General features: G+C 40.5%; 52 protein-coding genes and 1 tRNA gene (2 of these 53 cut by a window edge). 31 read left to right on the plus strand and 22 right to left on the minus strand.

Annotation, left to right across the window (positions count from 1 at the left end; genetic code table 11):
• On the plus strand, positions 1-639 hold the 3' portion of the coding sequence (locus E2P86_RS07545) for a hydrogen peroxide-inducible genes activator (protein ID WP_134432057.1). It extends 303 nt beyond the left edge of the window; 639 of the gene's 942 nt are visible here — the last part of the coding sequence; the start codon falls outside the window, past its left edge; it ends in the stop codon at positions 637-639.
• Between the two features lie 7 nt (positions 640-646).
• Entirely contained in the window at positions 647-2,443 is a 1,797-nt protein-coding gene (locus E2P86_RS07550) for a chloride channel protein (protein WP_166785164.1), read from the plus strand.
• Between the two features lie 45 nt (positions 2,444-2,488).
• Here the strand turns inward: E2P86_RS07550 and E2P86_RS07555 are convergent, their stop codons facing one another.
• From E2P86_RS07555 to E2P86_RS07570, 4 genes are all read right to left on the minus strand, one after another.
• On the minus strand, positions 2,489-3,079 hold the full coding sequence (locus tag E2P86_RS07555) for a riboflavin synthase (RefSeq protein ID WP_085472817.1): 591 nt from the start codon (positions 3,077-3,079) through the stop codon (positions 2,489-2,491).
• 626 nt (positions 3,080-3,705) lie between these two features.
• Complete coding sequence (locus E2P86_RS07560; protein WP_085472818.1) at positions 3,706-4,905, minus strand: pyridoxal phosphate-dependent aminotransferase; 1,200 nt, start codon at positions 4,903-4,905, stop codon at positions 3,706-3,708.
• Positions 4,906-5,102: 197 nt separating this feature from the next.
• Entirely contained in the window at positions 5,103-5,477 is a 375-nt protein-coding gene (locus E2P86_RS07565) for a DUF1573 domain-containing protein (protein ID WP_085472819.1), read from the minus strand.
• 113 nt (positions 5,478-5,590) lie between these two features.
• A complete protein-coding gene (locus tag E2P86_RS07570) occupies positions 5,591-6,553 on the minus strand; it encodes a KpsF/GutQ family sugar-phosphate isomerase (protein ID WP_394346510.1) in 963 nt (320 codons plus the stop codon).
• A 101-nt stretch (positions 6,554-6,654) separates the two neighbouring features.
• On the opposite strand from E2P86_RS07570, the gene recQ reads away from it, so the two are divergent.
• The 11 genes from recQ to E2P86_RS07625 all read left to right on the plus strand — a co-directional run bounded on the left by recQ (position 6,655) and on the right by E2P86_RS07625 (position 19,154).
• Positions 6,655-8,844 (plus strand): DNA helicase RecQ, encoded by a 2,190-nt coding sequence (gene recQ / locus E2P86_RS07575; RefSeq protein ID WP_085472821.1) that lies wholly within the window; start codon positions 6,655-6,657, stop codon positions 8,842-8,844.
• 12 nt (positions 8,845-8,856) lie between these two features.
• Positions 8,857-9,672, plus strand: coding sequence for a 3-deoxy-8-phosphooctulonate synthase (kdsA, locus tag E2P86_RS07580; RefSeq protein ID WP_085472822.1), 816 nt, complete (start codon positions 8,857-8,859; stop codon positions 9,670-9,672).
• Positions 9,673-9,841: 169 nt separating this feature from the next.
• Positions 9,842-10,552, plus strand: a complete 711-nt coding sequence (locus tag E2P86_RS07585; RefSeq protein WP_134432063.1) for a DUF4198 domain-containing protein — start codon at positions 9,842-9,844, stop codon at positions 10,550-10,552.
• Between the two features lie 170 nt (positions 10,553-10,722).
• Positions 10,723-13,023, plus strand: a complete 2,301-nt coding sequence (locus E2P86_RS07590) for a TonB-dependent receptor domain-containing protein (RefSeq protein ID WP_206368003.1) — start codon at positions 10,723-10,725, stop codon at positions 13,021-13,023.
• A gap of 26 nt (positions 13,024-13,049) precedes the next feature.
• On the plus strand, positions 13,050-14,270 hold the full coding sequence (locus E2P86_RS07595; RefSeq protein ID WP_085472824.1) for a DUF4374 domain-containing protein: 1,221 nt from the start codon (positions 13,050-13,052) through the stop codon (positions 14,268-14,270).
• Positions 14,271-14,380: 110 nt separating this feature from the next.
• Positions 14,381-14,710, plus strand: coding sequence for a DUF3325 family protein (locus E2P86_RS07600; protein WP_134432069.1), 330 nt, complete (start codon positions 14,381-14,383; stop codon positions 14,708-14,710).
• Positions 14,711-14,715: 5 nt separating this feature from the next.
• A complete protein-coding gene (locus tag E2P86_RS07605; RefSeq protein ID WP_085472826.1) occupies positions 14,716-15,000 on the plus strand; it encodes a hypothetical protein in 285 nt (94 codons plus the stop codon).
• 4 nt (positions 15,001-15,004) lie between these two features.
• Positions 15,005-16,645, plus strand: a complete 1,641-nt coding sequence (locus tag E2P86_RS07610; protein WP_085472827.1) for a PepSY-associated TM helix domain-containing protein — start codon at positions 15,005-15,007, stop codon at positions 16,643-16,645.
• A 274-nt stretch (positions 16,646-16,919) separates the two neighbouring features.
• Positions 16,920-17,957, plus strand: a complete 1,038-nt coding sequence (locus tag E2P86_RS07615; RefSeq protein ID WP_166785165.1) for a sensor histidine kinase — start codon at positions 16,920-16,922, stop codon at positions 17,955-17,957.
• Between the two features lies 1 nt (position 17,958).
• Positions 17,959-18,744: a LytR/AlgR family response regulator transcription factor gene (locus tag E2P86_RS07620; RefSeq protein WP_134432075.1), complete on the plus strand. Its 786-nt coding sequence runs from the start codon at positions 17,959-17,961 to the stop codon at positions 18,742-18,744.
• Positions 18,745-18,911: 167 nt separating this feature from the next.
• Complete coding sequence (locus E2P86_RS07625; RefSeq protein WP_085472830.1) at positions 18,912-19,154, plus strand: hypothetical protein; 243 nt, start codon at positions 18,912-18,914, stop codon at positions 19,152-19,154.
• Positions 19,155-19,184: 30 nt separating this feature from the next.
• Here the strand turns inward: E2P86_RS07625 and E2P86_RS07630 are convergent, their stop codons facing one another.
• From E2P86_RS07630 to E2P86_RS07650, 5 genes are read right to left on the minus strand one after another with little or no spacing between them, the layout of a single operon-like run.
• Positions 19,185-20,162 (minus strand): bifunctional riboflavin kinase/FAD synthetase, encoded by a 978-nt coding sequence (locus tag E2P86_RS07630; protein WP_085472831.1) that lies wholly within the window; start codon positions 20,160-20,162, stop codon positions 19,185-19,187.
• 22 nt (positions 20,163-20,184) lie between these two features.
• Complete coding sequence (truB, locus tag E2P86_RS07635) at positions 20,185-20,907, minus strand: tRNA pseudouridine(55) synthase TruB (RefSeq protein WP_085472832.1); 723 nt, start codon at positions 20,905-20,907, stop codon at positions 20,185-20,187.
• The gene (locus E2P86_RS07640) at positions 20,908-21,702 is read right to left on the minus strand and encodes an undecaprenyl-diphosphate phosphatase (protein WP_085472833.1); all 795 of its coding nucleotides are present in this window, start codon (positions 21,700-21,702) and stop codon (positions 20,908-20,910) included.
• On the minus strand, positions 21,702-21,959 hold the full coding sequence (locus E2P86_RS07645) for a DUF3098 domain-containing protein (protein WP_085472834.1): 258 nt from the start codon (positions 21,957-21,959) through the stop codon (positions 21,702-21,704). Before E2P86_RS07645 ends, E2P86_RS07640 begins: the two co-directional genes overlap by 1 nt.
• A 14-nt stretch (positions 21,960-21,973) precedes the next feature.
• Positions 21,974-22,852 carry a cell division protein FtsX gene (locus E2P86_RS07650; protein ID WP_085472835.1) on the minus strand — a complete coding sequence of 293 codons (879 nt, stop codon included), beginning with the start codon at positions 22,850-22,852 and terminating at the stop codon, positions 21,974-21,976.
• Between the two features lie 213 nt (positions 22,853-23,065).
• Between E2P86_RS07650 and leuS the strand changes: the two genes are divergently transcribed.
• The 3 genes from leuS to E2P86_RS07665 all read left to right on the plus strand — a co-directional run bounded on the left by leuS (position 23,066) and on the right by E2P86_RS07665 (position 27,389).
• Positions 23,066-25,849: a leucine--tRNA ligase gene (gene leuS / locus E2P86_RS07655; RefSeq protein WP_134432078.1), complete on the plus strand. Its 2,784-nt coding sequence runs from the start codon at positions 23,066-23,068 to the stop codon at positions 25,847-25,849.
• A gap of 221 nt (positions 25,850-26,070) precedes the next feature.
• Entirely contained in the window at positions 26,071-26,661 is a 591-nt protein-coding gene (locus tag E2P86_RS07660) for a hypothetical protein (protein WP_134432080.1), read from the plus strand.
• Positions 26,658-27,389 (plus strand): DUF3307 domain-containing protein, encoded by a 732-nt coding sequence (locus tag E2P86_RS07665; protein WP_085472838.1) that lies wholly within the window; start codon positions 26,658-26,660, stop codon positions 27,387-27,389. The genes E2P86_RS07660 and E2P86_RS07665 overlap by 4 nt, the downstream gene beginning before the upstream one ends.
• Before the next feature lie 9 nt (positions 27,390-27,398).
• Here E2P86_RS07665 and E2P86_RS07670 read toward each other — a convergent pair whose 3' ends face one another.
• Entirely contained in the window at positions 27,399-30,761 is a 3,363-nt protein-coding gene (locus E2P86_RS07670; RefSeq protein ID WP_134432083.1) for a DEAD/DEAH box helicase, read from the minus strand.
• A 465-nt stretch (positions 30,762-31,226) separates the two neighbouring features.
• On the opposite strand from E2P86_RS07670, the gene tyrS reads away from it, so the two are divergent.
• Entirely contained in the window at positions 31,227-32,423 is a 1,197-nt protein-coding gene (gene tyrS, locus E2P86_RS07675) for a tyrosine--tRNA ligase (protein ID WP_134432086.1), read from the plus strand.
• A gap of 20 nt (positions 32,424-32,443) precedes the next feature.
• Here tyrS and E2P86_RS07680 read toward each other — a convergent pair whose 3' ends face one another.
• The 3 genes from E2P86_RS07680 to E2P86_RS07690 are packed head-to-tail and all read right to left on the minus strand — an operon-like array spanning position 32,444 to position 35,182.
• Entirely contained in the window at positions 32,444-33,550 is a 1,107-nt protein-coding gene (locus E2P86_RS07680; protein WP_166785166.1) for a serine hydrolase domain-containing protein, read from the minus strand.
• A gap of 28 nt (positions 33,551-33,578) precedes the next feature.
• Complete coding sequence (locus E2P86_RS07685; RefSeq protein WP_134432092.1) at positions 33,579-34,226, minus strand: peptidylprolyl isomerase; 648 nt, start codon at positions 34,224-34,226, stop codon at positions 33,579-33,581.
• 53 nt (positions 34,227-34,279) lie between these two features.
• Positions 34,280-35,182, minus strand: a complete 903-nt coding sequence (locus tag E2P86_RS07690) for a helix-turn-helix domain-containing protein (RefSeq protein WP_134432095.1) — start codon at positions 35,180-35,182, stop codon at positions 34,280-34,282.
• Between the two features lie 185 nt (positions 35,183-35,367).
• On the opposite strand from E2P86_RS07690, the gene E2P86_RS07695 reads away from it, so the two are divergent.
• The 3 genes from E2P86_RS07695 (at position 35,368) to E2P86_RS07705 (ending at position 38,021) form a co-directional block, all read left to right on the plus strand.
• Positions 35,368-36,855: an alpha/beta fold hydrolase gene (locus E2P86_RS07695; RefSeq protein WP_134432098.1), complete on the plus strand. Its 1,488-nt coding sequence runs from the start codon at positions 35,368-35,370 to the stop codon at positions 36,853-36,855.
• Positions 36,856-36,879: 24 nt separating this feature from the next.
• Entirely contained in the window at positions 36,880-37,344 is a 465-nt protein-coding gene (locus E2P86_RS07700) for a cupin domain-containing protein (protein WP_134432101.1), read from the plus strand.
• Between the two features lie 161 nt (positions 37,345-37,505).
• Positions 37,506-38,021 (plus strand): cupin domain-containing protein, encoded by a 516-nt coding sequence (locus E2P86_RS07705; RefSeq protein WP_134432104.1) that lies wholly within the window; start codon positions 37,506-37,508, stop codon positions 38,019-38,021.
• A 68-nt stretch (positions 38,022-38,089) separates the two neighbouring features.
• Here E2P86_RS07705 and E2P86_RS07710 read toward each other — a convergent pair whose 3' ends face one another.
• From E2P86_RS07710 to pdxR, 8 genes are all read right to left on the minus strand, one after another.
• Positions 38,090-38,818, minus strand: a complete 729-nt coding sequence (locus tag E2P86_RS07710) for a nitroreductase family protein (RefSeq protein ID WP_134432107.1) — start codon at positions 38,816-38,818, stop codon at positions 38,090-38,092.
• A gap of 33 nt (positions 38,819-38,851) precedes the next feature.
• On the minus strand, positions 38,852-39,373 hold the full coding sequence (locus E2P86_RS07715; protein ID WP_134432110.1) for a GNAT family N-acetyltransferase: 522 nt from the start codon (positions 39,371-39,373) through the stop codon (positions 38,852-38,854).
• 97 nt (positions 39,374-39,470) lie between these two features.
• Positions 39,471-39,989, minus strand: coding sequence for a Crp/Fnr family transcriptional regulator (locus tag E2P86_RS07720; protein WP_159451831.1), 519 nt, complete (start codon positions 39,987-39,989; stop codon positions 39,471-39,473).
• A gap of 214 nt (positions 39,990-40,203) precedes the next feature.
• On the minus strand, positions 40,204-40,842 hold the full coding sequence (locus E2P86_RS07725) for a peroxiredoxin-like family protein (RefSeq protein ID WP_134432113.1): 639 nt from the start codon (positions 40,840-40,842) through the stop codon (positions 40,204-40,206).
• Between the two features lie 297 nt (positions 40,843-41,139).
• Positions 41,140-41,224: transfer RNA gene (locus E2P86_RS07730), tRNA-Ser, on the minus strand.
• 131 nt (positions 41,225-41,355) lie between these two features.
• The gene (locus tag E2P86_RS07735) at positions 41,356-43,263 is read right to left on the minus strand and encodes a DUF294 nucleotidyltransferase-like domain-containing protein (protein WP_134432116.1); all 1,908 of its coding nucleotides are present in this window, start codon (positions 43,261-43,263) and stop codon (positions 41,356-41,358) included.
• A 10-nt stretch (positions 43,264-43,273) separates the two neighbouring features.
• Positions 43,274-43,924, minus strand: a complete 651-nt coding sequence (locus E2P86_RS07740; RefSeq protein WP_134432119.1) for a 3'-5' exonuclease — start codon at positions 43,922-43,924, stop codon at positions 43,274-43,276.
• Positions 43,925-43,999: 75 nt separating this feature from the next.
• A complete protein-coding gene (gene pdxR, locus E2P86_RS07745; RefSeq protein ID WP_134432122.1) occupies positions 44,000-45,424 on the minus strand; it encodes a MocR-like pyridoxine biosynthesis transcription factor PdxR in 1,425 nt (474 codons plus the stop codon).
• Between the two features lie 234 nt (positions 45,425-45,658).
• Between pdxR and E2P86_RS07750 the strand changes: the two genes are divergently transcribed.
• From E2P86_RS07750 to E2P86_RS07760, 3 genes are all read left to right on the plus strand, one after another.
• On the plus strand, positions 45,659-46,198 hold the full coding sequence (locus E2P86_RS07750; protein WP_134432125.1) for a GNAT family N-acetyltransferase: 540 nt from the start codon (positions 45,659-45,661) through the stop codon (positions 46,196-46,198).
• Between the two features lie 12 nt (positions 46,199-46,210).
• Positions 46,211-46,930 (plus strand): AAA family ATPase, encoded by a 720-nt coding sequence (locus tag E2P86_RS07755; protein WP_134432127.1) that lies wholly within the window; start codon positions 46,211-46,213, stop codon positions 46,928-46,930.
• Between the two features lie 138 nt (positions 46,931-47,068).
• Positions 47,069-47,626: an NADPH-dependent FMN reductase gene (locus E2P86_RS07760; RefSeq protein ID WP_085472853.1), complete on the plus strand. Its 558-nt coding sequence runs from the start codon at positions 47,069-47,071 to the stop codon at positions 47,624-47,626.
• A gap of 38 nt (positions 47,627-47,664) precedes the next feature.
• Here E2P86_RS07760 and E2P86_RS07765 read toward each other — a convergent pair whose 3' ends face one another.
• The gene (locus E2P86_RS07765) at positions 47,665-48,819 is read right to left on the minus strand and encodes an acyloxyacyl hydrolase (RefSeq protein ID WP_134432130.1); all 1,155 of its coding nucleotides are present in this window, start codon (positions 48,817-48,819) and stop codon (positions 47,665-47,667) included.
• A gap of 101 nt (positions 48,820-48,920) precedes the next feature.
• Here E2P86_RS07765 and E2P86_RS07770 point away from each other — a divergent pair, with 101 nt between their 5' ends.
• From E2P86_RS07770 to E2P86_RS07805, 8 genes are all read left to right on the plus strand, one after another.
• Complete coding sequence (locus E2P86_RS07770) at positions 48,921-49,832, plus strand: AEC family transporter (RefSeq protein WP_134432132.1); 912 nt, start codon at positions 48,921-48,923, stop codon at positions 49,830-49,832.
• Positions 49,833-49,913: 81 nt separating this feature from the next.
• Entirely contained in the window at positions 49,914-50,897 is a 984-nt protein-coding gene (locus E2P86_RS07775) for a formylglycine-generating enzyme family protein (RefSeq protein WP_134432135.1), read from the plus strand.
• A gap of 28 nt (positions 50,898-50,925) precedes the next feature.
• Positions 50,926-52,239 (plus strand): Gfo/Idh/MocA family protein, encoded by a 1,314-nt coding sequence (locus tag E2P86_RS07780; protein ID WP_085472857.1) that lies wholly within the window; start codon positions 50,926-50,928, stop codon positions 52,237-52,239.
• A gap of 33 nt (positions 52,240-52,272) precedes the next feature.
• Entirely contained in the window at positions 52,273-53,229 is a 957-nt protein-coding gene (locus E2P86_RS07785; RefSeq protein WP_240775598.1) for an FAD:protein FMN transferase, read from the plus strand.
• A gap of 18 nt (positions 53,230-53,247) precedes the next feature.
• Positions 53,248-54,165, plus strand: coding sequence for a hydroxypyruvate isomerase family protein (locus tag E2P86_RS07790; protein WP_085472859.1), 918 nt, complete (start codon positions 53,248-53,250; stop codon positions 54,163-54,165).
• Positions 54,166-54,245: 80 nt separating this feature from the next.
• A complete protein-coding gene (locus tag E2P86_RS07795) occupies positions 54,246-55,493 on the plus strand; it encodes an MFS transporter (RefSeq protein ID WP_085472860.1) in 1,248 nt (415 codons plus the stop codon).
• 27 nt (positions 55,494-55,520) lie between these two features.
• A complete protein-coding gene (locus E2P86_RS07800) occupies positions 55,521-57,203 on the plus strand; it encodes a GMC oxidoreductase (RefSeq protein ID WP_085472861.1) in 1,683 nt (560 codons plus the stop codon).
• Between the two features lie 15 nt (positions 57,204-57,218).
• Positions 57,219-57,671, plus strand: the start of a protein-coding gene (locus E2P86_RS07805; RefSeq protein ID WP_134432141.1) for a Gfo/Idh/MocA family protein. 975 nt of this gene lie beyond the right edge of the window; 453 of the gene's 1,428 nt are visible here — the first part of the coding sequence; its start codon is at positions 57,219-57,221; its stop codon lies beyond the right edge, outside the window.

Raw genomic sequence — 57,671 nt, forward strand, 5'->3', positions numbered from 1 at the left:
GCCCCTTATTTGTTGCCGGATGTATTGACGACGTTCTTGAAAAAATACCCAAAACTAGAATTACAGATTTGGGAGTATACAACGGAACGAATCTTGCAGGAAATGAAGGTAGGACGTTTGGACTGTGGGATTTTATCGACCCCTTTACATGATGGCGGAGTAGAAGAAATACCGTTGTATTATGAGACTTTCGTGGCCTATGTTTCTGAAAAGAGTAGTTTGTTCAAGAAGAAGATGGTTACCACAGATGAAGTGGCCGACGAGCGGCTGTGGCTTCTCAATGAAGGGCATTGTATGCGGGGACAGGTGTTGAACCTTTGTCACTATAAGCATAACCAAGCGGGCAGCGGTACTTTTGCTTACAATACTGGAAGTGTGGAAACATTGAAACGAATGGTGGATATTAATGGAGGTTTAACAATTTTACCGGAGATGAGTATTTTGGGGTATGATGAAGATCAGCTCAATCAGGTGCGTTATTTTAGATCCCCAGAACCGGTACGGGAAATCAGCCTTGTAACGCCGCAGAACTTTGTGAAGAAGCAAGCGATCAATGCGCTTAAAATGGAAATATTAGCCGTAGTGCCTGAGCGTTTTAAAACTAAGAAAAAGAAAGAAGTGATGGGTTTTGAACTGTGATTAATGTATGAGAATTAAAGAATCGTTTCGTAGAAAATTAGAACAGGTAAATCGATGGCGGATGCAGAAAATTTCTAATCGAAATTTTATGATCATTCTGGCATTTGCCGTTGGTATTATTGGAGGATTAGCGGCAGCCCTTTTAAAGGGGCTGACCCATTTTATAGCGTCTACACTTCAAGACGATATTGAATGGCACTATAAGTATTCATTCTACTTAGTTTTTCCATTAATCGGTATTCTTTTAAGTGTTCTGTATGTCCGCAAGTTCTTGAAAGGTAAAAAATTTGAACACGGGATAACGCCAATCATTTATTCGATCTCTCGAAAATCTAGTCGTATCGAATTGCATAATGTATATTCTCAGATTATTACCAGTGCGATGACCGTCGGTTTCGGTGGGTCGTCCGGTTTGGAAGCTCCAATTGCCTACAGTGGCGCTGCTATTGGTTCTAATACAGGACGATTCTTTGGTTTACAGTATAAAGAGATTACCATGCTCTTAGCATGTGGAGCGGCAGCTGGTATATCGGGTGCTTTTAATAGTCCAATTGCTGGAATGATTTTCGCTATTGAGATTTTATTGCCTGAATTTTCTATTCCTGCCTTTATTCCTTTATTGATTTCAGCGGCTTTGGCATCTGTAGTCTCCCGATTATTGTATAGTGAACCACTCTTCCATACCGCTAGTACCGAATGGGAAGTAGAAGCCTTGTTTTTCTATTTGCTTCTAGCTGTAGTCGTTGGTCTCTATAGTGTTTACTTTGCGAAGATTAGTACGATTGTCAAGGGTTGGTTTACTAAGATTACCAATCCTTATAATAAAGTTTGGGTCAGCGGCATATCCTTAGGGGTACTTATTCTACTATTTCCTACGCTTTATGGAGAAGGTTATTTAACGATACAGCAAATTTTAGATGGACAATTTGATGCTATTGTCAAGAATAGTCTTTTTTCTGATTATAAAGATATGGCCTGGGTAGTCGTTTGTTATACGGTTCTCACCTTGTTTGCAAAATCTTTTGCCGCACTCTTTACCTTAAATGGAGGCGGAAACGGCGGCGTGTTTGGACCAAGTTTGGTGATGGGCGGATTGATTGGTTTTGCGTTCGCTTATGGCATGAATCAGACGGAGCTTATACAGCTTAATGTGCCAAACTTTGTCATGGCTGGAATGGCCGGGGCGCTGGCGGGGGTGATGCATGCCCCTTTGACGGGGCTTTTCCTGATTGCCGAAATAACAGGCGGTTATACGTTAATGGTGCCACTGATGTTGGTAACATCAATTTCCTATCTAATCAACAGATCCGTTTTGAAGCACTCCATCTATACTAAGGTCTTGGCCGAGTCAGGGGATTTACTGTCTTATGAAGATAAGGATAGAACAGTTTTAAGTATGATGAAATTGCGGTATGTCGTAGAGCGTAATTTTGTGAAGTTATATCCGTGGGAGACACCTATTGATCGGAAGTCCGATATTATACACTCTAAGCGTAATATATTTCCAATTATTGATCAGGAAGGCGTGCTGTTGGGAATTATTTATAGTGAGCGACTTTTCGAACTCTTATTAGGGGAAGAGGAGGGAGCTGATAAGACATTTGATAAGCTGGTTCAGAAACCTAATGATATTATTCGGGAGTCTGAAAATATGGAAGTTGTCATGGCGAAAATGAATCGAGATGATGTTTGGATTCTGCCGGTTGTCGATGCAGACAATAGGTACCTAGGTTTTGTTTCTAAGGCGAGTGTCTTTAATAAATACAGGGCACTGCTGGTTCGGCAAGGACACTATTTAGAATAATATGTTAAGCGAAAGGAGTCATACTCCTTTCGCTTAACTGGATAACTATCCGCGCATTGCCATGATCTTGGCAACGTATTTGCCAATAATATCGAATTCAATATTTACGGTGTCACCAATCTCGACGGTGCCTAAGTTGGTATGTTCTAATGTAAATGGAATAATAGCGACAGAGAACCGATTTTCTTGCGAATTGACAACGGTTAGACTTATTCCGTTGACAGCAACAGAGCCTTTTTCTACGGTTATGTTATCAAGACGTGGCGTATATTCAAACGTAAACAACCAACTACCATCCTGATCTTCCTTGGAGATGCAGGTGGCGACTTGATCCACGTGTCCCTGAACAATATGTCCGTCGAATCGACCATTAGCAACAGTGCATCGCTCGATATTTACGACATCTCCCACGCTTAGTTGCTTTAAGTTCGACTTTTGAAGGGTTTCCTCAATAGCTGTTACTTTATGTGTATCGTGGTCAATCGCGACAACAGTTAAGCATACCCCATTGTGAGATACACTTTGGTCGATACGAAGCTCTGGAGATATATGAGATTGGATAAAATAATGAATATTACTCTGTTCTTTTTCAATTTTTACGACCTTTCCTAAGGTCTCGATAATGCCTGTAAACATAGTTTTTGTTCCTTTAAACAAAGGTACAGATATGGGGTCGAAAAAAAAATCGAAAAAAGATTTTGAATAGTGTGAATTATACACTATCTTTGTGGTATCATAATTTAGGTTTATAATTGGTTATAAAGGTTTTCATTCTCCCCGTTTGAAAACCTTTTTTTTATGCCTGATTATCAGTTATTTAGCCTTAAAATCAAGTATTTAGCGTTTTTTTTGTCTTCAAATGTTTTCAAATTGTAGAATATATATTATACCTTTGTGATAGGTTTAGGTTGATTACCTCTTAACAAAGAGGTTATATTAAAAGCCTGAGAGGTCGCCCGATCATCTCAGGCTTTGTTTTTTTGCCTACTTTTCCACCTTTTTTTTCGAAAAAATCTCTGCTTGTTACAATAGGTTTATTCGTTCTAACGTAAAGTTGAAGTCCGTCGTGTTGGTGCTAGCCTTCAGCTCGTGGTCTTTCATTTTAAGAAGCCGAGCTAAAAGCTTGTCTGCGATATGCAGGCTCGAGCTAGCGATGGCAGGGGCGGATTAACACTTCGACAAGCTCCGGGGGCCAAAGCTCTGGATGATCCATAAAAAAAGACACAATTGCTTGTGTCTTTTTTATTCATTTAGTCTTGTATTTATACCTGACGACCAGGATATACCTCAAGGGCTTTTTCTAAACAAATTAATGCATTTTTCAGGTCACTCTGATTTAATACATATGCCATACGTACTTCGTTTAATCCAGCGCCTTCTGTACTGTAAAAGCCTGTGGCAGGAGCCATCATAACGGTTTGATTATCATGACTGAAATCCTCAAGCATCCACTGGCAGAACTTGTCTGCATTGTCGATCGGTAATTTTGCGACCACATAAAAAGCACCTCCTGGATTTGGACAGTACACACCTTCGATGGCGTTTAGTCCGCTAACAAGTGTATCGCGACGGGCGGTATATTCTTCAGATACAGCGGTAAAATAAGCATCTGGGGTGTCAACGGCTGCCTCTGCGGCTATTTGTCCTTCCAATGACGGACTCAAGCGTGCTTGTGCAAATTTAAGGACGGTTTGGTACAGTGCTTTATTCTTAGTGATCAAACATCCGATACGGGCGCCACATGCCGAATAACGTTTCGATACCGTATCGAACACGACAACATGATCCTCCAAACCTTCTAAGTGCATCGGCGAAATAAACTCTCTGCCATCGTAGCAGAACTCACGGTAAGCTTCGTCCGAGAACAGGTATAGGTCGTGTTTAAGACACAGTTCCTTCAGGGCTTCAAGCTCTTGGCGTGAATACAAATAACCTGTTGGATTATTTGGGTTGCAGATGGCGATGGCTTTTGTTTTCTCTGTTATTACCTTTTCGAATTCCGAGATCGAGGGTAAAGCAAAACCATTGTCGATATACGACATGATAGGTTTTACAACAACATCTGATGAGCACGCAAAACCATTATAGTTTGCATAAAAAGGCTCTGGAATAATAACTTCTTCACCCGGATTAAGGCAAGATTGCATGGCAAATATAATGGCTTCCGATCCACCATTGGTGACAAGGATATCGGTAGGCTCAATATTGTAGTTTAGTTTGTTGTAGTATTGCGCTAGTTTGTTTCTGTAAGAAGCTGTTCCTTCTGAAGGCGTATACGCCCAAACTTTAAAAGGTACACTTTTTAACGCATTTAGCATGATCTCCGGCGTTTCAATATCCGGTTGACCAATGTTTAAATGATATATTTTTTTTCCATCCTGTTTTGCTTTATCAGCAAAGGGAGTCAGCTTTCGGATTGGAGAAGCAGGCATGTCTATGCCCTTTTGTGAAATCTGTGGCATTATGGTTCTGAATTTTTTGTTTTGAATACGCAAAAGTACTAAAAAGAATGTATTGTTCGCTTTTCTTTGCACAGAAGCAGGGTAATGTTGGTCTTAGTGGATTTCTATTGACTTTTATTCCTAAAAACAAGAATAAAGAAAAAGAGCCATCTCATGAATGAGACGGCTCTTTTTCTTTATTAATTTCTTGTGAAATATTATTCTACAGTACCTTTAACCGTTAAGGTCTTGATTGGAGTCTTTGTGTTAGACTTTACCGTAAACTGTTTGGTGAAAGGTCCTTTAGCCGCTGCATTATATGTTACTGTAATGGTGCCAGCATCACCAGGTTTAATCGGTGTACGCGTAAATTCGGCCACTGAACATCCACAAGAAGGTTTTACTTCTGTGATGATGATCGGAGCATCTCCGTTGTTCGAGAATTTAAAATCGTAAGACGCAGGTTTATTTTGTGCAATAGAACCAAAGTCATGTGTTTCTTTTTCAAATCTAAATTCACCGATAGCTACGGCCATTGAAGTGAAACCGATAATAGCTACTAAAACAGTTAATATTCCTAAAGCTTTTTTCATTTTATCTCTACGTTTAGTTATTAAACAACTATCAAATTATAAGCCAAAATTAAGTATAACCTTTTTGTTTCGTTCATAAGCGAACAAATTACACAAAAATATTACATAAAGGTTTATATAATACCCTCTTTTAATAAGTCTTGTATGTGTACTATTCCGCTGTATATCTGATTGTTAGTGACAAGTAGCTGTGATATGTTGTTTTGACGCATTTTGTGCAATGCTTCCACAGCTAATTCAGATTGATCTATTGTTTTTGGCGATTTTGCCATAATGTCTTGCGCTGACAGGGCTGTGAAATTATCATATTTCTCGAGCATCCGACGGATGTCACCATCTGTAATGATACCCAGGATTTTAGTGCCTTCTATGACAGCAGTCGCACCCAGCCTAAATTTGGTAATCGTTATGATGGTATCCCGAATTGGGGTATCCGGTGTTACCTGAGGTGCGCCATTGCCTTCCGACAAATCACCGACACGCAAGTACAATTGTTTTCCAAGTGCTCCTCCCGGGTGGTATTTTGCAAAATCGCGATCCGAAAACTGTCTACAGGTCTGTAAAGAAACAGCAAGGGCGTCCCCCATAGCCAACTGCGCTGTGGTGCTCGTGGTTGGAGCTAAGTTATTTGGGCATGCTTCACGCTCTACCGTGGTGTCTAAGACAAAGTCTGCTTGTTGGGCCAGATATGATTCCAGATTACCCACAATCGCAACCAGTGTATTGTTCGTTTGTTTTAGGAAAGGAATAAGGACTTTGATTTCTGGTGTATTTCCACTTTTAGAGATCGCAATAATAAGATCATTCGCTTGGATAATACCTAAATCACCGTGTATAGCATCTGCGGCATGCATAAAAATAGCAGGCGTTCCAGTCGAGTTGAACGTCGCTACGATTTTTTGTGCAATGATTGCACTTTTGCCCATTCCTGTAACAATAACGCGACCATTAAGCGTAAGAATCTTATTGACAACGGTTACGAAATCGGCGTTAATGTGGTTCGTTAAATTTTGGACAGCGCGGGCTTCAAGTTCAATCGCTTCGATGGCTGTCTTTTTTATATCGATGTTGTGTATCACGGAAAAAATATCTATTTTTATATTAAATATAACTGCAAAAGTAAGTTATTTAAAACTCAAAAGAGTCACAGGTCTATCTAATTTTTGTTCTACAGTCGATGGAAATTGAAAAGTCACTATTTGACAATCTGCAAGAATTTTTTGGCTTCGATACCTTCAAAGGGGATCAGGAAGCTATTATAACAAACCTTCTCAATAAAAAGGACACGTTCGTTATAATGCCTACAGGAGGCGGAAAATCTATTTGTTACCAGTTGCCAGCACTGATGAGTGAGGGGACTGCCATTGTTATCTCTCCATTGATTGCCTTAATGAAGAATCAGGTGGATCAACTTCGTGCCTTTGGAGGAACGGATAGTATTGCACATTTTTTAAATTCGTCTCTGAATAAGGGCGATATTACGCGGGTGAAGCAAGATGTTAGTTCCGGCAAAACGAAGTTGCTTTATGTCGCACCGGAGTCCTTAGCCAAGGAGGAAAACGTACAATTTTTAAGACAGATTAAAGTTTCCTTTGTTGCCGTAGATGAGGCACACTGTATTTCAGAATGGGGGCACGACTTTAGACCGGAATACCGTAAAATCAGACAGGTGATTAACGGTATTGGGGAAGGTATTCCTATTATTGCGCTTACGGCGACTGCAACCCCTAAAGTACAGTCGGATATTCGTAAGAACTTGCAGATGAATGACGCCGTCTTATTTAAGTCGTCATTTAATCGATCGAATCTCTATTATGAGGTGCGAACCAAAAAGAACGTTATAAAAGAAATTGTCAAGTTCATTAAAAGTAATTCGGGTAAAACCGGTATTATATATTGCCTGAGCCGAAAAAAGGTAGAGGAGATCGCAGAGGTTCTAAATATTAATGGAATCAGAGCTTTACCGTACCATGCCGGTCTTGATGCAAAGACTAGAGCCGATACACAGGACAAATTCTTAATGGAAGATGTGGATGTGATCGTGGCTACGATTGCTTTCGGAATGGGGATTGATAAACCGGATGTACGGTACGTTATCCACCATGATATTCCGAAGTCTATGGAAGGTTACTACCAAGAGACAGGACGCGCGGGGCGTGATGGAGGAGAGGGATACTGTTTGGCGTTTTACTCGGAGAAGGATGTGGAGAAGCTGACCAAGTTTATGAAAGATAAACCCGTTTCTGAGCGAGAAATTGGTACGCAGATACTTAAAGAAGTAATTGATTACTCGGAATCATCGGTTTGTCGACGTAAACAAATATTGCACTATTTTGGGGAGCGTTTCGATGAAATGGGCTGCAACAATATGTGTGATAATTGTCGAGCACAGAAAACATATTTTGACGGCGAACAATCGTTGTTAGAGGTGTTAAATTTCATTAAGAATGAAGGGGGTAAGTTTGATGATCACCACATTATTAATGTTTTGATCGGTCAGAATAACCAACCGATATCGGCTTATAAACATGATCAGCATCCTTTATTTGGAAAAGGAAAAGAGAATGGTGTAAACTATTGGAATTCATTAATCCGCCAAGCGGAGTTAAATGATTTCGTGAAGAAGGATATTGATCACTATGGTCTTTTGCAACTCACCGAGGGTGGAAAAAAATATATCAATAATCCATACCCTTTAAAATTCATTCTGAATCGGCCTATGGAAAAGGCGGAAGATGACGGTGGTGATGAGGTTGTTCAAGGGAGTAGCGCTTTAGATGCTGAACTTCTGAAGATGTTAAAGGAGCTTCGTAAGAAAATCGCAAAACAAAAATCATTACCTCCTTTTGTTATTTTTCAGGATCCATCGCTGGATGAGATGTGCATGCTTTATCCTATTACTTTGGAGGAGTTAAAACAAGTTCAAGGAGTTGGTGCTGGAAAAGCGGTGAAGTTTGGGGCACCCTTTGTAGAACTGATCAAAGCTTACGTCGAAGAAAAAGACATCGATCGTCCACAGGATCTGATTGTAAAGAGCACGGCAAACAAGTCCGCATTAAAAGTCTCTATTATTCAGAATATAGATCGTAAAATCGGATTAGAAGATATTGCATCGTCTAAAGGAATCAGTTACGAGGATATGTTGAAAGAGGTGGAGTCTATTGTAAACTCAGGAACTAAGCTTAACTTATCGTACTTTGTTGATGAAATGATTGATCAGGATCGTCAGGATGAGGTTTATGATTATTTTAAAACTGCGGAAGTAGATTCAATAGAAGAGGCATTAAATGTGCTTGGCGAGGCCGACTATTCTTTCGAGGATATTCAGCTGATGCGAATCAAGTTTATGTCAGAGTTAGGAAATTAATTAATAATATATATGATTCAGAATTATTTACCGGGAATTAAGAATGGCGATTCAAAGCAATTCTTTTTAATGGCTGGTCCGTGTGCAATCGAAGGCGAGGAAATAGCGTTACGTATTGCAGAGCGTATTGTCACCATTACGGATAAATACAATATACCGTATATCTTTAAAGGATCTTACCGCAAAGCAAATCGTTCACGCGTAGATTCGTTTACAGGTATTGGAGATGAGAAAGCACTTAAAGTCTTGGAAAAAGTCGGGAAAACTTTTGGTGTCCCAACCGTGACGGATATTCATGAAAGTCATGAGGCTGCTATGGCCGCTGCTTACGTAGACGTACTACAGATTCCTGCATTTCTGTGCCGTCAGACGGAACTGCTTGTCGCTGCTGCAGAGACAGGGAAAGTTGTCAATATTAAGAAAGGACAGTTTTTATCTGCTGGTTCGATGCAATTTGCGGTGGACAAAGTAAAGGATTCGGGGAATGATAAAGTGTTTTTGACGGATCGTGGAAACACTTTTGGTTATCAAGATTTGATTGTAGATTTTCGTGGAATTCCTGAAATGCGTGGTTTTGAGGTTCCTACTATAATGGATTGCACACATTCCTTACAACAACCGAATCAAACTTCCGGTGTAACAGGAGGGAAGCCAGCGTTGATTGAAACGATTGCAAAAGCGGCAATTGCCGTAGGCGCAGATGGTTTATTCATAGAGACACATCCAGACCCTGCTAATGCAAAATCTGATGGCGCTAATATGCTTCATCTGGATCTATTAGATGGTTTATTAGAAAAGCTAGTACGTGTACGCGAAGCTATTTTATAATAGCGCGCTATCAGGTGCGTAGCGCAAAGGATCCCTTACACTAAAAAATGTAAGGGATTTTTTTATTTTTTTCCGATTCTGAAATTCTTTTTCTGATTATGAACTTGCGTTTTTTTGAAATAGCCCTATATTTGCCTATCTATTTAAAATAAGTCTAAATAAAAAGAAGATGAATTTTGTTAAGCGCATTTTACTACTATCCTTAATCGTACTTGGCGGCAACCAAGTCGTTAACGCCCATGCGGTGTGGCTGGAGAGCAACACTACGGGAATTAAAAATCAATCGCAGTCCGTACGTGTTTATTATGGCGAATACGAAACCGGTGAAAATGAAGCGACCAAAGATTGGTATTCCGATTTAAGGGAGCTGACTGTTTCTATTGTGCATCCCGATGGTTCGGTTTCCACACTTCCTTTAACCGATAAAGGAGACTTTTTGGAAGGTACCTTTGTACCAACCAGTGATGGACACTACGCTATATTCACGAGCCATGCAACGAAAGATCTTGGAGGAGATACACGCTACGAGTTTGTAAGCCAGGCAACGGTCCAAGTTGGAAACGCGGTCGAGGCGGGAAAATGTCCCTTAGTTTATCAGCTACAAGTAGCGCCGAAAACTTATAAGCAGAACGATACCGTTCGCATTCAGTTGACAGAGCACGGCGCTCCACTGTCTAAGAAGGATGTTTCTGTGATGTCTCCAAGTGGATGGAGTAAAACGTACAAAAGCGATGCAGAGGGTTTTATTTCGATTCCTACGTTATGGTCTGGTCGCTATGTCGTAGAGTTTGGAAACATGATGCAGCAAGAAGGGGACTGGCATGGAAAGACGTATAAAAAGAATTGGCAAGGATTAACGACGAGTTTCATAGTTCAATAATAGGGTTTTACCCAAAAAAGGCGTCGCTCTGAACGGCAATTCTTTGCGACGCCCAGGTTAGCCTAACGGCAATTAGGCTAACCCATTTACTACGTTAAGCGCGTAGTGTTATCCATAATGTGTTACAATTAAAGATGAGCCAAAATAACAAAATTTTACTAACATTTTGCATGCTCCTATGTGTTTTAGGAGGTCATGCTCAACAACCATCAAATTTTTACAAAGGACTCGTTCGCTCGAACGGTCAACCGGTTCCCGATGCTAGTGTGAAAATTGATAAAAAAACTATTCGGGCAGATGAAAATGGTGCTTTTACCTTTTCTGGCGTAAGTGGTTCTTCTGTTGATGTTTCTGTTTCAGCCCTCGGTTTTCAACATTTGCGACAAGCCCTGACGCTGGGAAAGGCTGGCGTGGTGTATACGTTTTCGATGCAAGGTCGGGAGACGGCGATTGATGAAGTTTCGGTGCTGGGCTTTACGCCTGTGAAAGAAGTAAATCGTCAAGCATACAATGTAACCGCTATCGATGCGACCAAACTTTATAATACGACGATGAACATCGCTAATGCGTTGGATCGCGTAGCTGGTGTTCGGGTTCGGGAATCGGGCGGTGTAGGTTCGAACTTCAACTTGTCGTTAAACGGTTTTTCAGGTAATCATGTCCGTTATTTTATTGATGGGATACCGATGGATAATATGGGGTCTTCTTTTCAGATCAATAATATTCCCATCAATCTGGCCGAACGTGTAGAAGTCTACAAAGGCGTTGTTCCTATTTGGTTGGGCTCTGATGCCTTAGGTGGAGCTATTAATATTGTAACCTCTATGAAGCCCCGTAATTTTGTAGACGCCTCTTATTCATACGGTTCCTTTAATACACATCGTACTGTCGTGAATCTTGGTACCACAAGCAAAAGTGGATTTACTTTTTTACTGAATGCTTATCAAAATTTTTCAGACAATGATTACAAGGTTACACTCTCTGTAGCAGATATAAACACAGGGGCTTATTCGGAAAATATTAAGCTACGTCGTTTTCATGATCAATACCATAACGAAGCTGTTGTTGCGCAGGTAGGCGTGGTTAACAAACCTTATGCGGACCGTCTTCTTGTCGGTTTTACAGCCGGTAAGAACTATAAGGAAATCCAAGCTGACGCTCGTATGAAAGTAGCCTACGGCGGGATACATCGTCGCGGAACGACTTTAATGCCGACATTGAAATACCAGAAAATGAATCTGATCGATGGCCTAGACGTAACGGTAAATGCGAATTATAATTTCGGGACAGAGAAGAACATTGATACATTGGATCGTCGTTTTGGCTGGTTTGGTGAAAGTAAACCTAATCCAGGTGGAGAGCGAAGTAAGCAGCTCTATGTTTATAAGAATAATGAAGGGATAGCAACGTTGGCCGCTAATTATAAGGTAACGGAAAAGCAGTCCATTGCCCTGAGTAGTACAGCAACCACCTTCAAGCGTGAAGGCGAAAATGAATTGAATCCGCAAGCCAACAACTACGAAGTAACCAAGCGGACATTCAAAAACATGATGGGGCTGGGGTATAGCTATGATGTTAAAGATGTGTGGAGTGCGACATTGTTTGGAAAGTATATTTTCCAGAGTAATAAGGATGGCGATCGGCCTACCATGAATATGAACCGCTTTGGTTACGGTTTGGCAACGACTTATTTCCTCGATCCGGAATTCCAGTTGAAAGCATCCTATGAATTGACCAATCGCATGGCTACAGCTTATGAACTGTTTGGTGATGTGGAGAATCAAGATGCGAATCCTGATTTAAAACCGGAAAGAAGCCATAATATAAACCTGGGTGCCTATTATGGTTGGAAGATCAATGAGGATCATCGTTTCCGTATCGGTGGAAATCTTATCTACCGTTATGCGTTTGACTTTATTTTCACGCGTCTTAACAATAATCAATCGAAGTTGATTGCAGACAACCGGGAGGGCGTCAGCACCCGAGGGGCAGATATGGAATTCAATTATTCGTATAAAAACTTCCTGACCCTAGGTGGTTCTTTAACCTACCAGTATTTACAGAATAAGCAAGAGATAGAACCTGGGTACACAGGAGTTAGCCCATTGTTTAATGCGCAGATGCCTAATATTCCGTATTTGTTCGGTAATACAGATCTGGGTTTGGTTTTTCGTGATTTCGGAAAAAAAGGCAATGTGCTTAATGTGAACTATAACTTGTTATATGTGCATCGCTTTTGGCTGTATTGGCCAACGATGGGCGGCACAAGTGCAGATGACAAAAAAAGGGAAGTGCCGGGGCAGCTAGCCCACGATCTCCGGATTGGATATAGCTTGAACAACGGTCGTTACAATATTGGTGCAGAAATACGCAACATAGCAGATGCACAACTCTACGATAATTTTGGCTTACAGAAGCCGGGACGCTCTTTTGCCGTGAATCTACGGTATTATTTTCAACAGGTTAAATAATAAAACATACATCTAAATACAAATACATGAAAAATACAAAATGGGCGAGTTTAGCACTTGCCGCGTCAGTCTCTGTGAGTGCATACTCTTGCAAAAGTGATAGTCCTGATCTACCTACAAACAAAGGGAATTATGTGCTCGCAGTTACTCCAATTGCTTCAACTGGTGTTGCTGATTATTTGGTAACAGTTGATAATCTGGAATCCGGATCAACTACAATTTTAGGAAATGGTGTCGAGCAAGATGGTACTTATCGGTATTACGTGACACATAACAATAAGTTCTTCAGCATGCTTTATGGACAAGGAAACCCGGGGGCTGTTACAACATATAGTGTACAAGAAGGAAAACTAAAAAAGCTGTCTGATTTTCAGTCGGAAACGGTGCAGGCATTTGCTCCGGTAAACGAAGATATTTTGATGCTGAAGATCCCACGCAGTAATACCAATCCACTGGCTAACTACTATAAAGTGAATACCAATAGCTTGTTGATTTCTGGAGAAGGTACTTTAGATGTTCAGAAAGTAGCCGGCAATGGTGAATCTGCATTTTTCACTTGGATCAAGCAGGTTGGAAGTAAGGTGTATGCTCCGTATATGTCTATCCAAGCTTGTTGTAATGCCGCATTTGAAACGGCATACCCAGATAGTGCCTGGGTTGCTGTTTACTCGTATCCGGATATGAAATTGGAAAAAGTTATAAAAGATAACCGAATGAGTTTTGTGGGACGTTACTTTACGGATGGATTAGGTGTAGATGAAAAAGGAGATGTATATGCATTTTCGTCAAGTATCGGAACAAAGAATAAGGTGATTACATCTACAAAACCATCTGCAATTCTAAAGATCGCCTCAGGAAGCACAGAGTTTGATAAGAACTATTATTTCAATGTGGAAGCTGTTAGTGCGGGGAAAAATATTACAGATTGGATTTACGTTGGACAAGGCAAGTTTGTTGTTTTAATGACAACAAAAGAAGAAAAAGGCGCCTATGAGTCAGGGAAGCATATTGGTATTGTAGATGTATACAATAAGACTTTTAAAGATGTTACCGGGATGCCTGATTTAGATTTGATCAAGGACATTACAACGAATAATTATTCTGCAAAAGACGGTTCGGCCTATATCGGTGTTGCCATGAAAGATGCAACAAGCTTTGTGTATAGAATTAATGCGAGTACAGCAACTGCGACACAAGGACTCCGCGTCGAAGGAGGTTCGATTACAGCTGTTACACGGGTCGATTAACCGCCTGTTTTAACGCCTACGTCTAAATTACAAAAGGTCCTTCGTTTGATACTGTGTGTGTTGTACGGTATCTAACGAAGGGCACTTTTTCATTACAACAATTAACAATTATGACAACATTAATATGTTTACTCTTTTTTACAGCCTTTCTGGTTTGGATGTGTACATCTAAAAAAGTGAACTGGAAAAACAAAGGGAAGTTATTCGACCAACTGGCACAGAAACCCCAACGAACAAAGTATATCGCTACGCTGATCTTATGTGTTGCTTTTTCGCTTTGCGTCGTAACGTTAGGTTTTGGGGCTGGGATCTTTGCGGGTATTGTTATCTTAATGGCAATGGGAAGTCTGGTGGTTTTATTCTTTCCATTCCAGTATTTGAATGTAAAGTGGTTAGGCGTGTTATTTCTCCTTTGTTTTCTTATTGAACTATCTTTTTAAGTGATATGCCAGCTAATAAAAAATACTTAACCAAATCTCCATGGGTACGTCTTTCTCGTATCCTTGCCGGAACTGCGGGAGGTTATGCCGTAATGGTGAGCTTTCACTATTGCCTAACGTATGTTTTTCCGCAAGAAGATGTTATAGCAACAGCTTTCTTTACCGGGTATATATTATGGGCTTTCTTGCTTCTATGGGCTTTTCTGGAAACCAAGGTTTGGCGATTGTATGCCACTTACCTCGGATTGACGCTTCTATTTGCATTACCCTATCTTTTTAAACTAACCTAATAAAATGAATCAAAGACGGTATAATATATATTTTCATACCCATACAATTAGCGGAATTATTATTGCCGCTTTACTGTATGTTATTTTTTTTGCAGGGTCTTTTTCCTTTTTTAGGGATGATATCTCAGCCTGGCAAAAAGGGAAGTCCGTAGCAAACCAAAAACTTGACGCCGATTATAACTACTTGTTGGATTCTCTTGGGGAAAAATACAATACGAAAGGACGAAATTTTGACTTCTATGTGTTGCGACAGGGGCATGGCACGTATGTAAATATGAGTACATCGCAAGACACAACGATTAGTAAACCAAAACCTAAAGAGGAACGAAAGGGACGTCGTAGAGGACGGGATAAAGACGGTGATTCGGCTTACTTCTTACACTATTTTACAGATAAAAGCCAAAGTTCTTATGATGAAGGCTATGATATGGGCGAATTTTTGTATCGCTTACATTTTCTTGCTCAAGTCAACTATATTCCGATTCGGATCGGTACGCCGTTTGGTTATTTGCTCGCAGGTATCGTGTCATTTTTGTTTTTATTTGCATTGATCACCGGATTATTTTTGCATTGGGATAAGATAAAGAGTAATTTCTTCATCTTCCGGCCCTGGAGCAAATGGAAAACAGTATGGACCGATATGCATACGGCGCTTGGCGTTATCGGTTTTCCATTTCAGTTTGTTTTTGCCGTTACCGGCGTTATACTGATTGTCAACTTTGTGCTCATTTCACCTTTTAGTAAGCTATTGTATGAAGGGGATCAAGATAAATTGTATCGAGACTTGCAATACACGAGAGGAGCAGAGGTTGCCTATACGTATAACCCGATGCAAAAGGATTTCGACCTCAATGCTTTTGTAGCGTCATGGCAGCAAAAATGGGGGAAAAGTCAGGTTACACGTGTATATATACGGAACTATATGGATGAAAGTATGGAAGTCATTTTGGAATCTACACCTTTCAGCCAAACGAGTTTTGCAGGGTCTGGGTATACACGTGTGCAGATTGCTACGGGGAAGATTGTGGAAGAAAAGTCCCCTTATACCGATGGAAATCATATCGACCGTGTTAAAAGTTTAATCTATCACCTTCATTTCGGCGATTTTGGCGGAAAGCCTTTGCGCATTGTATTCTTTGTATTAGGTTTAATGGGATGTGTCGTTATTATCTCTGGAATCATGATTTGGTTGGTAGCCCGAGATAAAGTCAATGTGCCAGCGTACAAACGAAAGTTTAACTTTTGGGCGGCTAATTTCTTTCTGTCGATGTGTTTGGCTATGTTACCCGTTACCGCCTTTACTTTTATCGTGGTAAAAGTACTTCCAACGGTGAATATGACGGTCATTTTTTCGGCTTACTTTTACAGTTGGTTGGTGCTGACCATCTATCTGATGCTTTGGCGAAACCTCACTGTTGTGAACAAGCATGTTCTTTTACTATCTGCGATATTGTGCTTCGCCGTACCTGTAGCGAACGGGATCGTAACGAATTTATGGTTCTGGAACGCCATAACAGTGCGCGCTTTTGATATTCTATTTATCGATATGCTATTCTTGGTGCTCAGCGTTTGTAGTGTTCTGGGCTTTATTAAAGTGAGAAAAGATGGTAAGGAGTTTAAGATTTTGAAAACGCAAAAAAGTTAAAAAAATAGAAACCTTTGCTACCGGGCGATAGCAAAGGTTTCAAACCAATTATTAACCTAAATTATGAATTAAACTATTCGCAATATCTATGCCATAAAACATCTGATCTTTGATTTTTGTTAATTTATTGTAAAATATTTTAATCTTGTGTTTTGTTTTTATAAAACGCTTACTTTTTTACGGATCATTTCCTTCTTTACATTTTCATGTAAGAATGACCTTAAAATATTGCTTATCTTGCTTCCCTATTTTAGGAAATAATTATTTCGTATTCATGAGATGTGAACGGTATGACTACCCTGTAAAAATATGGATTCAACGATCTTTGGTGTTTGCGCTAACCACTACCGCATTGATAGCTTTGGCTACATATACGGCGGGATTGATGAGTATGAACGCTGTTTATCAGATTTCATTTACCTTCTTGATTATTCTGATTGTTGCTTTATGTAACTTGTTTATCCACGTGGAGAATAGGGTAGAGGATCCTATTAAGTCGCCTTTTCACGTTAAGCTGGCTAGTTTTACGACTTCTGTATTTGTGATCTTTTGTTTCGATCTACTCGAAGATGCTTTAAATGTAAAAGATCCCAAAATACGTGACCTGATTTTAGAAAGCCCTTGGCGGAATTATTTTATAATTAGTATTCAAGCCTGTTTGCTGAATTTTATTGTATTACTGTGGCTTTACTTTTTGATGTCAGATCACTTTAAAGCGCAGCATCAACTGGAGCGCAGTCGGTTGGAAAAATCAACAGAAGAAGCGATAAACAAAATGTTACGCCAACAAATACAGCCGCACTTTTTGTTTAATGCATTGGCGACGTTGAAGTCATTGATTCGGAAAGACTCGGACTTGGCCGAAGATTACCTGGTGCGTTTGTCCGATTTTTTACGGATTACTATAGCGGCAACGAAAACAGAAGAGTTGACCTCCGTACAACAAGAGATTAAGTTGTGTGAAGATTACCTAGATATGCAGAAGATGCGGTTCGGCGAAGCTTTGAATTACGAGATCGAAATTCCTGAATCTGTGCTTGAAAAACGGCTTCCTTTCTTTTCTATTCAACCGCTGGTCGACAATGCTTTAAAGCACAATGCCTTTACCATTGATGAACCTCTTTGCATTGAAATTAGGGAGACCGATGATTGGTTGATTGTCAGTAACCGTAAGAACGTGAAAAAGATTGCCGTAGAATCCAATGGAAGTGGCCTTCGGAATTTAATGGATCGTTATGGTAATTACTTGCTTCAAGGGGTTGTTATCGAAGACACCTCGAATCGATTTAATGTGAAAATAAAATTGCTATAGTATGAATGTCGTTATTATTGAAGACGAAATGCTTGCTGCGGAAGATCTTTCACAAACCTTGCAGCGTGTTGCGCCAGAGGTGTCTATCTTGGCACATCTTAACTCCGTGAAGGAAGCTATAGACTACTTTAAGGAAGCCCAAGACGTAGACTTGATCTTTTCAGATATACAATTAGGGGATGGGATTAGCTTTGAAGTATTTGATCAGGTAGAGGTTCTGGTGCCCATTGTTTTTTGTACTGCCTATGATGATTACCTTTTAGATGCTTTTAAGACCAATGGTATTGATTATATTTTAAAACCAATCTCGGATACGGCTATTCGGGGAACGATGAATAAGTATTTCAGTTTACAGAAAGTCTTGGTAAAGGAAATGGGAAACCAAGGGGGCGGTATATCTCCCGTGTACCAGCATCTTATTGATCAGGTTAAACCCAAACCTTCTTCCATCCTTGTCCATCAGCAAGATCGTATTATCCCATTGAATCTGGATGATATAGCGCTGTGCTACATTGAACATGAGAATGTGTTTATCAAAACATTTAAAGGAAAGGATTTTCTGGTTATGAAGACGCTCGATGAGCTTGAAAAACAATTAGGTGCTGATTTTTACCGTGCAAATCGGCAACATCTTCTTTCGCGTCATGTTTTGCGACATGCAAGCTATACGTTAGCACGTAAATTGGCCTTAGACTTGATTGTTGAGCACCGTGAACGTATTTATGTAAGCCGTGAAAAGTCATCTTCTTTTCTGCGTTGGTTAGAGCGTGGCGTGGGGCACGATTAATGCTCCAAATCGATTCGGATGTAGTGCAGTTTTTCGGGATCGCTGCGCGGATGATGAATTGTTCGGTTCACCCTTCATTTTGTCCGTTTCACACCTAAAAGCTTTTGCATTTATAACGCTATTCTTCAACTTTATAGGACATTAAAAAGTTTGTAAATATAGTCGTTATGTTTGTTTCCATTTTTAAAACTACTGCGAGTAACAAAAAGGATAAACTCTCTATTTTTGAAGTACTCCGGAATTTAGGTGTCCGTTTATCGGTGACCCTTGACTTAAGCGATGAAGACCGTGTATTACGGGTGGAGTCGAAGAAAAATATCACAGGAACTATTATAGAGGCGCTGAACAGTAATAAGTTTTACTGTGAGGAGCTTGGAACCTTTTTATATGGGTATCCTGTAAAAGCATAAAAGAGGGCAAAATCGCCCTCTTTTATGCTTTTACTTGTTAAAGTAAGCTCGTATTTCTAATTCGTCATTTTTCATCTGCTCCTTCATCGCATCCAATGACTCAAACCAACGATCATGTCGGATAAATTTTAGAAATTTCACCCGTATTGTCTTGGTATAGATATCGTCTTCAAAGTCCAATAAGTTGATTTCGATTTTCCTATTCATGCCATCCACTGTTGGTCTTGTACCAATATAAGCCATACCTCGCGCCACACGCTCAGGCTCCGGATGTATATAATCGCCACTACCGATAGTGGGTACATGTGGGTATATTTCGGCTTCTACAGCATAAATACCGTATGCAGGAATCAATTTATGAGATTCATGGATATTGAGGTTGGCGGTCGGAAAGCCGATCTCGCGCCCAATCTGGTCACCCCGAACAACAGTTCCTGTCAGTTCAAAAGGATACCCTAGATACTTATTGGCCGTTTCAATATCCCCTTTAATGAGAGACTCTCTGATTCGTGTCGATGAAACAGCGACATCTTCAATGTCTTGCTCCGGGATCTGATCTACACGGTAATCGTAAATACTGGAATAATGTTTCAAATCTTTCATCGAACCTTTTCGGTCTTTTCCGAAATGATGATCGTAACCAATTACGATTTGTTTCGTGCCCAATTTACCGACTAATACATTACTGATATACTCTTCGGGAGTTTGATTGGAAAAATCCCGTGTAAATGGGGTAACAATCAAATGATCTATCTTAGCTAAGGCTAGGTGATGTGCTTTTTCTTCAATATCATTAATCAGCCGTAAACTGTCGTCATCCGGATTGATAATGAGGCGTGGGTGCGGAAAAAAGGTAAGCAATACTGTTTCACCATTGTTTTCCTCTGCACATTCTCTTAATTTAGATAAGATCTTCTGGTGGCCTATATGTACTCCATCAAATGTGCCTATCGTTACGACTGCATTCGATAGGGGAGTAAATTCATCTAAGCTTCTATATATCTTCATTCCTTTTTAATAGGATAAGTAATTATTGTTGATTGTCCACCTTTTGCTTCCTAATCTCTTCAATAAGAGTTTCCAGCTTCCAGGCCTTATCGACATGAAAGTCTCCACTCTTTGTCCGGCGCAAAGCACTGAGGTGTGCACCGATGCCTAATACTTTGCCAAAATCGCTGGCAATAGATCGGATATAGGTGCCTTTTGAACAACTGATGCGAAAGTAAACATTTGGTCCTTCAATTTTCTCGATTTCGAAGGAATTGACAATAACTTTACGTGTCTTTAATTCAACTTCCTCTCCACGCCTTGCTTTTTCATAAAGGCGTTCACCCTGCACTTTGATAGCAGAGTGGGCTGGGGGATACTGCTCAATTTCACCTTCAAAAGACTTCGCCGCCTTTAACAAATCGGCTTCGGTGATATGATCGTATGCGAAAGTTTGATCTATTTCAGTCTCTAAATCAAAGGAAGGGGTTGTTGCACCGATAGTAATACAGCCTGTGTATTCCTTATCTTCCGCCTGAAAAGAGTCTATTTTCTTGGTTAACTTACCGGTACATATAATTAATAGCCCGGTTGCTAAAGGGTCTAAGGTTCCTGCATGGCCAACCTTAAGCTTGAGCGGCTTCATGGTATTGCGAAGTTTACCTACCACATCAAAACTTGTCCATTCCAAAGGTTTATCTACCAGTAGTAATTCACCTTCCGCAAACTGAAATGGAGAAGAATTTGTCTCTTCTAAATTTGTCATTTATATAATCTGCAGACTATGTCCGCTCAATAATAATCCAATAATCACTAATCCAACCACAATTCGATACCAACCAAAGGCTTTGAATCCATATTTGGTCAACACGTCAATAAATGTCTTAATTGCAACGATTGCCACAATAAAACCAACAATATTTCCAACGATCAAAAGGTTGATCTCCTCGCCAGTAAACGTGTGTCCTTCTTTAAAAAATTTGTAAAGCTTCACGACTGAAGCACCTAACATCATAGGGATGGCTAAGAAAAAAGAAAATTCTGCAGCGGCCTTACGCGTCAGGTTTTGCGTCATTCCCCCGACAATCGTACTCGCCGAGCGCGATGTACCTGGGATAAGCGCTAAACATTGGTATAAACCAATGATGAATGACTGTTTATACGAAATGTGGTCTGAGTTTTCGATCGTAGGTTTGTTGAACCATTTATCAACGAAAAGAAGGATAATCCCGCCAACGACCAGCATAACCGCAACCATTAATGGGCTTTCTAATAAAGAGTCAATGAAGTCGTTCAAGATTAAACCCAATATCGATGCTGGAATTGCTGCTACAACAAGCTTGTAGTAGAAATCCATGGATTTAAAAAAGCGCTTAAAGTATAGTACTAAGACGGACAGGATCGTGCCTAGCTGTATCACGATCGTAAATAATTTTACAAAAGGAGAGGGTTCCATCCCCATAAGTGCTGTACCAATAATCATGTGTCCCGTAGAGGAGACAGGTAGAAACTCAGTAAGCCCTTCAATGATTGCTAAAACAATCGCTTGAAAATAGGTCATTATTCTTGAATGTTTTTCTTTTTAGGTTTATACAAAATAGCCACAAATCCCAACGCAAAACCAAGAACAACAACAAGCGGAGCTAATGTTATTTTAGTGAAGCTGTAAATATCCTCTGTTCCCATCATTAATATGAAACCTAGGGCAACAACAGCAATACTTGCAATAAAAAGTTGATAATTTACTTTTTCAAAAGCGAAATTCACTTTTGAGGAATCGGATTTTACCGATGAATTTTTTTGTTTTTTTTCAGACATATCTAAAATGGATATTAACGATATAAGCTGTGTGATTTAGCACGCAGGTATTTGGTTACAGCAAAATAAGTACTGAAACCAGAAATTAAAACGCCCAAGATAACAACGACCAAGAAGATCGCTCCAAATTCGTACCAGTTACGTAGGAACACCAAATCTGGAATTTGTTTTTGTGCAAATTGCAGGGTGAAAATCAATAATAGGATCGCAATCAACGCCCCTAGCAAGCCGTGAAATATACCGTAGAAGATATAAGGCTTACGGATGAAGTTTTTAGTTGCACCAATCAATTGCATGCTCTTGATCAAGAAACGCTGCGAATAGATGGCTAGACGAATGGTGTTGTTGATCAAAGCAACTGCAATAACAAGTAATACAATTGTAAATGCCAATACAACCATACTGATAATGCGTATGTTCTTGTTTACCATGTCAATCAGAGATTCTTGGTATATAATCTCTTTAACACGGCTGTTTTTTGATGCTTTTTGAATAAACGTTTGGATACTGTCGGTATTGGCATATTGTTCCTTCATGTATACATCAATCGACGGCAATAGGGGGTTGTGTCCTAGGTATTCGACAAAGTCTTCCCCTAAGTCTTCTTTTAAGTTTTTTGCAGCTAATTCTTTACTGATATATTCTGTGCGTAAAACATAGGGGTCTTTTTCGAGGTCCTTCTGCATCGCAAGGACATCACCTTCATTCACATTTTCGTTAACAATAATATTCAGGACAATATTCTCCTTCACATATTTTGAGAGATTCTTTGCGTGAACAAGAATTAATCCTAAAAGTCCCGTCATTAACAATACCAATGCGATACTGATAACTGTTGAGACGTAAACAGACTTCGTTTTTTTTCTTGGTGAACTTTCTTCGTGAGCCGACATACGCTAATGTAAAATGTTATTTGTTGCGAAAGTAAATAATAATGTGCATTTAAGAAACATATTTCGTGGAATAAGTACCGCGAAATATTAAACCTTCCTAAGGCATTTAACATCTAATATCTGTAAATATTGTTTAAAATGAAACTTTTATGTCTATTTTGACGTAAAATAGCTATTTTCGCATCTCTTTGAGATTAGCAGAACAGGTCAATTATGGAATACAATCATCAATCTTTAGAAAAGAAATGGCAACATTTCTGGGCAGATAATGGAACGTTTAAACCGTCGGAGTCGACTGATAAGCCGAAGTATTACGTGTTGGATATGTTTCCGTATCCGTCAGGAGCGGGGCTACACGTAGGACATCCGCTGGGTTATATCGCATCAGATATTTTCGCACGGTATAAACGACTGAAGGGGTTTAATGTGTTACATCCGATGGGGTATGATTCTTTTGGACTGCCTGCTGAACAGTATGCGATACAAACAGGACAACATCCTGCGATTACCACGGATGCGAATATCAATCGCTATCGTGAGCAGATGGATAATATCGGGTTTTCGTATGATTGGTCGCGTGAGATCAGAACTTCCAATGCCGATTACTACAAGTGGACGCAGTGGATTTTTATGCAGCTTTTTGATGCTTGGTATAACAAAGATAGTGATAAAGCGGAATCCATAAATACATTAATTGAGAAGTTCGAAACTTCTGGTTCTTTGGGTATTAAAGCTGTTTCCGATGAGGACGTAAATGAATTTACGGCAGCAGAATGGGGGGCTTACTCGGAGGAGGAGCAACAACGTGAGCTTTTAAAATATCGGTTGGCTTACTTACGCGAAAGTACAGTGAACTGGTGCGCGGCGCTAGGCACTGTATTGGCGAATGATGAGGTAATCAACGGTCTTTCAGAACGAGGTGGTTATCCGGTAGAACAGAAAAAGATGATGCAATGGTCTATGCGCATTACTGCGTATGCAGACCGTTTGTTGCGTGGTCTTGATACGATTGATTGGCCGGAGCCTTTGGTCGAGATGCAACGCAACTGGATTGGAAAATCAGTGGGGGCATCCGTAAAGTTTCCAGTCCCTCAAATTAATACAGATATTGAAGTTTTTACGACGCGTGTAGATACCATTTTCGGCGTGTCTTTCGTGGTGTTGGCGCCAGAGCATGATCTTGTTTCGACTTTAACTACGGAAGCACAGAGGGCTGAAATAGAAGCTTATATTGATAAAACATCAAAGAAATCAGAACTTGATCGGATGGCGGATACCAAAACGGTCTCGGGCGCTTTCACGGGTTCATTTGCGAAACACCCAATTACAGGGGAAGATGTACAGATCTGGATTGCCGATTATGTGCTAGCTGGATACGGTACAGGAGCTGTCATGGCGGTACCTTCTGGTGATCAGCGTGATTATGTTTTTGCGAAGCATTTTAATTTACCGATCGTACCCATTTCTGATACCCAGCAATTGGATGAGGCGGCGGATGCAAACAAAGATGGTAAATATATCAATTCAGGCTTTATTAATGGAATGACATATGAGGAAGCAGTGCCTGCTCTAGTCGCAAAACTGGAAGAGTTAAAGTTGGGTAAAGCGAAGGTTAACTTCCGTATGCGAGACGCTATTTTTGGTCGTCAGCGTTACTGGGGAGAACCTGTGCCTGTCTATTTTAAAAACGGTTTACCGTACTTGATTAATGAATCAGAGTTGCCATTACTTTTGCCTGAAGTAGATAAGTACTTGCCTACCGAAAGTGGTGAACCACCGTTAGGGCGTGCAACAGATTGGAAATATCAAGACCAATACGAGTATGAGTTAAGCACCATGCCAGGCTGGGCAGGTTCTTCGTGGTATTGGTTCCGTTACATGGATCCTCAAAATGCGGATGCTTTTGCGTCAAAGGAGTCTGTGGAGTATTGGAAATCTGTAGATTTATATATTGGTGGTTCTGAGCATGCTACAGGTCACTTGTTATATTCACGCTTTTGGAACAAAGCGTTAAAAGATTTAGGCTTCCACAACGAAGAAGAACCGTTCAAGAAATTGATTAATCAAGGAATGATTCAGGGACGTTCTAGTTTTGTATACCGTGTGTTGGATGAGGAAGGAAGAGGAACGAACCAGTTTGTATCCCTTGGATTAAAAGATTCGTACAAAACGATTGCATTGCATGTGGATGTGAATATTGTACATAACGATGTGTTGGATACGGAGAAATTTAAAGCTTCACGACCAGACTATGCACTTGCTGAATTTGTCTTAGAAAACGGTAAATACATCTGTGGAACTGAGGTCGAGAAGATGTCGAAGTCGAAGTTCAATGTTGTGAACCCAGATGATATCATTAGTGCTTATGGCGCGGATACACTACGTCTTTATGAAATGTTCTTAGGTCCATTAGAACAAGCTAAGCCATGGAATACAAATGGTATTGAAGGCGTTTATAAATTTTTACGTAAGGTTTGGCGTTTGTTCCATGATGCTGAAGGAAACTTCCAAGTGTCGGATGAAGAGCCGACTAAAGCAGAGTTTAAGGCCGTGCATAAAATTATTAAAAAGGTAGAGGATGATGTGGAACGTTTCTCGTTCAATACCTCTGTTTCTGCTTTTATGATCTGTGTGAACGAACTGACAGACCTCAAGAGTAATAAGCGTAAAGTGCTGGAAGATCTTTTGATTGTTCTACAACCTTATGCGCCACATATTACCGAGGAGCTATGGTCGTTATTGGGACATAAAGCGGGTAGTATCTCTTATGCTGCTTATCCTGTCTTTAACCCTGCATACCTTGTTGAATCAGAGTTTGCGTATCCGGTATCAGTGAATGGAAAAATGAAAATGAACCTTTCACTAGCTCTTGATTTGGATCAGAAAACTGTAGAAGAGACAGTATTAGCAAACGCAGATGTACAACGCTATTTGGACGGAAAGGCCGTTAAGAAACTGATCTTTGTAAAAGGTAAGATTATTAATATTGTGGTGTAATTACCCCTTATTATATGTTAAAGAGGATTTGGGTTATGCCTAAGTCCTCTTTTTTTTATCATGATATATAGTGATAATTTAAAATATCACTATATTTGATAATAATTTTAGTTATTATCTTATTTCATGATAATATATAATAACGGCTTTATGGATATTAATCGCCAGGCGATAGTAGTATTTTGGGGTAAAATAATTAAGTTTGAGTAAGGTATTTGATTATGATAGCAATATTAACAGGAGATGTTATTGGGTCAAGAACTGTTGATTCAAAAATTTGGTTGTCTTTATTAGAGGAGTCTTTACGTATATATTCCTTTAAGTTTGATATTTTTCGAGGAGATAGTTTTCAGGCTGAAGTATCTTTGAAAGATACTTTTGTGGCGGCTTTTTATATCAAGGCGGCTTTGATGACCGTTCAATTAGATGCTCGTATCGGGATTGGTATTGGGAATAAAGACGTTAATGCTTCACATGTCAAGCATAGTTTTGGTTCGGGTTTATTATTTTCAGGAGAGGCTTTTGACGCCCTTAAAAAAGATACCTTACGCATAAAATCATCCAATCCATCGTATGATGACATGTGCAATGTGATGATGGGGCTATCAACAAGTTTGGCTTCTCGCTGGACAATTAATATGGCAGAAACGGTGATGGTATCGTTGCAGTACCCCGAGATAAACCAACAAGAATTGTCAAAAAAACTAAACCGAAAATACCAGAGTCAAGTGAGTGCAGAGTTACAGAGAGCTGCATTTCACGATGTGAAAAAGGCAATTGATTATTGTACAAATGAGTTACTGAAGATATGATCGTTTTTTTTCTAAAGCTTTTTTTAGCGCATATAATGGGAGATTTTCTATTTCAACCCCGTGGTTGGGTAGAAAAGAGAAAGTATAACGTAGGTTATCTGTTACTCCATATAGCAGTGCATACTGTACTGCTAGCCATACTTTTTATAAAGGAACTTTCGGTGCATTGGCAAGCTTTGTTATTTGTAATATGTTCCCATTTGGTGATTGATAGCTTTAAAATATGGATGGAACGGACATTGAATCTTAAACCATTGAGCGCCTTCCTGATTGACCAATTCTTACATATGTTGGTACTCGCGGGACTTACCATCTTTGTTTTTGGCTTTCCGTCCGACTGGATCCCACAATTACTTTCGGTCAAGACAATGCTCTATGTCATTGCTTTTTTACTGACAACTTGTGTAAGTCCTATTTTGCTGAATGTCTTTTTTAGTCGGTGGAAGCAAGAAAAGGAGATGCAAACAAAAGAAGTAAACTCGCTTGTTGATGCTGGAATGCTTATCGGTATTATGGAGCGGTTACTTATTGTATTTTTTATTCAGATCAGTTTCTTATCGGGGGTTGGTTTTTTGCTTGCCGCAAAATCAATTTTTAGGTTTGGTGATCTTGCTAATGCAAAAGATACCAAATTTACGGAGTATGTCTTGCTTGGTACGCTAGCCAGCTTTATGTTGGCAATCGTTATTGGCTATGGCTTATTGTTGAGTTTAAAACACTTGACTTAGCGGTGTTGTTTATTTCCCTAATAACGTTAAGAGATCTTCTTTACTTAAATCATTCTGCGCTGTCTTATCGCTTTTAATCAGGTCTTGTGCTAACATTCGTTTGCGCTGTTGCAAACGCATCATTTTTTCTTCGATGCTGTCCTGACAGATTAGGCGTATCGCCATGACGGGTTTGTTTTGTCCAATACGGTGTACGCGGTCAATTGCCTGATTCTCAACAGCAGGATTCCACCACGGATCGACCAGGTAAACATAGTCTGCCTCAGTTAGGTTTAATCCGACACCTCCCGCTTTCAAGCTGATTAGGAATACACGTACCGCATCGTTAGATTTGAAATTATTTACTTTTGTTCCGCGATCGTTACTTTGTCCCGTAAGATACTCAAAGCCTATATTGCGAGTCTGTAATGCTTCTTTAATAATGTCAAGCATTTCTACAAACTGGGAGAAGATCAGGATTTTATGCTCTGTTACTTTGTTTTCAATTTCTGATAGGAGAACTTCTACCTTAGCGGCATGCTCTCCTGTGTGACCTTCCTTTAGTAAGCGTGGAGAATTGCAGATTTGCCGCAATTTTGTCAGACCCGCTAGTACATGGATCCGTTGCTCCCGTACCTCTTGTTCGTCTCTTTCAGCCACAAAGGAACGGAGTTCCTCTTCTAATTCATTGTAAAGAGCGCGTTGTTGTTCTTCCATCTCGCAATAAAGTACGATTTCGGTCTTTTCCGGTAATTCTTTAGCTACTTGCTTTTTGGTGCGACGTAATACAAATGGAGCTATTTTTTCGAAAAGTTCTTTTGCTCTTTTATTATCGCCAAAACGATCGATAGGAATAGCGTACGTATTTTTAAAATAGAGCTTGCTCCCTAGTAATCCAGGACAGCAAAAAGACATTTGCCCGTAAATATCAAAGGTATTGTTCTCGATCGGTGTTCCTGTCATAACAATACGATTACGCGCATCAAGAAGCCGCAATGCTTTGTAGCGTTCTGCATTGGGATTTTTAATAGCCTGCGACTCATCAACGAATATATAATCGAAAGATGCTTTTTTCCAATGGTCAATATCCGAAAGGATAGTTCCATAGCTGGTTAATATAACGTCGTGTTCTTTGCCTGATAATAGGTTTTTGTTGCGTTTTTCTCCGTGGTAAGTCAGACTTTTTAGATCAGGTGCAAATTTGCGTATTTCTTCCTGCCAGTTGAATAGTAAAGACGTTGGAACAACAATGAGGTGCGTTCGTGCACCGTTTCTTTCTCGTAGGTATAAAATAAAAGCAATAATTTGAAGGGTTTTTCCAAGCCCCATATCGTCGGCTAAGCAGCCACCAAAATTGCGATTATCTAGAAAAGCCAACCAATTAAGTCCTTCTTGTTGGTAAGTCCGTAAGGTGGCTTTAAGGCCTAGGGGAGTTGGTACATTGGGTCTTTTCTTGGCTTTTGAAAAATCCTTTTGTAAAAGCGTGAGTTCATTGCGTGCTTCGTTTAGAAACACATCCTTTTCAAAAAGCGTAGCTAAATCAGAAAAACCGATTTTCGGGATCTTAAATAGTTCCTTGTCCACTTCAAAGATTCGAAAGTACTGTTCAATTTTTTGTAGCCATTCATCCGGTAACATCCCGTGCGAACCATCGCCAAGCTCTACAAACTTACGTTTGTGTCGGATAGCCTTCATCAATTGTCGCATGGAAGCTTTTTGTTTTCCAAATTTTACGCGAAGATCGGCATTGAACCAATCCTCTCCACTAAGTATTTGAATATCAATTTTGGCTCGATTCGGATTTAGATTATTATTTTCTATGCTATCGAATCCCAAAATAGTAATACCTTCATGTTGCCAATCCTCAAACGCATTCAAGAACCAATCGTCTTCGAAAAATTTATCTTTATGGAGGTAGAAATATGTAATCTCTTTTCGTTGCTCTTCAAAATCGGGATGTTGTTTGAGCACTGTCTTTAAGAGTTTTGCTTCGGCATCCAAATGACGTGCCACATGGACTGTATTACCATTAGCATCTGTCTGGTACAGCTCTTTTCTCGAATATACAGGAACCTCTAAGCGACTATACTTCATAACAGGGGTGATGCCGATAAAGTTTCCTTCTTGCTCTAAATAAATAATCGGCTGTGGAGCTGTTTGTTCCCTAGTTTTTTCTGCAGCAGTTGTCGCGGCTATAATGTAGCTGTAATGTACCTGTACATAGTGCTCTAATGGTGCCAATATATTGGTCGAAAACTCCTCATACTTGGATGGATGGATAAGTAGTTTTTCGTGATTACTTTTAAAGAACTTGATTACACGTAATACTGCGGCATTAGGCAGTAAGTGAAAGGTGTCATTATAGAAAATAAAGCAACCATATCGAATAGCTACCTCTGTAAACGAGAAATGCTCGTCAGCAAGCACTAATTCTCCTGTAACTTCATAAAAGGGCTCTTTTTGAAAAACGGATAGCTTTATGTATGCATTCGCATCAATAAGTTTTATTGGAACTAATGTGCGTGCTGTTATTTTTTCTGAAATGTTCCGATTGTGGTGATATACCTCCAGTTGCAACGGGTTGGCAACTAGAGATCGTAGAAGATTGTAATCCATTTCTTCGTCTGTTTCACCATATTGGTTTTGAAGTGTCGCTATCGCCGTGAAAAATTTAACTTCCTGATGGTTGTTGCTTTTCCATATATGGGTAGATACGTCTAATGGATTAATCGGATTCTTCAATGTGCCATTTTGAGTTCGCTCGGCAGACATTACCTGGCAATACAGTTGGTTATAGTAGCGGTGTCGCCCAATTACAAGGATCGATTGCGGGGTAGAGGAGGCTTGACGTTCCTCCTTCGGTGCAAGCAATGTTTGCTTGAATAGAGGGTAATCTATTGGAAGCAATTCTTTGATGCTTGGACTGATTATGATTTGTCCTGTTTCCCATGTTAAGGAGAAAAATGCATCCAAGTTTGACTCTTGATCGAGACCATATTTTTTAGCACTTGGCAGCATCAATCGATGCCGGGTGACATGATCGAAGAACGGACGATAAAGCGTACTTTCCATAACACAGAAAAGCGCTTGTGCTGCATGCTCGCAAAGCTTATTGCCATCGTGCGCGCAAGTGCAAGAAACCACAATACCGTCGGTATTCTGAACAATTGTTACCGAAGGGATAGAGTCTGATGTAGCATTAGATAGAGGTTGTTTAACCGTGTTGCCGCGACTGAAAATACCTCGATCGATTGTTAAATCTGTCGCTGTAAAATACTGGTACTCTTTTGTGTCGAGAAACAGGGCCGATTGAACATGGACCAGCAAAGCATAACGGTTTATGTTTGCAAAGTTCATGTTTTTCAGCTCGTAGCTGCCTAAATTGTTTCTCATTTATATTCTTTCGCTGTCTTTTGCAAACATAGATAAATCTCGTGTATATGCTATTATCTCTGTTAAAAAAGAGGAGTCTTGTGGGTGTTGTGCTCTTATGATATTTTGCTTCTTTCTGAAGAAAGCCTATCTTTGTATGCGAAATGAAATTCTTGAACAGCATATTACGCCTTCCATTTTTCAGTACTTATTATCGTTCGGTATGTGCTCGGACTGGCTATGCCTATGTTTTTGAACAAGAATATCGAAATTGACATTTTGAATTAAAAATATACAGCATATCCAAAGCCCGGGCAGTCATGTCCGGGCTTTTTTTGTGCCCTAAAACGGGGGCAGCAAAACTCTGAATTAATTTTAGAACTATTTGGTCTCTTGGCTAGCTCCGTTGTACAGGCATTGAATGCGCCAGAAGCGAGGAGTCGTTGTGGTGGTAAATGAAATAGAAACAAATAATATAACAAGAAAATGAATGCATTAGAAAGGTTACAGGAAAATGTAGAGATTATGCTCCCACAACAAGGTTTGGAGCTAAAACTAAAAGAGAATCGTCCGCTCACGATTAAACTGGGGTTTGATCCGACTGCGCCTGATTTACATTTGGGACATGCCGTGGTGCTCAAAAAGCTGAAGCAATTTCAAGATTTGGGTCATCAGGTTGTGATTTTAGTAGGGAGCTTTACCGCACGTATTGGCGATCCCACGGGGAAAAACAAAAGTCGCAAACCCCTTACTACCCAAGAGGTGACCTACAATGCTGAGACTTATATCAACCAATTATCGAAAGTGATTGATGTCGCTCAAGCGAAAATCGTCTTTAACTCCGATTGGTTAGATACATTATCCTTTTCGGATGTTATTCAACTACTATCAAAGGTTACGGTGGCCCAGTTGATGCATCGGCACGACTTCAATAAGCGTTTTACCGAGAACACACCTATTGCGATGCATGAGTTGGTGTACCCGGTTTTACAAGGTTATGATTCGGTGCAGATAAACGCTGATATTGAAATGGGCGGAACGGATCAGTTATTTAACTGCACGATGGGACGACAGCTTCAGGAGGTAATGGGAGTGGACGGACAGGTCGTGATGTGTATGCCGTTATTAAAAGGGCTTGATGGAAAGGAGAAGATGAGCAAGTCCTTAAACAATATTATCGGGTTAACAGACGAACCGAATGATATGTATGGTAAGATGATGTCTGTACCTGATACCCTGTTGGAAGAATATTTGGATCTAACTACGGATTTCTCCGAGGCAGAGAAGCAGGGTATTAAACAGCAGTTGACTGATGGTGTAAATCCGATGCTCGTCAAGCAGATGATCGCAGAAAACATCATTAAGCAGTACCATAGTTTGGATGCAGCTACAACCGCAGCTGATTTTTTTAGGACACAGTTTCAGAATAAACAATTCGAGTCGAAAAGCTTTTTGTCAACGGCATGGCGTGATTTAACAGTCAATGCTACTGCGATTGCGCTGGTTGATCTCTGCGTGCAGCTAAAGCCCTCATTGAGCAAATCTGCCATCCGTCGACTGATCCAAGAAGGAGCTGTTCAGCTGGATGGGGTTAAAATGGCTGATGCAGATTTCCTCATTCCTGTCGGTAAAGAGGTACGGGTGAAAATGGGGAAACGCGATTTTTTCGAATTAGTAGGATAGGGCTTATGTTTTTAAACGAGTTAATGGCTGACGACCATTGGCTCGTTTGTATAAACCTTGCTTAACCAGTCGAATAATGGTTCCTGTATATAGCTTTTCTTTAGTTGGTTTTTGTCAACGCGAAGCATAATGTCCTCGAACGGTCTGGAAACAACGGCGTCGTCGCGATTTGAAAATATGCTGACAATGAGTTCGCGCGTAACGTCGATATACATGATATTATTGAAACCGGTGGATTCACCGGAATGAAAGCAATAGAGGTTGCCAAGTTTGTCTTGGTAGTAGAAGAGCCCCATGCTATATCGAATTTGTCCTATCACTCGTATGCTGTTTTTCAGAAACCATGGTTTGAAAGAAGCATCGGATAGGTAGGTCTTACCAATATGTCGTGCCCATTGGTGGAAATCGTTGCTGGAAAAATAAACGCCCCCATCACCTTTGGTGGCACTTGTTATACTCTGATCGGCAAAATGAAAGACGCTTCCTTCGGGGTGATAACCGTACGCACGATCAGGAATGGATGCGTTAGCTTGATATATTAATGCATCCGTTAAGCCGATAGGTGTAAATATATGGTTTTTAACAAATTGAGGGTAAGGCAATCCAGAGACCTGTTCTATGATAAGGGCAAGGAGACAGTATCCCGTGTTACTGTATCGAAACTTCGTTCCAGGCGTAAAGTACAGGGAGTCGGTTGTTTCGAGATAAGGTAAAATATCGGCATCTAGTATTTGTTCACGCTGTGTCGCTGGTAACAGGTTCTCATAATCCAAGATACCGGAGCTATGCTGGAGCAATTGCGCGATGGTAATTTGCTGCACACGAGAAGGTAGCTTTGGGAAGTATTTACCAATGGTTTGATTTAATGTTATTTTTCTTGTCTCGATGAGCTTATAGAGGCTAAAGGCCGTTACGTGCTTACTGATTGATGCCATCCGAAAGTGACTTTTGGCTTCGATTGCTGTCTGATTATCTAAAGCCGTAACCCCACGTTGTTCGCTATAGATCGTTGTTCCTTTTTCTGTTGCAAGAGCGGAAAGTCCGGGTCCCTCTTTTTGAACAAGTGACTCGATTACAAGATCAACTTCCAATGGTTTAAACGGGCGTTGTGCGCTTAGCTTTTGCATCCAGAAACAGCAGATAAGGAGTAAAAAACTATTTTGCTTCATCTTTGATGATCTGTAATTTAAATGGAATTTTTTCTACGGGGTAATCTAACTTGTCGGTAGTGACACCACTGATCTTAAGCAGTACGTCAAAACCTTCATACACCTCTCCGAATACGGTGTAGTCTCCGTCTAAACGTGGAAGACCTCCATTTTTGAGGTATTCTGCTCGCTGCTCTGCTGTAAATTCGTGGTTTTTCTTCCGACTAAGTTCATTGAGCTCTTGTTCGGTAACGGGTTTACCGACCACAAAGTAGATTTGGTTTAAGAAAGAGGATTTTGACGGGTTGTTGTCACGGCCGGCACCTAGTACACCCATCTTATGAAAAGCCCGTGCATCAAATTCGGGCGCTAAGCGAGGCTTTCCTTGCGCCGGATCAGCTGCTTCACGCTTCTCAATATCAATATCATGCTCACCACCTTGAACCACAAAATTCTTGATGACACGATTGAATAGTGCGTCTTTATATACATCCGTTTTTATCGCGTTGAGTATGAGGTCTCGGTGCTGGGGTGTGTAATCATACAGTTGAACTTTAAAAACGCCATAAGGCGTCTCAAAGGATAAGCGGTATGTTTGCGCTTGGAGACCAATTGTACAGATAAATAGCGTTAGTAAGAGCAATATTTTCTTCATGTCGGGTTTTGTTAAAACACTGTTTGAAGAGCTAAATTACTTTTTTTTTGCCACTAATTGTTACCTACATTGCGATATTCATTGGGCGTCATACCTACTCGATTTTTAAACAATCGGCTAAAATGTTGCGGGTACTTAAAACCTAATTCATACGCAATTTCGTTTATGGTCTTGTCGCCGGATTGAATTTTGGTCTTTGCGATATCGGTGGTTTTGTTTTGGATATAATCCTGAGCCGATTTACCTGTTTCCTTTTTTATTAGGTCGCCAAAATAATTAGCGGACAAATGCAGCTCATCAGCGAAGTAGGCTACCGTTGGCAAGCCAATGGTGTACGGGTTTTCAGAATTAAAGTATGTATTTAAGAGCTGTTCGAATTTTTCTAAAATTCCTTTGTTTGCGTTTTCCCGTGTGATGAATTGACGATCATAGAAGCGTTCACAATAGTTTAAGAAAAGCTCGATGTTGGATGCGATAAGTTTCTTGCTGTGTTTATCGATGGAATGACTCAGCTCATATTCGATTTTAGCAAAGCAATCGAAGACGATTTTTCGTTCTTCGGCAGACAGATGAAGCGCTTCGTTTGTGTTATAGCTAAAAAAATGGTAATCATCCATGAGGTTGGCTAGCGCAGTACCTTTAATCAGGTCCGGATGGAAAACTAGGCCGTATCCCTTTGGTTGGTACAGGTCAACTTTGTTTTCAACATCAATCACTTGCCCAGGAGAAATAAAGACTAAGGTGCCTTCTTCATAGTCATAGTAGTTACATCCGTACTTAAGGTCACCACACTTAATATCTTTAACAAAAATACAATATAGACCAAAGGTCATACGAGATCCCGTGCGTTCATGCGCTTTTGAAAAGTCGATAACGCTCACTAATGGGTTCAATGTCTCGTGATTATTGAAAACATTGTATTGATGAATCGTATCGAATGTATATGCTTTTTCCATTTCCGCTTTCCTTTGTTTAATACAAACTTAAACATTCTTTGATTATCAAACTATTACTGTAGAACGTATCCGTAAAGATGGTAGTAAAATCAGTAATTTGTATACCAATATGCAGGGAACGAATTAAGAACTTTGTTTATGTAGTAGTTGTTTAACGAAACGAATCTTTAACGAACATAAAAGGAATGAAAGTATTGAAATATTTTAGTGCATGTGCATGGAGTTTGACTAGTTGTGTTATGCTGCATGCGCAGGAACAACAAAACACGATCGTGTTGGCTCAGCAAGGAAGTTTTGCGGTTGGAGGTCGTGTGCTTCAGGCGGAGGGAACATTCGATTTAAGTGATGCCATGAATCCCCAAGGACAAACTTTTCATGGTGACCATGCTTATGTTTTTTATCAAATGCCGAAGCAGGCACATCGTTTACCCTTAGTTTTCCTACATGGCGCCGGTCAATCGAAGAAAACCTGGGAGTCGACTCCCGACGGACGTGAGGGGTTTCAGAATATTTTTCTGAAGCGTGGTTTTGGGGTTTACCTTTTGGATCAACCCCGACGTGGAGCTGCTGGCAAGAGTATGGTTGGTACGACGATCACGCCAATTGCGGATGAACAGTTTTGGTTTACACAATTTAGAATTGGTAATTATCCGGACTTTTTCCCTAATGTTCAGTTCCCTAAAGATAAAGATGCGTTGATACAGTTCTTTCGTCAGATGACGCCAAACACAGGTAGTTTTGATGGCGTTGTTGTTACCGATGCACTATCGGAACTTTTTACGAAAGTTGGTGACGGCATTTTGGTTACACACTCTCAAGGCGGAGGACCTGGTTGGTCTACGGCGATGAGGAATGAGCATGTCAAAGCGATTGTGGCATACGAACCCTACAGTGGCTTTGTTTTTCCTGAAGGTGAAGCGCCCGCACCAATAGCCTCTACAGGGTTGTTTGGAGCATTAAAAGGGGGAGAGGTTCCTAAGGCTGATTTTTTGAAGCTTACAAAGATTCCAATTGTTATATATTATGGCGATAATATCGCATCTACATCGAGCACCGTTTGGAATATGGACCATTGGCGATCCGGATTAGAGATGGCAAAGTTATGGGCGGCAACTATCAATAAATATGGTGGCGATGCAACGGTGGTTCATTTACCTGAAGTAGGGATAAAGGGGAATACGCATTTTCCATTTTCGGACTTAAATAATAAGGAGGTAGCGGATCATTTGTGGGGATGGTTGAATCGGAAAGGTTTGGTGCAAGATGTGGCTGTTGGAGATATGGCTGATCTCGAAAAGCAACAGGTGATAAAACTTTCTAAACAAAAGTGGCAATGGATGGCCGATAAGAATACGGCGCTGTTGGACCATCTGTTTGATGCGGCGTCAGTTTTTGTCCATATGGGAGGATCATGGGGTAAGGAGCAGGAGTTGCAGGTTATTAAAAGTGGTGGTATTTGGTATAAAAAAGCGGATGTGCATGAGGTATCGGTGCATATTATGGATCAAACAGCTGTCGTGTTAAATCGTATTGATCTGTTGGCTGTTGTTGGGGGGAATGAGGTAACAAATCCATTTATAGTAACTGAGGTATACGTGAAAAAAGGCGCAGAATGGAAGCTCGGCTCTTTGTATTTCACGAAGGTGTCTGTCCCTGTGCGTAGTAACCCGTAGTTTGTAAATTGTAATTCTTGTGATATGAGTAAAATATATGGAATATTGATGGCGCCTTTGTTTGTAATGGGGTGCAGTGAAAAATCAACAACAATGCAGAATGAGGTCGAGTTAATCTTTCCTAAAGGGGATAAGATCACCAATGATAATTTTACAGGCGCTGTTTACCTGCATAATATGGTAGTCGCGGATAGCAGCAACCAGAATGCGGTTGGTTCGGTTACCTTTGAACCGGGCGCACGGACGAAGTGGCATTCGCATCCTGCGGGACAGATTATTATTGCGATTGATGGAGTTGGTTACTACCAAGAGGAAGGACAGCCTAAAGTCATTGTACGTAAAGGGGAGGTCGTTAAATGTCCGGCCGATATTCCGCATTGGCATGGGGCTAGTGCGGAAGAGAAGTTTGTGCAAGTTGCGATTACAGGACGTGAGAAAGGTGAAACTGTTTGGTTGCATGCAGTGACAGATGAGGAGTACCATAAATAGGAAAGCGTATCCTCTTTAGAGCCTGGAGAGTCTGTTAATTTTTGTTAATCCGTGATTTGGGTTATTCTTTCCGTAATCCGGGTAGTTTTATTGCAATGCTACTGACGATCTTTGTATCAATAAGTTAAACCGATAGGAATAGCACCTATCATAAAAATTTAATGATGATGAGAAAGTATGTTTATATGTTAGTGATTTCTTTGGGTTTAGTGGCTGTTGTGGGGTTTACAACAAAACAGTTGGCTTGCAAGAAGTGTACAAAATCGAGTATTGAAGCAGGACTTCAGCAGGAGCAGATTGGTTCGGATAAAATTATAGGGTTGGGCTTGCTTCAAGTTCTCACGGCTGATACCTTAACAAGTGATCTTCATGTTGCAAATATTCAGCTTGAGGAAGGAAGTTATTTGCATTGGCAAACGATGCCTGGTGGTCGGGTAATTATCGTGACGGAAGGTGAAGGGTTTTATCAGTCGAAAGGAAAGGATGTTGTTCGAATTAAGAAGGGCGATACGATTGAAACATTCCCGGGATTATATCACTGGGTGGGTGCAACGCCGGAATCGGGATTGGAATTCATTAGCGTAACTTCTAAGAAATCTGATGCATTGATCAAGTGGCATGAAACAGTCACAGAGAAGGAGTACCGTGCAGCTATAGATCTCGCTGAAGCATCCTAATGTTGGCGTGGTTTTTAGCGTGAAAGTCGTATCCATTTTTTGGATACGACTTTTTGTTTAGTCCTTAGCTACCGCTTGTGGTATACTTCTGCAAAAGGTACGCGATAGCGCTCTCCCCATATTCCTTCATTTCCTTTACGTATGCCGCATGAGATAATCATATTTATTTCTGCCCCTCGTGGTAATTGCAGTAGTTTTTTAACGCGACCGCTATCAAAACCTTCTAAAGGGCAAGTGTCTAGCCCTTCGTTAGCCATGGCGATCATAAAGGTTTGTGCGGCGAGTGCGCATGTCTTATGTACAACGACACGCACGTCTGCTTCAGTCACTTGACGAACAATAGGGCGGAAGAGGCTTATTGTCGTTAACAGGATGTTGCGAAAGAAACCGAGTATGCCAAAAAAGCGACTGTAGAGCGTTGGCATTAACTTACCATAATAGATTTCACGGTCTTTGATGCGGCGCTGTTGTCGTTCGGGTGGACTGTTTCGCGCTATATTGCCGCGCTCAAATTCGAGTACGGCATGGGCTCGTCTGCGGTGTAGATCCTGACGGGTAACGAAGACGACGAGTTCGGGCGCAGTTGAAATTGCTTTTTGATCAAGACAGGGTTTAATGAACTTTTCGAGCAGATCGGGATCTGTAATGTGGTAAAACTCCCACAATTGCATGTTGGAGCTGTTGGGCGCGAGTGTTGCGAGCTCAAGGCAATGCTTAACTTTTTGGGTATCGATACCTTTTTCTTTGTCGTAAACGCGTACGGATCGCCGATGATGGAGTGCTTCTTCTAAAGTCATATAGGTTTAACCTTTTTATGGAGTTTTTGTTATTTACTTATTCTTCTTCGTGTTTTTTATATGCTGTTCGTAAAAGGTAGAACTAGCGAGTACGACTGACGTTTCTATTTGCCGAAACGGGATATTCCAGTACTTGCGCAACAACTGTTCCTTTTCGGTGTATGATACTTGCTGGAAGCCATTTTTGAGGTAAAAGTTTATGGCCCAAGAAGCATCGGCCCAGGTTCCAATTAAAATTGGATTTTGGGTAAGGGTAGACAGGTGTTTTAATAAAGTACCTCCAATTCCTTGGTTACGCACTACAGTTCGGATATAAGCGTGACGAATTAAAGTTACATCACCTCTGTGCTGAATGCCCATCACGCCGAGAATGCGACCGTCCTGATGGTAGCACCAAAATTCGACTCCTTCCAAGATTTGTTCATGGAGCTCCTTTTCTGTCATGTAGGGATCTTTCCATCTGTCCGCGGGGATAATGCCTTTATATGCTACGGAAGCATCGTTTATGATCTCGTAAATATCCTTAAAATCGGATGGCTGACTTTTTAGTATCATTGTTATAAACCTTTAATCGTCTACTTTTTGCTTGACTTTGAGGAACAAAAGTACAGCGCTGAAATAGTATTGCTTTTTACATATGTTGAGAATAATTTTATTTTCGGAGCCGCCGTATCCTGCTAAGCTGTGTCGGGGTGATGCCGAGATGGCAAGCAATGTCTTGTAGAGCAACATGTTTCTCAATGGCAGGGTGACTTTTTAGTAGCTTCTCATAGCGTACCTGTGCTTCTTCCATAACGATGGATATTTCCCTTTCTTCTTTTGCAATGATCCAGTTTTTCTCAAGATAATGAATATAAAATAGTTTGAGGTCATCCACCTGAAAAAGGAGCTCTCTAAACGGTCTATAGGGTAAGCTGAGTAGTGTACAATCGGTTACTGCCTTTATGGTGAACTTGGAAGGTTCATGTAAGATACAGGAAACAGTTGATGCAATAAAATCATTGTTCGTTGCGATATTTTTTGTGTATTTCTTTCCGCGATCATCCGTGATATATGCGATAACATATCCGGTGTGTAGAAAACAAAACTGACGTGCCACAAAGCCTTGCTGTACCAAGACTTCATTTTTCTTTACGTGGATTACTGTAGCTAGGGCTAAAAGCTTCTCCAAGGAACACTCTGAAATTGGAGAATATGAGGCTATCTTTTCCCTAAATTTTTGTTGCAAAGTTTCGTACATAACAATAAATAAGGCAATCTACGTATTTATATCAATTCTCTTATTCGATAAAGCGAATAGCGATTGTTTTTCTATACGAGATGCCTAATTTAGTCTACTGCTTTTTTGGTTGATGCTCTTGCTCGCGTCTCTTTTCTTGCTTCGGTTACAACTGTTCTATAAGTTGTTGCATATCTATTCTGTTCATATAGTTGGTGTCAACAAACCGGTATGTAATAGTGCCATTTGGGTCTAACACGAAAATAGCAGGGGTGGGTAGTTCATTCGTGTTGTTCTTGTTGTATTCTGATAGGTCAATTCCTAAATTACGATATGCTGGAATTACGAAGTCTTGAAGCTCAAATGAGATGCCCAGCTGCTTAGCTAAAGCATTGTTTTTGTCTGTCACTAGCTCAAAGTCTAGATGGTGGTTATTCTTTAATTCTTCATTATAATAAGAGGTTTGTGGGGAGATGGCCACCAGTGTTGCATTTCTATCGGTGATTTGTTTTAGATTGTCTTGTAACGTTTTCAATTCGATATTGCAATAGGGACACCAGCTGCCTCGGAAAAAAGCAATAATTACTTTCCCTCTTTTTAGCAGCTCTTTTAACGATACGTTTTTGTCATTTGTATTTGGCAAGCTGAAGTCAGGAAACTTGTCTCCTGTTTTGATCGCATGGTCTTCAATGCTTAGTGTTTTCAAGTCTGCAATGGATTTTGCGAATACTTCTAAGATTTCTCTCGGAAGTTGCTGTGCCAAGTTTTCATTTAATTCCTCAATCTGTTGGGCTATTTTTTTCATATTTTGAATACTTTTTTGCAAAGTTTTAAAAGTAAACTCAGAATCACAATACCGCATATAATTGTCCCTATGGGATAAAAAAGTCAATTTTACGAAAAGGTAGGAGGGAGCGATAAAAGAAGTTATTTGTCTCTCGATATTTCTTGCTGGTACGGTTCGTGGGAAAGGATTGTTCCGATTGCGAGGTATATAAGTGGGGGAAATAGTAGTGAATTATTAGATTGTGGATCGAACCCGAGGGTACTCATCCCTCTCAAACGCAAAAAATCCCTCATCTTTCGATGAAGGATTTTTCTGCGGAGAGTGAGGGATTCGAACCCCCGGACCTGTGACAGTCAACAGTTTTCAAGACTGCCGCATTCGACCACTCTGCCAACTCTCCGCCACAAAAGTAGAAATTCTGAGCTGATCTGCAAAACATATTTGTGCATCGAGGCATTAGGCTTTGAAAATGAGGAAGATTAATTTTTAAAAGGCTTAAATATTTCTTTTAAAACCGCCATTAAACAGCATTTAACCTAGTAAATTGTTCGTGAAACGCATTTTTATTCCGGTTTGAAAGTTGTTAATTGTCTTAAAAATTTCCTTTAAAGTGGCTTTTTCTATTTTTGTCAGACTACTTATTCGGATATAGTTGTCTGCTTCGCTTTTTTCCACCATAATCTGATTTGCCTGATTTCGTAGACGCAGCGCCATCAGGTAGTAATAGGATTGATGTAATTCATCATATTGTGCTTGCTTAAACACTTCAAGCTTCACTAACGCCTGAAGTCGCTCGCCTGTATTTTCTTGATAGATACGATTTTTAAGTGCATAGACACGGACCAGGTCGACAATTGGGGTCATCGCTTTCTTGATATTGAATACTGCTTCCTTACCAATAGTTTGTGTTTTGATCGTATTAAAGAATGTTAAAGGGGGCTCATACTGCAAAGCATTCTTGGCAATGTAAGCGAAAAAGCGATCGTTTGGCTTCTGTAGCTCCTCATTGAGGAAAATTTTAAGATCATCGATTATGCCTTGGTCTCCATAGAGAAGGCGACAATCAAAGAAGGTCGAAAACTTAATGGCGTTTTCAGGAACTGTTTCTTCGATCCATTGCTTATAGTTCCTTTTCCAGTGGGAGAGAGAATGTGTCCAATCGGGGTTGCTGGCCATATAACCACCTGTGCAATAAACGAAACCAATATCGTTTAGGTAATCAGAAACCTTGGTCGCAAAATCAAGAAAATACGCCCGGACGGTTTCCCGCTGTTCATTGGCTTTGTCTTCATAGATAATGGCATTATCTTGGTCTGTCTTTAAAGTCTGCTCTTTGCGACCCTCACTACCTGTCACCATATAGACAAATTTGGCCGGTGGGGGGCCGACTTCTTGGATCACCTTTTCGATCACCTTAACGGCAATAGTATCAGCGATGGTCGTAATGACCTGATTGGTTATTTCGGCATGTACGCCGCGCCCCAGGAGCTGGTTGATGATTTCGGGGACATACTGCCATTTTTGACGTAATTCGTCAATTGTCTCCGCTAATTTTACGGATTGAATAAAGACCAACGGAGATTGACCTTGTTCACTCAAAAGTCGATTACGACTTAAAAAACCAACGTAATCACCATTTTTTTCAACCAAGAGATAGCGTGTTTTTGTACGAAACATCATAAGGACAGCTTCATAAAGATAGGCCTGATGGGATATGCTAACGATTGGATTGTCCATTACCTCTGCGATACGAGTTTGTGGATTCATTTGAGCCGCGATTACTTTATCACGCAGGGTGATATCGGTTGCGTAACCAATAATATGTCCTTCTGTATCCTTTATAAAGAGGCAGCTGACCCTCTTTTGTGCCATAAGCTGCGCAGCTTCAAAAATTGGAGTATTCAGCGGGCAGGCTACAATATCTTTATAAATGATGCCGTCTATTCGACGAGAGTATAGTTGTTCGGCTGCGATGTAGCTGGCCTCAAAGGATGCCGGTGCTTTTACGAAGTGGGAAAATTCATCATTTAACATGCGCGCACCGTAATCGGAGGTGTAGAATTGAAAAAAATCCTCATTCGAATTACACAATTCAAGAAACTCTTTGCTTGGCAATTTATAAACGACAGTTCCTTTTTTTGCCATAACTGATTTCAAGGCCTTTGTTCGATTGAGCAATACCGAGATTCCTCCGAAACAATACGCCTCGCTATGACGTTCTATCATCCGTCGATTTTCGGAACCGTCAAAAAAGAAAGTTTCATATTCTCCTTTACTGATGATGTCGACTCCTGCCATCTCTGTTACACCTTGCCGATAGGCAAGTGTATCTTTACTGTAGGTAACTTTTGTAAGTGCTTCTGCTAAACTATATAGTAAACTGTCGGGTAAACGGTCATAAGGTTTGGTTTTTCGGAGAAGATCAACTAATGAATGCATAAATTGAAGATTAAGGAATAACTTTGTCAACCGACTTAAAGGTGAATTTTTTGTTGAATTTTTCGTTTTGCTCTACGATATCTCGTTCTGTTATGGTGTGGTTGTTGTACAGGTGAAGGTAGCATCTTGCAGCAGCTTCAGCATCATAAATAGCATTGTGTAACCCCGTAGCAGCGCTCGAAAAGAGATGTGTATAAAGTTGGTCTAAACGAAGATAATCGGATTGTCGACGGATCGCGTATATCGCGCTTTTGAGCATAGTACAAAAAAATAGAGACTCAAGAAAGGGATTTTTTAACTTGCATTGTGTATATGCCGCTACAAGAACTTGGATATCAAGTTCCACAAAATGCCCAATAATTAAAGGATTGAACTTTTTTAAATCATGAGCGAATTTTCGAAGAATATCTTTTCGACGTTCCCCATTTTTCTTTAAGAAATCAAGGGTAATGCCATGTATTTTCTCAGATTCTGGAGAGATGGCAATATCGGATTCGTAAATGTAATAATTGCAGCGCTTAACTTCTTCCTGCTGTGGATTAACAACGATCCATGCGAGTTGAATGACCTGTGGCCAGTTAGTCGTGTCATTATATGGACGATCCCAACGAAGCGGAAGTCCCGTTGTTTCGGTATCTATAAAGAGTAGGTTTTGTTCCAAGAGGTTAAATGTATAATTACGAAACTAAAACTAGTAAAATTTATATACATCTACTATGTTTGGCCGTCAAAAAAGCTAAAGGACGGAAGCAAGTTTCTTGAGCCCTTCTTCAAGCTCATCATTCGTTAGCGCCGCAAAACCTAAACGAAAACCATAAGTCACACCATCTGAACCATATTGCTTCATTCCCGCAATTTTTACGCCTTTATCTATCAGTTGACGACTGAGTCGTGTCCAATCAATTTGTTTTTTTGGTACGATCCAAAAGGCTAATCCACCTTCGGGAACTTGATAGGTTATTTTATCACGTAGATAGGTTTCTAATAATCGTACGGTATAATCTCTCTTTTCTTTATAATGTGATGTGGCCTTTTTGATATGGCGTTTTAACGTGCCATCTTTCATTAACTGAAGTATGGCTTGCTCCATAATACTGTCACTCTGTACATCAATTAGTTTGCGAAGCGCAATGATTTTGGACATTAAAGCCGCATCGTTGGTTGCTAAATAACCGGTGCGCAACGCGGGGGCAACGACTTTACTTAAAGTTCCAATGTAGATGTAGTTCCTCAAATTAGAATCACTAGCGAGGGGCATGATCGGTCTATAACCATAATGAAATTCATTATCATAGTCATCTTCAATTATAGTAAAACTATAACTATTGGATAACTTTACTAGCGCTAAGCGACGTTGTAAACTCAACGGTACAGTGGTGGGATATTGACGATGCGGAGTGGTGTAGACCGCTTTGATCTTTGTGCCATTTTTCAGAAGTGTTGCGAGCTTATCTACCTGTAGTCCTTTTTCGTCGACAGGTATCGGTATTAGCGTAACACCAACGTGAGCCAAAGTCTGCCATGCAGGACTGTATCCCGGATCTTCCACAACGACACAGTCTCCTTTTTTGAACATACATTGTGCAGCTAAGTAAATTGCCATTTGACTGCCACGTGTAACGCATAGCATTTCTTCTTTTAGATGCATGCCCCGCTGATGGTTCAGCATTTGTGTTAACGCCGACCTAAATTCGGGATCGCCTTGCGCATTTCCGTAACGCAACATTTGCCATTTTCCTTGACGCGTAAAAATCTGGCGGTAAGCACGAGCTAACTCTGCGCTCGGGGCTATCTTGCTGTCTGGGTTCCCATCATCAAAAATAAGGTAAGGAATTGTCTCTTTTCTATCTTCCGCTGGTGTAGAGTGAGGAGCCCGCGGTATCGTAGTAGGTTTCTCCTTCATGGAGATATCGGCAATAAAGGTGCCTTTACGTTCCTCGCTACGCAGCCAGCCTTCGTAATGTAATACATTGAGTGCCTCTACAATCGTGTTCCGGTTTACAGACAATAATTGCGATAGTGGACGGCTACCAGGTAAAGGGTCGCCAGCTTTAAGGCGACCAGATTGTATGGCCGCAACAATGGCATCGGCAATCTGAAGGTATAAAGCTTTGCTCGATTGAGGTTCTAAGGTGATTTCTAATTTCCAAGGTCGTAACATCTGGACTGCTTTATTGTTGTTTATTTGTATTGCAAAGATAGTCCAATGAGGGTAGAATAGTGGTGGCAGTTCTTATTTTTAGTCATACGTGTGTAAGGTCGAGGCGAGAAGTGATGTTTAAGATACATTCTGGTACGATAAGAGCGGACTGGATCAGCTATTTTTTTTACAAACTGTACCAGCATGCATGGGGTGATAATAGCTTAAATCCATTACATTTGAATAAATTTTATAATGGACTTTAATAAACAACCTACGCTGACGGGAAATAAAGTTGTGCTTGAACCGCTGCTTGCGGACGACTTTGAATCTTTATATGCTGTCGCTTCAGACCCGCTGATATGGGAACAACATCCCAATAAAGACAGGTGGCAAGCGTCTGTTTTTCGTAACTTCTTTACTGGAGCACTAGCGAGTAATGGGGCTTTCAAAGTGCTGGATAAGGATAGTGGCGCGGTGTTGGGAAGTAGTCGGTTTTATAATTACGATGAAGAAACGGATAGTATATTTATTGGGTATACGTTTTATGGTTTAAAATCATGGGGTAAAGGTATAAATCAGGAAGTTAAAACGCTGATGTTAAACTATGCATTTAGGTTTGTGTCCGCTGTGTATTTCCATGTTGGTGCAGAGAACAAGCGTTCGCAAATCGCTATGGAGAGACTTTCTGCAAAAAAGATTAAAGAGGAAGTTGTTGCCTATTTCGGTGAGGCTTCACGGCTTAATTTTGTATATCAGATCGAAAAAGAGGACTGGGAAAATAGACCGATGTAAAAGAGAGAGAGAATGAATATTGCAGATTTTTTAATTAGTGACAAGAGTGAAATCCCTTTAGCGGATGTGGTGTTAAGTGCTGAAAACAGGAATGCAATAACACAATTGATTAAGGAAAATCAATATGTAGCAGAATTGCAGCAATACGGGCTTCCTGTAAACAATAAGGTGTTACTATACGGGAGTTCAGGCTGTGGTAAAACGACAACAGCGAAAGCAATCGCTCATGCTTTGGGTAAGCCTTTGTTTATTTTGAATTTAAGCCAGATTGTTTCGGCTCGAATAGGTGAGACCTCCCAGAATTTAAAAGCTGTTTTCGACAAAGCGGCACGAGATCGCGCCATTTTATTTCTAGATGAATTTGATCAGATCGGGAAAGCGCGTGGGAGTGATGATAAAGATGTTGGGGAAATGAGGCGCCTGGTAAATACACTGATACAGCTTATAGATTATTTCCCAGAAAAAGCTTTATTAATCTGTGCGACCAATCACGTAGAAATTATCGATCACGCCTTACTGCGACGGTTTCAGGTTAAAATTACTTACAGCATGCCTGGTGAGGTTGAATTGGACCAATATTATGACGACTTGTTGCAGACTTTTCCGCAGGATATGCAGTATATCGATCGGACGTATAATATATCCTATGCAGAGGCGAAGGATAAGGCATTTACGCAGCTGAAAAAGAAACTTATTGATCGTTTAGATAACGTTTCTGAACTGATTGGTTAATATCTAGTAATGGTTTATATTTTGTGATGAAATCGGGAGTGTTTTGTTTACGGAGCAAAACAAGTGTACGGGAATACTTGTTATGGTAAGTAGGTGCATTAGCAGAAGTTAACGCACGTTTTACTAAATAAAAGAATCATGAATAAAACAATAGGCATAATTGCAGGTAGCTTACGAAAAGAATCATTCTCAAAGAAAGTCGCCAATTTACTCCTTGAGATGGCACCTAAAGGCTTTTCGTTTAAGATTATTTCGATAGCTGATTTAGATATGTACAACCAAGATTTTGATGACCACGACAGGGTTCCTGAGTCTTTTATTGTGTTTCGTTCGGCTATACGTGGAGTGGATGGGGTTATCTTTGTGACACCGGAGTATAATCGGTCGGTGCCAGCCGTGCTAAAAAATGCCGTTGATGTCGGTTCCCGACCCTATGGTAAAAGTGTATGGGATGGCAAACCAGCAGCCGTATTTAGTAATGCTCCAGGTAATCTTTCTGGTTTTGGTGCAAATCATCATTTAAGGCAAAGTTTGGTCTTTCTCAATATGCCAACCATGCAACAACCAGAAGTGTATTTAGCCAATATACATCAGTGTATAGACCAAGCCGGTAATATTACAGATAAACGTGTGGTGGACTATTTGAAGGGAGCTGTGGATGCTTACATCACTTGGTTTAAAGAAATTGTAGCGTAATTAAAAGGGGTTGATCTAAATGACGCAACCCCTCTTCTTTATCTATTTAACGTGTATCCCACGGTCCATTCAATAAAATCTGCTTTACCTTTATGGGCCTTAATAGACACACCGGCATTTAAGTTTTTATAGACGTAATAGCGCGCTCCAGCTCGAAGAAAAATTCGTTGAATTTCTCCATTAAACTCTTGTTTGTGTACGTAATAGCCTACGTTACCATTAAGAACGAGGTCGTTATTGAGCACATGCACGAGGTAGAAGGATGGCCCACCTGATAGTTTTGCACTCAGTTTCCCTTTTTCATCGCCAGCTATATCATCGTTATTGCCAGACGCAGAGTAAAACACGTCGAAACCTCCTCCCATACGCCATTTGTGAGAAACATGCTTACTCACATAGGTACTAAAAGTAGATTTAAAAAAGCGACGATCACGGTCTCGCTCGATCTGCTTCCAGCCAACGCCATAGTTTAGGTGTATATATAATTTATCTGTGTACGCTTTTATATCATGCTTATCGGGTAGAACGGAGCCGCCTCCAGGTTGGTAGGTCAGGGAAGCCGTTAATGGAAATAGGTTCACTCCTTTATTCGGTAGCTTTAATGCACCATTAGAAAAATGGTGGAAGGCCAAACCTACTCCTGTGCGCCATTCCGGTGTGAGTTTATACTGTGCCCGAATGCCTAGATCGATATAGACATTGTTTTTAGCTCCGATAACAAGGTTCAAGGGGTTTGTTTCCTCATCATACGGTCTAAAATTACCTGATATTCCCAGCCCTATGCGGTAATCGAACTCCCATTTTTTATTATGAAGGTTTCCAAATGGCGTTTGTACAAAACCATAAATGGCATAAGGACTACCCAATATTTCCGTGTTGAAAGTACTACTATAAAAACCAATCCCGTAAATGGGGTTGTTATAGAGTTTAAAGTATTGATCATCCGACTTTTGAATCTTCCAACCCACTTTCAGGTTTACACCATTATAGTACGCGCTCTGAAAGGTCGTATTTTTGACCTCTTTTGAGGCGAGGATACCCCCATTTTCTACTTCAATTTCGATGATCAAAGGGTTTCGGACAGGGGTGTTCCGTATTGTGCTGTCCACTTGTGCGGTAGCCTGTTGTAAAAAAATAAAGGTTGTACAAATACTAAATAGTAATTTTTTCGACGTAAAGATGTAATATTCCATAAATTTGGCCACAAAAATACCAAAATTTTAAGAGAGTGTCTGTCTTCATAGTGCATGATTTTAGTCACATTCTCTATTGCATAACAACAAAAACCTCCGGTATGTTTAATTTTTTGATGATTGCATTTTGTCTACTTGCCGGTTACTTGGTAAGGCGCTTTAAATTAGTGCCATCGGATAGCTATAAAGCCATTAATACATGGGTAATTTATATTGGATTACCAGCTACAGCATTTAAGTATCTGCCTACTTTAGCATGGGACAATACCTTGTTGGTTGCGGTGGTTGCGCCGATGCTCATTCTTTTGGGCTCTGTGATGTTTGTCAAGGTTTTGGGGCGTTTTTTGCGCTTGTCTAAACGGACCGCGCACACGCTCATGCTTGTCTCTGGATTGAGTAACACCTCCTTTGTCGGCTTTCCGCTTGTAGCGAGTTATTTCGGCGAGGATCAGGTACGTTGGGCGATTATCTGTGATCAAGTTACTTTTATGCTTCTTTCTACTGTAGGTATTGTTATTGCACTACGGGGCGGACTAGGTCCAAGAGGGGCGATTTCTTTTCGGCCTATAGCGAAACGCGTTTTTTCTTTTCCTCCCTTGATCGGCTGTTTACTCGCACTCTCTATACCTCGCTTCATAAATATAGACACGCTGTCGCCCTTCTTCCATCAATTGGCATCGACGGTTTCTCCATTGGCACTTTTTTCTATTGGCATGCAAATGAGCTTTACATTTTATCGATCCGAAGTGGTAACCATGTCTTTATCGTTATGCTATAAGCTTCTTTTAGGGCCAGCACTCCTTGTTCTTCTTTTTTATTTACTAGATCTAAAAGGAGATGTCGTACGTATTACCGCGTTTGAAATGGCTATGCCCAGTTTGGTGGCCACGAGTATGGTATTGCAAGAATTTAAACTGAATGTTAAGCTCGGAAATGCTATTATTGGGGTCAGTATCATTTTAGGCTTATTGACCACTTGGGGCTTTTTTGTACTTACGCAAACGTTTTTGTAACTAATTTATTGCAAAACTATCTTAGTGTACTTTTAACATTATAATTTCTATATTTAACCACAATTTATAAAGTCTAGATTAATGAGTATAAACTTAGTAAAAAAGGGGAGTTTGGCTTTTGCCTTGTTAGCGACCTCTTTTTTGGCTACCGGCCAGCAGAAACATGCACGTTATGTACAGAAATTAACGGGTACAGATTTAGAGTTCTCCATGGAAGCGATTCCGGGTGGAGAGTTTGCTATGGGAAGTGCGAAATCGGCAAAACAAGATGAAAAACCTGTTCATAAAGTTAAAATCAGCCCCTTCTGGATGAGTACCTTTGAGGTTACTTGGAACTTATACGAACCTTTTGTCTATAAGGATCTCGAAGTAACGAAAACAACAGATGGAAAAGTAAGTGATAAGGTCGATGCAGTGACACGACCGACTAAACCGTATCTGGATATGACTTTCGGTATGGGAAAAGAGGGGCACCCGGCTTTAGCGATGACTCACTATAATGCTATTCAGTTTTGTAAGTGGCTTTATGTGCGTACCGGAGTATTCTATCGTCTTCCAACGGAAGCGGAATGGGAATATGCTTGTCGTGCTGGATCAACTTCGGAATACTATTTCGGTGAAGATGCTACGAAGTTAAACGATTATGCTTGGCTTTCAGAAAATAGTAACGGTCAAACATCAGTTGTAGGTAAGAAAAAACCAAATGCCTGGGGTTTATATGATATGCTCGGGAACGTTGCCGAATGGACTTTTGATCAGTACAAAGAGGATTTCTATAAACAATTTGAAGGTAAAGTAGCAGATAACCCTGTTTCAGTACCAACCTCGCTTTACCCGCATAGTGTGCGTGGTGGGTCTTTTGAGAGCAAGCCCGCAGACCTTAGATCGGCTTCGCGTTTGGCGTCTGATCCTTTTTGGAAACAATTGGATCCACAGATCCCTAAATCTAATTGGTGGTTTCCTGAAGCCCCATTTGTAGGACTCCGTTTAGTCCGTCCGGCAAAAGCGCCTTCACACGAGGAAATTATGGCTTATTATGATAAAGCACCGATTAAAGATTTTTAGTAAACTATCTAAACCTAACATAAGTACAATGGAAAGCTTAAAAAGAAGAGAATTTATTAAGGCCAGTTCGGCCGTAGCTGGCGCGACAGTGCTGGCGGCATCGCCCGTAAGCAGTGTTTTTGCAGCTGGTTCTGACGTAATCAAGATTGCATTAATTGGTTGTGGCGGTCGTGGTACAGGGGCAACTTTTGATGCTTTTGCTTCCGGGCAAAATATCAAGTTGGTAGCTATGGCTGATGCTTTTAAAGATAATCTAGATTCAACGTATAACACATTAAAAGAAAAATTTGGAGATAAAGTTGATGTTCCAGATAGCCGTAAGTATGTAGGCTTTGATGGTTATAAAGAAGCTATTAAAGATGCGGATGTCGTGTTGTTAACGACGCCTCCGGGTTTCCGCCCTCAACATTTTGAAGAAGCGGTGAAGCAAGGAAAACACGTCTTCATGGAGAAGGCTGTGGCGGTAGATATCCCGGGTGTACGTCGTGTATTGGCTGCTGCGGAAATCGCGAAGTCGAAAAAGTTAAATGTTGTAGTTGGCTTGCAACGTCGTTACCAGACGAACTATAGAGAGGGAATCAAACGCATTCATGATGGTGCTATTGGGGATGTGGTTTCTGGACAAGTATATTGGAATAGTGGCGGTGTGTGGGTGCGCCCGCGTAAACCGGGACAAACGGAGATGGAATACCAAATGCGTAACTGGTATTATTTCAACTGGTTATGTGGGGATCATATCGTGGAACAGCACGTCCATAATATTGATATCGCAAACTGGGTTAAAGGTAAATATCCGGTTTCAATCCAGGGAACGGGTAGTCGTGCGCACAGAACGGCGAAGGAATACGGCGAGATTTATGATAACTTCGCAATTGAGCTTACCTACGATGATGGTTCAGTAGTTTATAGTCAATGTCGTCACTTCGAAGGGATTTCGAATCGTGTTGATGAAACATTCCAAGGTACAAAAGGACGTGTATATCTATCGGCTGGTAATCAAGCGGTATTATGGGATGCCAAAGGAAACGAAATTTACAGACATGACCCGAAAGGAAATCCTAATGCGTATCAACAAGAGCATAAGGAGCTTTTTGAAGCGATTGCTAAAGGAGAATATAAGTTCAACGATGCAGAGTATGGTGCATACAGTACATTAACTGGTGTTATTGGACGCATTGCATGTTATACAGGTAAAGTAATTAAGTGGGATAAAGCGTTGGAATCTACTGTCGACTTAATGCCGACAACATACGCATGGGATGCGATGCCAAAGATTTTACCTAATGCAGCGGGAGAGTACCCAGTTCCAATGCCAGGCAAAAATACGGAACTTTATATCTAGGCTTTGATAAGACTATTTTTGATATATAGTTTTTTGTGTTTAGGTTGTTGTGCTTTTGCGCAACAACCTAAATACCTTTTGGAGGGTAGGGCTCAAGGAACGACTTATAGGATTATTTATCAACATCCTACAGCGGTTGTCCAGAAACAAGATATCGATAGTATATTACACGCTATCGATTTATCGATGTCTATATACAAAAAAGAGTCTTTGATTTCTTCCTTTAATAAGGCAACGACCCGCGAGATAGAAATGGATGGGATGATGCGTGATGTTGTGCGTCGCTCGTTCGATATAAATAAGCAATCTAAAGGGATGTTTGATCTTACCGTAAAGCCATTAGTCTCCTTGTGGGGTTTTGGGCCTGAACGTATTCGCCAATGGCCGACACAAGGGCAGATTGATAGTGTGATGGAATTTGTTGGGATGGATAAATTAAAGGTCAAAGGAAAGCGATTGCTGAAAAAGAGGAACGAAGTATCGATTGATGTGAATGGTATTGCACAAGGATATTCCGTAGATGTATTAGCTCGTTTTCTGGATAAACAACATGTAACGAGTTATATGGTGGAGTTGGGCGGAGAGATCAAAACCAAAGGTCGGAAAGAAGGGGGAGAGACCTATAAAGTAGCAATAGAGCGACCGGAGGGGGATGTAGAATCATCGTTTGTGTTGAGTCTTTTTAATAAAGCTGTAACGACCTCTGGAAATTATCGAAAGGCATTTGATGTGGACGGGAAAAAGGTTCACCATCATATCAATCCATATGACGGCTATCCACTTCAAAATAATATTGCGAGTGTTACCGTGATCGCGGAGACAGCGATGGATGCCGATGCATATGACAACGTATTTATGGCACTCCCTGTTGCGGAAGGATTGAAGTTAGCTAATTCCATTAGAAACCTCGAGTTATATATCATCTATAAGGAAGGTGATCTCTTTCGGGAGGCATTTTCGACCGGTTTTAAAAAATATATTCAAGAGTAACCAAGTTTATAAACAAATATGAAACGATCAGATTTTATTAAAAATGGGGCCGCATTGTTGGGAAGTACAGTTTTGTTAAATAACCAGACTATGGCAAATGAGCAATTGACAAAAAACGCAACAAATGCGACGTTTAAACTAGATTATGCACCACATCAAGGCATGTTTTCTGCAACAGCAGGAAAAAATTTCTTAGATGAGATTAAGTATATGTATGACCTAGGCTTTCGTAGCATTGAAGATAACGGTATGCCGGGGCGTTCGGTAGAAGACCAAACAAAGGTTGGCGAACTGCTCGCGAAATTAGGTATGCGTATGGGCGTCTTTGTTGTTCCTAAAGGAGGAAATGGTGCGAATACATTGGCTGCAGGAAAGAAAGAGCATGTTGATATTTTTCTAAATGGTATTCGTCAGTCAATCGAAATAGCGAAGCGTGTCAATGCGAAGTGGATTACTGTTGTGCCGGGGGATTATCAACGTAACCTTCCTATCGGTGTACAGACAGCTAATGTTATTGAAGGATTAAAGCGCGGTGCTGAACTCTTAGAACCACATGGTGTTACCATGGTGTTGGAGCCTTTAAGTGATACGCCGGATCTATTTTTGCGTTATACCGATCAAACGTACGAAATATGTAAGGCGGTGGGAAGTCCATCATGTAAGATCCTTTACGATGCATACCACCAACAAAAGAATGAAGGTAATCTTATTAATCTAATGAATTTGTGTTGGAGCGAGATTGCATATGTACAGGTCGGTGATAATCCGGGTCGTCGAGAACCAACGACAGGAGAAATCAATTATAAAAATGTCTTTAAGTGGTTAAAAGAGAAAGGGTACACCGGTATTGTAGGTATGGAGCACGGTATGTCTAAATCAGGTGTAGAAGGAGAAAAGGCTTTGGTTGCAGCGTATCGTGAAGTGGATAACTTTTAAACGCAAACCAATTTAGGAAACAAAAATTTTTTTATTTAGTGAGAAGTAGATATATTTATCTCTTATAAACCTATAATCTAATGTCAGTATCAATAAGATTCAAACTATCATTTATGATGTTTCTCGAATTTTTTATTTGGGGAGCATGGTTCGTAACATTGGGAACGTTCCTGATTCAAAATTTGAAAGCTTCTCAGTACGAGATTGCTAATGTGTTTTCAACACAGTCTTTGGGAGCTATTATAGCGCCTTTTATCATTGGAATGATTGCTGATAGATACTTCAATGCAGAACGTATCTTAGGTATTTTGCATATAGTTGGAGCTTTTTTAATGTTCCAAATGTATAATACCAGTGATGTGACCGTCTTTTATCCGTATGTGTTGAGCTACATGATTCTTTTTATGCCAACGTTATCTCTGGTAAACTCGGTATCTTTCCGTCAGCTTACGAACCCTGAAAAGCAGTTCTCAAGTATTCGTGTATGGGGAACAATAGGTTGGATCATTGCCGGATTAACGATTAGTTTCCTAGGCTGGGATTCTGCTGAAGGAGCTGCTGTAGGCGCATTGAAAAACACTTTTTTGATGGCATCTATCGCATCCTTGATTTTAGGATTATTTTCGTTTATCCTTCCTAAAACACCTCCGGTGAAGGTTACTGCAGATGAGAAGCCATCTTTTGCTTCTATGATAGGTCTGGATGCCATTAAGCTGTTGAAGGACAAAAATTACCTTATTTTCTTTGTTTCTTCGATTCTAATCTGTATTCCACTTGCTTTCTATTACCAAAATGCGAATTCGTTTTTAGTGGAAATTGGCTTGACAAATGCAACAGGAAAGATGGCGATAGGTCAGGTGTCTGAAGCGGTTTTCTTGCTCCTTCTTCCTGTTTTATTTGTACGTTTTGGTTTCAAGAAAACGATTATGATTGGTATGTTGGCCTGGGTAGTACGTTATTTATTGTTTGCGTACGGAAATGCTAGTGACTTATCTTTCATGCTTATTTTAGGTATTGCTTTACACGGTATCTGTTATGATTTCTTTTTTGTATCAGGACAGATTTATACGGATAGCAAAGCTGGTGTTAAATACAAAAGTGCAGCACAAGGACTTATTACGTTAGCAACCTACGGTATCGGACAACTGATCGGTTTCTGGGTAGCCGGGTATATCGGTGAGAAGTATCAAGATATTAAAGCAACAGATGTAGCAGCCTTCTGGCAACAGACATGGATTGTACCTGCGGGTATTGCTTTTGTTGTATTGATTATTTTCTTGGTTTTGTTTAAAGACGAGAAAGTAGAAACAAAAAGTGTAAACGATTAAAACAAACTAAACTAATATAGAAGAGATATGGCAGATAATGTTTATGATGCAATTGTTATTGGATCTGGAATAAGTGGGGGGTGGGCAGCCAAAGAGCTGACTGAGAAAGGGCTAAAAACAATTATGTTAGAGCGTGGTCGCAATGTTGAACACGTAAAAGATTACCACGCAAATAAAAACACGTGGGAGTACGAGCACCGTGGTGGTCGTACCAAACAAATGGAGGCTGATTATCCCGTACTTAAGCGGGACTATCCATTGAATGAGAAAAACCTTGATTTTTGGGTGAATGAAAAAGAAAGCCCATATACCGAGACAAAACGTTTCGACTGGTTTCGTGGATACCATGTTGGTGGTAGATCCTTAATGTGGGGCCGTCAGAGCTACCGTTTTTCGGATTTAGATTTTGAAGCAAATGCTAAAGATGGACACGGTACGGATTGGCCTATTCGCTACGCGGATATGGCACCTTGGTATAGCTACGCGGAAAAATGGGCTGGTATTTCTGGTAACAGAGATGGGCTAGCTGTATTGCCTGATGGTGATTTTCTACCTGCGATGGATTTCAACGTGGTAGAAAAAGATCTAGCTGCCCGCTTGAAACAAGAGTATGGAGGTAAACGTCACTTTATCATGGGGCGGACAGCAAATATTACAAAACCACACCACGGCCGTATTAACTGTCAGTATCAAAATCAATGTTGGTTAGGTTGTAACTTCGGTGGATATTTCAGTACACAATCTTCGACATTGCCTCCTGCAGTGGCTACTGGAAACTTGACACTTCGTCCGTTTTCTATCGTGACGAAAATTATCTATGATAAGGATACACAAAAGGCAAAAGGAGTAGAGATTGTTGATGCAGAAACAAATAAGACCTATGAGTTCTTTGCAAAAGTAATTTTTGTTTGTGCTTCTGCCTTTAACTCCACATGGGTATTGATGAACTCAGCAACTGATGTTTGGGAAGGTGGATTGGGAAGTAGTTCAGGTGAGCTGGGCCACAACGCAATGGATCACCATTTCCGCTTAGGGGCTGGAGGCCGTGTGGAAGGTTACGAAGATAAATATATCTTTGGACGTCGTCCAACAGGTTTATATGTGCCACGTTTTGTAAATGTTGAAGGAGATACCAAGAAACGAGATTATGTTCGCGGTTTTGGTTATCAAGGGGCAGCAAGTCGTGGACGCTGGCAAGGTGAGGTCGCTGAAATGAGTGTTGGAGGCGACTGGAAGGACGCTATGCTTGAGGCAGGTGATTGGTCTATTGGTTTTACCGCTTTCGGTGAGATTTTACCTTATCACGAAAACCGTATCTTCTTGGATAAAGACAAAAAAGATAAATGGGGCTTGCCTGTGTTATCCATGGATATGGAAATCAAGGATAACGAAAAGAAAATGCGCGTCGATATGACGGCAGAGATGAAAGAGATGTTAGAGAAGATTGGTGTGAAGGATGTGTATACGTTTGAAAATGAATATGGTTTCGGACAAGGTATCCACGAGATGGGAACGGCACGTATGGGAACGGATCCGAAAAATTCGGTATTAAATAAACATAACCAGGTTTGGGATGCAAAGAATGTTTTTGTGACCGATGGTGCTGCGATGGCATCGGGAGCTTGTGTAAACCCGTCCCTTACCTATATGGCTATGACGGCACGTGCAGTAAACTTTGCTGTTGAAGAACTTAAAAAAGGTAACCTTTAATAACCAGCTATAATTATGAAAGAAACAGATAACTCCAGAAGAAGTTTTATTAAGCATGCAGCGTTGGCTGCCGCCGGTTTCATGATTGTTCCGCGCCATGTATTGGGTGGTCCGGGGTTTGTTGCGCCAAGTGACAAACTTATGATTGCTGGCATTGGTGTGGGGGGTAAAGGACAAAGTGATATTGCCTCTTTCCATAAGAGCGGAAAAGCTGAAATTGCTTTTCTCTGTGATGTAGACGACCGTAGAGCAGCGGGATCCGTAAAATCTTTCCCGAAAGCGAAGTACTATCGCGATTATCGTGAAATGTTGGATAAAGAGCATAAGCATATCGACGCTGTGTCGGTATCTTCTCCGGATCATAACCACGCTATCCAAGCACTTGCGGCGATGCAATTAGGTAAGCATGTTTATGTACAGAAACCTTTGACTCACGATGTGTGGGAGGCTCGCGTTTTAACGGAAGCT

Source organism: Sphingobacterium psychroaquaticum (assembly GCF_004421025.1).
Lineage (GTDB): Bacteria > Bacteroidota > Bacteroidia > Sphingobacteriales > Sphingobacteriaceae > Sphingobacterium > Sphingobacterium psychroaquaticum.

Bases quoted from the DNA above. Each gene is read 5' to 3' on its own strand.
- E2P86_RS07710 (WP_134432107.1), bottom strand. From the start codon at position 38,818: ATGACTTTAGAAGAAGCACTCCATCATCGGCGATCCGTACGCGTTTAC.
- E2P86_RS07750 (WP_134432125.1), top strand. From the start codon at position 45,659: ATGGACTTTAATAAACAACCTACGCTGACGGGAAATAAAGTTGTGCTT.
- pdxR (WP_134432122.1), bottom strand. From the start codon at position 45,424: ATGTTACGACCTTGGAAATTAGAAATCACCTTAGAACCTCAATCGAGC.
- E2P86_RS07660 (WP_134432080.1), top strand. From the start codon at position 26,071: ATGATAGCAATATTAACAGGAGATGTTATTGGGTCAAGAACTGTTGAT.
- E2P86_RS07620 (WP_134432075.1), top strand. From the start codon at position 17,959: ATGAATGTCGTTATTATTGAAGACGAAATGCTTGCTGCGGAAGATCTT.
- E2P86_RS07685 (WP_134432092.1), bottom strand. From the start codon at position 34,226: ATGAAGAAAATATTGCTCTTACTAACGCTATTTATCTGTACAATTGGT.
- E2P86_RS07705 (WP_134432104.1), top strand. From the start codon at position 37,506: ATGATGATGAGAAAGTATGTTTATATGTTAGTGATTTCTTTGGGTTTA.
- E2P86_RS07800 (WP_085472861.1), top strand. From the start codon at position 55,521: ATGGCAGATAATGTTTATGATGCAATTGTTATTGGATCTGGAATAAGT.
- E2P86_RS07755 (WP_134432127.1), top strand. From the start codon at position 46,211: ATGAATATTGCAGATTTTTTAATTAGTGACAAGAGTGAAATCCCTTTA.
- recQ (WP_085472821.1), top strand. From the start codon at position 6,655: ATGGAAATTGAAAAGTCACTATTTGACAATCTGCAAGAATTTTTTGGC.
- E2P86_RS07725 (WP_134432113.1), bottom strand. From the start codon at position 40,842: ATGAAAAAAATAGCCCAACAGATTGAGGAATTAAATGAAAACTTGGCA.
- E2P86_RS07715 (WP_134432110.1), bottom strand. From the start codon at position 39,373: ATGATACTAAAAAGTCAGCCATCCGATTTTAAGGATATTTACGAGATC.
- E2P86_RS07585 (WP_134432063.1), top strand. From the start codon at position 9,842: ATGAATTTTGTTAAGCGCATTTTACTACTATCCTTAATCGTACTTGGC.
- E2P86_RS07775 (WP_134432135.1), top strand. From the start codon at position 49,914: ATGAGTATAAACTTAGTAAAAAAGGGGAGTTTGGCTTTTGCCTTGTTA.
- E2P86_RS07645 (WP_085472834.1), bottom strand. From the start codon at position 21,959: ATGTCTGAAAAAAAACAAAAAAATTCATCGGTAAAATCCGATTCCTCA.
- E2P86_RS07605 (WP_085472826.1), top strand. From the start codon at position 14,716: ATGCCAGCTAATAAAAAATACTTAACCAAATCTCCATGGGTACGTCTT.
- E2P86_RS07650 (WP_085472835.1), bottom strand. From the start codon at position 22,852: ATGTCGGCTCACGAAGAAAGTTCACCAAGAAAAAAAACGAAGTCTGTT.
- E2P86_RS07700 (WP_134432101.1), top strand. From the start codon at position 36,880: ATGAGTAAAATATATGGAATATTGATGGCGCCTTTGTTTGTAATGGGG.
- E2P86_RS07630 (WP_085472831.1), bottom strand. From the start codon at position 20,162: ATGAAGATATATAGAAGCTTAGATGAATTTACTCCCCTATCGAATGCA.
- E2P86_RS07565 (WP_085472819.1), bottom strand. From the start codon at position 5,477: ATGAAAAAAGCTTTAGGAATATTAACTGTTTTAGTAGCTATTATCGGT.
- E2P86_RS07770 (WP_134432132.1), top strand. From the start codon at position 48,921: ATGTTTAATTTTTTGATGATTGCATTTTGTCTACTTGCCGGTTACTTG.
- E2P86_RS07640 (WP_085472833.1), bottom strand. From the start codon at position 21,702: ATGACCTATTTTCAAGCGATTGTTTTAGCAATCATTGAAGGGCTTACT.
- tyrS (WP_134432086.1), top strand. From the start codon at position 31,227: ATGAATGCATTAGAAAGGTTACAGGAAAATGTAGAGATTATGCTCCCA.
- E2P86_RS07550 (WP_166785164.1), top strand. From the start codon at position 647: ATGAGAATTAAAGAATCGTTTCGTAGAAAATTAGAACAGGTAAATCGA.
- E2P86_RS07610 (WP_085472827.1), top strand. From the start codon at position 15,005: ATGAATCAAAGACGGTATAATATATATTTTCATACCCATACAATTAGC.
- leuS (WP_134432078.1), top strand. From the start codon at position 23,066: ATGGAATACAATCATCAATCTTTAGAAAAGAAATGGCAACATTTCTGG.
- E2P86_RS07665 (WP_085472838.1), top strand. From the start codon at position 26,658: ATGATCGTTTTTTTTCTAAAGCTTTTTTTAGCGCATATAATGGGAGAT.
- E2P86_RS07680 (WP_166785166.1), bottom strand. From the start codon at position 33,550: ATGCAAAAGCTAAGCGCACAACGCCCGTTTAAACCATTGGAAGTTGAT.
- E2P86_RS07670 (WP_134432083.1), bottom strand. From the start codon at position 30,761: ATGAGAAACAATTTAGGCAGCTACGAGCTGAAAAACATGAACTTTGCA.
- E2P86_RS07600 (WP_134432069.1), top strand. From the start codon at position 14,381: ATGACAACATTAATATGTTTACTCTTTTTTACAGCCTTTCTGGTTTGG.
- E2P86_RS07625 (WP_085472830.1), top strand. From the start codon at position 18,912: ATGTTTGTTTCCATTTTTAAAACTACTGCGAGTAACAAAAAGGATAAA.
- E2P86_RS07615 (WP_166785165.1), top strand. From the start codon at position 16,920: ATGAGATGTGAACGGTATGACTACCCTGTAAAAATATGGATTCAACGA.
- E2P86_RS07590 (WP_206368003.1), top strand. From the start codon at position 10,723: ATGCTCCTATGTGTTTTAGGAGGTCATGCTCAACAACCATCAAATTTT.
- E2P86_RS07555 (WP_085472817.1), bottom strand. From the start codon at position 3,079: ATGTTTACAGGCATTATCGAGACCTTAGGAAAGGTCGTAAAAATTGAA.
- E2P86_RS07795 (WP_085472860.1), top strand. From the start codon at position 54,246: ATGTCAGTATCAATAAGATTCAAACTATCATTTATGATGTTTCTCGAA.
- E2P86_RS07780 (WP_085472857.1), top strand. From the start codon at position 50,926: ATGGAAAGCTTAAAAAGAAGAGAATTTATTAAGGCCAGTTCGGCCGTA.
- E2P86_RS07760 (WP_085472853.1), top strand. From the start codon at position 47,069: ATGAATAAAACAATAGGCATAATTGCAGGTAGCTTACGAAAAGAATCA.
- E2P86_RS07560 (WP_085472818.1), bottom strand. From the start codon at position 4,905: ATGCCACAGATTTCACAAAAGGGCATAGACATGCCTGCTTCTCCAATC.
- E2P86_RS07690 (WP_134432095.1), bottom strand. From the start codon at position 35,182: ATGGAAAAAGCATATACATTCGATACGATTCATCAATACAATGTTTTC.
- E2P86_RS07735 (WP_134432116.1), bottom strand. From the start codon at position 43,263: ATGCATTCATTAGTTGATCTTCTCCGAAAAACCAAACCTTATGACCGT.
- E2P86_RS07790 (WP_085472859.1), top strand. From the start codon at position 53,248: ATGAAACGATCAGATTTTATTAAAAATGGGGCCGCATTGTTGGGAAGT.
- truB (WP_085472832.1), bottom strand. From the start codon at position 20,907: ATGACAAATTTAGAAGAGACAAATTCTTCTCCATTTCAGTTTGCGGAA.
- E2P86_RS07595 (WP_085472824.1), top strand. From the start codon at position 13,050: ATGAAAAATACAAAATGGGCGAGTTTAGCACTTGCCGCGTCAGTCTCT.
- E2P86_RS07765 (WP_134432130.1), bottom strand. From the start codon at position 48,819: ATGGAATATTACATCTTTACGTCGAAAAAATTACTATTTAGTATTTGT.
- kdsA (WP_085472822.1), top strand. From the start codon at position 8,857: ATGATTCAGAATTATTTACCGGGAATTAAGAATGGCGATTCAAAGCAA.
- E2P86_RS07695 (WP_134432098.1), top strand. From the start codon at position 35,368: ATGAAAGTATTGAAATATTTTAGTGCATGTGCATGGAGTTTGACTAGT.